General features: G+C 47.9%; 50 protein-coding genes and 2 pseudogenes. 10 read left to right on the top strand and 42 right to left on the bottom strand.

The annotated features are described in order from the left end of the window. Nucleotides 1-354 precede the first annotated feature (354 nt). The 5 genes from mobV (at nt 355) to B5F53_RS13335 (ending at nt 4,633) form a co-directional block, all read left to right on the top strand. Nucleotides 355-1,320 (top strand): MobV family relaxase, encoded by a 966-nt coding sequence (mobV, locus tag B5F53_RS13355; RefSeq protein WP_001820668.1) that lies wholly within the window; start codon nt 355-357, stop codon nt 1,318-1,320. 8 nt (nt 1,321-1,328) lie between these two features. Further along, the gene (locus tag B5F53_RS13350; RefSeq protein WP_000743700.1) at nt 1,329-2,183 is read left to right on the top strand and encodes a ParB/RepB/Spo0J family partition protein; all 855 of its coding nucleotides are present in this window, start codon (nt 1,329-1,331) and stop codon (nt 2,181-2,183) included. Between the two features lie 45 nt (nt 2,184-2,228). After that, entirely contained in the window at nt 2,229-2,459 is a 231-nt protein-coding gene (locus B5F53_RS13345; protein ID WP_001206986.1) for a YdbC family protein, read from the top strand. Nucleotides 2,460-2,530: 71 nt separating this feature from the next. Beyond that, a complete protein-coding gene (locus B5F53_RS13340; RefSeq protein WP_001820669.1) occupies nt 2,531-2,722 on the top strand; it encodes a hypothetical protein in 192 nt (63 codons plus the stop codon). 54 nt (nt 2,723-2,776) lie between these two features. Continuing rightward, nucleotides 2,777-4,633 (top strand): recombinase family protein, encoded by a 1,857-nt coding sequence (locus B5F53_RS13335; RefSeq protein ID WP_001820670.1) that lies wholly within the window; start codon nt 2,777-2,779, stop codon nt 4,631-4,633. A gap of 52 nt (nt 4,634-4,685) precedes the next feature. On the opposite strand, the gene B5F53_RS13330 is transcribed toward B5F53_RS13335, so the two are convergent. The 18 genes from B5F53_RS13330 to B5F53_RS13245 all read right to left on the bottom strand — a co-directional run bounded on the left by B5F53_RS13330 (nt 4,686) and on the right by B5F53_RS13245 (nt 23,973). After that, nucleotides 4,686-5,687 carry a methyltransferase family protein gene (locus B5F53_RS13330; RefSeq protein WP_087224236.1) on the bottom strand — a complete coding sequence of 334 codons (1,002 nt, stop codon included), beginning with the start codon at nt 5,685-5,687 and terminating at the stop codon, nt 4,686-4,688. A 13-nt stretch (nt 5,688-5,700) separates the two neighbouring features. Continuing rightward, entirely contained in the window at nt 5,701-6,717 is a 1,017-nt protein-coding gene (locus tag B5F53_RS13325; protein ID WP_087224234.1) for a helix-turn-helix domain-containing protein, read from the bottom strand. A gap of 416 nt (nt 6,718-7,133) precedes the next feature. Then, the gene (locus B5F53_RS13320) at nt 7,134-7,331 is read right to left on the bottom strand and encodes an iron dependent repressor, metal binding and dimerization domain protein (RefSeq protein WP_242970318.1); all 198 of its coding nucleotides are present in this window, start codon (nt 7,329-7,331) and stop codon (nt 7,134-7,136) included. Then, nucleotides 7,332-8,831: an ABC transporter ATP-binding protein gene (locus tag B5F53_RS13315; RefSeq protein WP_087224232.1), complete on the bottom strand. Its 1,500-nt coding sequence runs from the start codon at nt 8,829-8,831 to the stop codon at nt 7,332-7,334. Nucleotides 8,832-9,030: 199 nt separating this feature from the next. After that, nucleotides 9,031-9,570, bottom strand: a complete 540-nt coding sequence (locus B5F53_RS13310) for an energy-coupling factor transporter transmembrane component T (RefSeq protein WP_242970317.1) — start codon at nt 9,568-9,570, stop codon at nt 9,031-9,033. Beyond that, nucleotides 9,570-10,157 (bottom strand): MptD family putative ECF transporter S component, encoded by a 588-nt coding sequence (locus B5F53_RS13305; protein ID WP_087224300.1) that lies wholly within the window; start codon nt 10,155-10,157, stop codon nt 9,570-9,572. The genes B5F53_RS13310 and B5F53_RS13305 overlap by 1 nt, the downstream gene beginning before the upstream one ends. Before the next feature lie 67 nt (nt 10,158-10,224). Then, nucleotides 10,225-11,973, bottom strand: a complete 1,749-nt coding sequence (locus B5F53_RS13300) for an ABC transporter ATP-binding protein (RefSeq protein WP_087224230.1) — start codon at nt 11,971-11,973, stop codon at nt 10,225-10,227. Further along, on the bottom strand, nt 11,970-13,718 hold the full coding sequence (locus tag B5F53_RS13295) for an ABC transporter ATP-binding protein (RefSeq protein ID WP_087224228.1): 1,749 nt from the start codon (nt 13,716-13,718) through the stop codon (nt 11,970-11,972). Before B5F53_RS13295 ends, B5F53_RS13300 begins: the two co-directional genes overlap by 4 nt. A gap of 85 nt (nt 13,719-13,803) precedes the next feature. Next, a complete protein-coding gene (locus tag B5F53_RS13290; RefSeq protein WP_087224226.1) occupies nt 13,804-14,016 on the bottom strand; it encodes a cysteine-rich KTR domain-containing protein in 213 nt (70 codons plus the stop codon). 25 nt (nt 14,017-14,041) lie between these two features. Continuing rightward, nucleotides 14,042-14,656, bottom strand: coding sequence for a TetR/AcrR family transcriptional regulator (locus B5F53_RS13285; protein ID WP_087224224.1), 615 nt, complete (start codon nt 14,654-14,656; stop codon nt 14,042-14,044). Between the two features lie 222 nt (nt 14,657-14,878). After that, nucleotides 14,879-16,207, bottom strand: a complete 1,329-nt coding sequence (locus B5F53_RS13280) for an MATE family efflux transporter (RefSeq protein ID WP_087224298.1) — start codon at nt 16,205-16,207, stop codon at nt 14,879-14,881. Between the two features lie 135 nt (nt 16,208-16,342). Continuing rightward, nucleotides 16,343-16,903, bottom strand: coding sequence for a TetR/AcrR family transcriptional regulator (locus B5F53_RS13275; protein ID WP_087224222.1), 561 nt, complete (start codon nt 16,901-16,903; stop codon nt 16,343-16,345). 324 nt (nt 16,904-17,227) lie between these two features. Beyond that, on the bottom strand, nt 17,228-17,599 hold the full coding sequence (locus B5F53_RS13270; protein WP_087224220.1) for a metal-dependent transcriptional regulator: 372 nt from the start codon (nt 17,597-17,599) through the stop codon (nt 17,228-17,230). Between the two features lie 12 nt (nt 17,600-17,611). Beyond that, nucleotides 17,612-19,366, bottom strand: a complete 1,755-nt coding sequence (locus tag B5F53_RS13265) for an ABC transporter ATP-binding protein (RefSeq protein WP_330396206.1) — start codon at nt 19,364-19,366, stop codon at nt 17,612-17,614. After that, entirely contained in the window at nt 19,359-21,167 is a 1,809-nt protein-coding gene (locus B5F53_RS13260; RefSeq protein WP_087224218.1) for an ABC transporter ATP-binding protein, read from the bottom strand. Before B5F53_RS13260 ends, B5F53_RS13265 begins: the two co-directional genes overlap by 8 nt. Before the next feature lie 3 nt (nt 21,168-21,170). Beyond that, nucleotides 21,171-22,643, bottom strand: coding sequence for an ABC transporter ATP-binding protein (locus B5F53_RS13255; protein WP_087224216.1), 1,473 nt, complete (start codon nt 22,641-22,643; stop codon nt 21,171-21,173). Further along, complete coding sequence (locus tag B5F53_RS13250; RefSeq protein WP_087224214.1) at nt 22,640-23,365, bottom strand: energy-coupling factor transporter transmembrane component T; 726 nt, start codon at nt 23,363-23,365, stop codon at nt 22,640-22,642. Before B5F53_RS13250 ends, B5F53_RS13255 begins: the two co-directional genes overlap by 4 nt. After that, the gene (locus B5F53_RS13245; RefSeq protein ID WP_087224212.1) at nt 23,362-23,973 is read right to left on the bottom strand and encodes an MptD family putative ECF transporter S component; all 612 of its coding nucleotides are present in this window, start codon (nt 23,971-23,973) and stop codon (nt 23,362-23,364) included. Before B5F53_RS13245 ends, B5F53_RS13250 begins: the two co-directional genes overlap by 4 nt. Nucleotides 23,974-24,160: 187 nt before the next feature. Between B5F53_RS13245 and B5F53_RS13240 the strand changes: the two genes are divergently transcribed. Further along, a complete protein-coding gene (locus B5F53_RS13240) occupies nt 24,161-25,129 on the top strand; it encodes an AraC family transcriptional regulator (RefSeq protein WP_087224210.1) in 969 nt (322 codons plus the stop codon). A gap of 87 nt (nt 25,130-25,216) precedes the next feature. Here the strand turns inward: B5F53_RS13240 and B5F53_RS13235 are convergent. The 11 genes and pseudogenes from B5F53_RS13235 to B5F53_RS13185 all read right to left on the bottom strand — a co-directional run. Beyond that, nucleotides 25,217-25,360, bottom strand: a pseudogene (locus B5F53_RS13235) (metal-dependent transcriptional regulator); the annotation flags it as partial. A gap of 15 nt (nt 25,361-25,375) precedes the next feature. Further along, on the bottom strand, nt 25,376-27,124 hold the full coding sequence (locus tag B5F53_RS13230; protein WP_087224208.1) for an ABC transporter ATP-binding protein: 1,749 nt from the start codon (nt 27,122-27,124) through the stop codon (nt 25,376-25,378). Next, nucleotides 27,125-28,909, bottom strand: coding sequence for an ABC transporter ATP-binding protein (locus B5F53_RS13225; RefSeq protein ID WP_087224206.1), 1,785 nt, complete (start codon nt 28,907-28,909; stop codon nt 27,125-27,127). 15 nt (nt 28,910-28,924) lie between these two features. Then, nucleotides 28,925-30,391 carry an ABC transporter ATP-binding protein gene (locus B5F53_RS13220; RefSeq protein WP_204246938.1) on the bottom strand — a complete coding sequence of 489 codons (1,467 nt, stop codon included), beginning with the start codon at nt 30,389-30,391 and terminating at the stop codon, nt 28,925-28,927. Nucleotides 30,392-30,393: 2 nt separating this feature from the next. Then, the gene (locus B5F53_RS13215; RefSeq protein ID WP_087224202.1) at nt 30,394-31,167 is read right to left on the bottom strand and encodes an energy-coupling factor transporter transmembrane component T family protein; all 774 of its coding nucleotides are present in this window, start codon (nt 31,165-31,167) and stop codon (nt 30,394-30,396) included. Between the two features lie 113 nt (nt 31,168-31,280). Then, entirely contained in the window at nt 31,281-31,883 is a 603-nt protein-coding gene (locus B5F53_RS13210) for an MptD family putative ECF transporter S component (protein WP_087224200.1), read from the bottom strand. A 122-nt stretch (nt 31,884-32,005) separates the two neighbouring features. Beyond that, nucleotides 32,006-32,992, bottom strand: coding sequence for a helix-turn-helix domain-containing protein (locus B5F53_RS13205; protein ID WP_087224198.1), 987 nt, complete (start codon nt 32,990-32,992; stop codon nt 32,006-32,008). Nucleotides 32,993-33,346: 354 nt separating this feature from the next. Then, a pseudogene (locus tag B5F53_RS13200) lies at nt 33,347-33,718 on the bottom strand (metal-dependent transcriptional regulator). Nucleotides 33,719-33,851: 133 nt separating this feature from the next. Beyond that, on the bottom strand, nt 33,852-35,411 hold the full coding sequence (locus tag B5F53_RS13195) for an ABC transporter ATP-binding protein (protein WP_087224294.1): 1,560 nt from the start codon (nt 35,409-35,411) through the stop codon (nt 33,852-33,854). Between the two features lie 5 nt (nt 35,412-35,416). Next, nucleotides 35,417-36,154: an energy-coupling factor transporter transmembrane component T gene (locus B5F53_RS13190; RefSeq protein WP_087224194.1), complete on the bottom strand. Its 738-nt coding sequence runs from the start codon at nt 36,152-36,154 to the stop codon at nt 35,417-35,419. Next, a complete protein-coding gene (locus tag B5F53_RS13185; RefSeq protein WP_087224192.1) occupies nt 36,154-36,735 on the bottom strand; it encodes an MptD family putative ECF transporter S component in 582 nt (193 codons plus the stop codon). The genes B5F53_RS13190 and B5F53_RS13185 overlap by 1 nt, the downstream gene beginning before the upstream one ends. A 222-nt stretch (nt 36,736-36,957) precedes the next feature. Here B5F53_RS13185 and B5F53_RS13180 point away from each other — a divergent pair, with 222 nt between their 5' ends. Next, nucleotides 36,958-37,923 carry a helix-turn-helix domain-containing protein gene (locus B5F53_RS13180; RefSeq protein ID WP_087224190.1) on the top strand — a complete coding sequence of 322 codons (966 nt, stop codon included), beginning with the start codon at nt 36,958-36,960 and terminating at the stop codon, nt 37,921-37,923. A 15-nt stretch (nt 37,924-37,938) separates the two neighbouring features. Here the strand turns inward: B5F53_RS13180 and B5F53_RS13175 are convergent, their stop codons facing one another. From B5F53_RS13175 to B5F53_RS13115, 13 genes are all read right to left on the bottom strand, one after another. Beyond that, nucleotides 37,939-39,696 carry an ABC transporter ATP-binding protein gene (locus B5F53_RS13175; protein WP_087224188.1) on the bottom strand — a complete coding sequence of 586 codons (1,758 nt, stop codon included), beginning with the start codon at nt 39,694-39,696 and terminating at the stop codon, nt 37,939-37,941. 1 nt (nt 39,697) lies between these two features. Continuing rightward, nucleotides 39,698-41,482, bottom strand: coding sequence for an ABC transporter ATP-binding protein (locus B5F53_RS13170; protein ID WP_087224186.1), 1,785 nt, complete (start codon nt 41,480-41,482; stop codon nt 39,698-39,700). A 109-nt stretch (nt 41,483-41,591) separates the two neighbouring features. Next, on the bottom strand, nt 41,592-42,548 hold the full coding sequence (locus tag B5F53_RS13165) for a helix-turn-helix domain-containing protein (RefSeq protein WP_087224184.1): 957 nt from the start codon (nt 42,546-42,548) through the stop codon (nt 41,592-41,594). A gap of 7 nt (nt 42,549-42,555) precedes the next feature. Next, nucleotides 42,556-44,019: an ABC transporter ATP-binding protein gene (locus tag B5F53_RS13160; RefSeq protein ID WP_087224182.1), complete on the bottom strand. Its 1,464-nt coding sequence runs from the start codon at nt 44,017-44,019 to the stop codon at nt 42,556-42,558. A gap of 11 nt (nt 44,020-44,030) precedes the next feature. Continuing rightward, on the bottom strand, nt 44,031-44,750 hold the full coding sequence (locus tag B5F53_RS13155; protein ID WP_087224180.1) for an energy-coupling factor transporter transmembrane component T: 720 nt from the start codon (nt 44,748-44,750) through the stop codon (nt 44,031-44,033). Beyond that, on the bottom strand, nt 44,750-45,340 hold the full coding sequence (locus B5F53_RS13150; RefSeq protein WP_087224178.1) for an MptD family putative ECF transporter S component: 591 nt from the start codon (nt 45,338-45,340) through the stop codon (nt 44,750-44,752). Before B5F53_RS13150 ends, B5F53_RS13155 begins: the two co-directional genes overlap by 1 nt. A 322-nt stretch (nt 45,341-45,662) precedes the next feature. After that, entirely contained in the window at nt 45,663-47,321 is a 1,659-nt protein-coding gene (locus B5F53_RS13145) for an FAD-dependent oxidoreductase (protein WP_087224176.1), read from the bottom strand. A gap of 11 nt (nt 47,322-47,332) precedes the next feature. After that, the gene (gene ahpC / locus B5F53_RS13140; protein WP_087224174.1) at nt 47,333-47,896 is read right to left on the bottom strand and encodes an alkyl hydroperoxide reductase subunit C; all 564 of its coding nucleotides are present in this window, start codon (nt 47,894-47,896) and stop codon (nt 47,333-47,335) included. Between the two features lie 129 nt (nt 47,897-48,025). After that, on the bottom strand, nt 48,026-48,637 hold the full coding sequence (locus B5F53_RS13135) for a class I SAM-dependent methyltransferase (RefSeq protein ID WP_087224172.1): 612 nt from the start codon (nt 48,635-48,637) through the stop codon (nt 48,026-48,028). A 71-nt stretch (nt 48,638-48,708) separates the two neighbouring features. Continuing rightward, nucleotides 48,709-49,326, bottom strand: a complete 618-nt coding sequence (locus B5F53_RS13130) for an L-2-amino-thiazoline-4-carboxylic acid hydrolase (RefSeq protein WP_087224170.1) — start codon at nt 49,324-49,326, stop codon at nt 48,709-48,711. Nucleotides 49,327-49,338: 12 nt separating this feature from the next. Next, nucleotides 49,339-51,564, bottom strand: a complete 2,226-nt coding sequence (locus B5F53_RS13125; RefSeq protein ID WP_087224168.1) for an ABC transporter permease — start codon at nt 51,562-51,564, stop codon at nt 49,339-49,341. 11 nt (nt 51,565-51,575) lie between these two features. Continuing rightward, nucleotides 51,576-52,274: an ABC transporter ATP-binding protein gene (locus B5F53_RS13120; RefSeq protein WP_087224166.1), complete on the bottom strand. Its 699-nt coding sequence runs from the start codon at nt 52,272-52,274 to the stop codon at nt 51,576-51,578. A gap of 71 nt (nt 52,275-52,345) precedes the next feature. Next, the gene (locus tag B5F53_RS13115) at nt 52,346-53,194 is read right to left on the bottom strand and encodes a class I SAM-dependent methyltransferase (RefSeq protein WP_087224164.1); all 849 of its coding nucleotides are present in this window, start codon (nt 53,192-53,194) and stop codon (nt 52,346-52,348) included. A gap of 167 nt (nt 53,195-53,361) precedes the next feature. Here B5F53_RS13115 and B5F53_RS13110 point away from each other — a divergent pair, with 167 nt between their 5' ends. The 3 genes from B5F53_RS13110 (at nt 53,362) to B5F53_RS13100 (ending at nt 57,570) form a co-directional block, all read left to right on the top strand. Then, nucleotides 53,362-53,988, top strand: coding sequence for a TetR/AcrR family transcriptional regulator (locus B5F53_RS13110; RefSeq protein ID WP_087224162.1), 627 nt, complete (start codon nt 53,362-53,364; stop codon nt 53,986-53,988). A gap of 106 nt (nt 53,989-54,094) precedes the next feature. Next, nucleotides 54,095-55,837 (top strand): ABC transporter ATP-binding protein, encoded by a 1,743-nt coding sequence (locus B5F53_RS13105; protein ID WP_087224160.1) that lies wholly within the window; start codon nt 54,095-54,097, stop codon nt 55,835-55,837. Next, nucleotides 55,834-57,570, top strand: a complete 1,737-nt coding sequence (locus tag B5F53_RS13100; RefSeq protein WP_087224158.1) for an ABC transporter ATP-binding protein — start codon at nt 55,834-55,836, stop codon at nt 57,568-57,570. Before B5F53_RS13105 ends, B5F53_RS13100 begins: the two co-directional genes overlap by 4 nt. Nucleotides 57,571-57,671: the final 101 nt, after the last annotated feature.

Raw genomic sequence — 57,671 nt, 5'->3', positions numbered from 1 at the left:
CTGCGGTCAGAAAAATCATTCCGATTTTTCCGACTGCGTTTACAGGGTGTAACACACTACACTTTGCCCTGCAAAGTCGTGTGCCAGACGTTCCCTCTGGACTCCCTTAAGGCAGGGCTGTGCCCTGCTATCCTACGCCTTACGGCTTCGGATAAAAGAATGGCGGCATGACGGTGACGGCTCTTGCGAGGGGGGTATCCCAAAAACACCGTCATCATCGACATGACCGTCATGCAGGGGGTGAGGGTGACAGTTGCGGCAGTCGGCAGGGGGTATCCCAAAACTGCTGTCACCACCGTCACCGCTGTCACCCCAAAGGACGGTCACCCGCCGAAAGAAAGGAGGAATCCGCCTATGCCTTATGCAATCCTGCGTTTCCAGAAACGAAAAGCGGGCGGCGTTGCGGCTTGTGAACGCCACAACGAGCGGAAGAAAGAAGCCTACAAAAGCAACCCAGATATAGATATGGAACGCTCTAAAAACAATTACCATCTCATAGCACCACCAAAGTACACCTACAAGAAAGAGATTAACCGCATGGTAGCCGAAGCGGGGTGCAGGACAAGGAAAGACAGCGTGATGATGGTGGAAACGCTCATCACAGCTTCACCAGAATTTATGAACCAGTTACCGCCCGAAGAACAAAAAGCGTATTTCCAGACGGCTCTTGACTTCATTTCGGAGCGTGTTGGAAAGCAGAATATCCTCTCCGCTGTCGTCCATATGGACGAGAGAACGCCCCATATGCACCTCTGCTTTGTGCCGATTACGCCAGACAATAAGCTGTCAGCGAAAGCTATCTTAGGCAACCAGAAATCATTATCCGAGTGGCAGACCGCCTACCATGAGCGGATGTCCTCACGGTGGAATCAGCTTGAACGGGGGCAGTCCTCAATGGAAACCAAGCGGAAACACGTCCCCACATGGCTCTATAAATTAGGCGGCAGGCTTGATAAACAGTATGAAGAAATCGTGTCTGCCCTATCCGACATCAACGCCTTTAACGCAGGGAAGAAAAGGGATAAAGCGTTAGATTTACTCTCTGCATGGCTGCCAGACGTGGAGAAATTCTCTAAGGAAATCGGGAAACAGCAGGCGTATATCGACAGTTTGAAAGAGAGAATTGGGCAGGAATCAGACTATGCGGGGCGTATGCGTGATGAAAAGTACGAGCAGGAACTAAAGGTGCAGAAAGCGAATCAGAAGATATTTGAATTGCAGAGAACCAACGAGCAGATGGGGCGGCTGCTGTCAAAAATACCGCCCGAAGTGTTGGAAGAATTGCAGAAAAATCATAGAAGCAGAGCGAAAGAAAGGTAGATATGTGAATGAAGAAACAGGATTTTAAGGTGTTAAAGACCAAAGACTTGTACCCGTTCCCCGACAATCCGTTTCATGTGGCAGAAGATGAAACACTGTCAGAGTTAGCGGAAAGCATCAAGGAATTTGGCATTGTCACGCCGATAATCACACGCCCGAAAGAGGACGGGGACGGTTATGAAGTGATTGCAGGACAGCGGCGTGTCCGTGCTTCTGAACTTGCAGGGATAAATACCGTGCCTGCGTTTGTCCTGCCCTTAGACCGTGACCGAGCCATCATCACCCTTGTAGACAGCAATTTGCAGCGTGAGAATATCCTGCCATCGGAGCGGGCGTTTGCTTACAAGATGAAATCCGAAGCCATGAAGCGGCAGGGTTTCCGCACAGACTTAACCTCGTCACAAGTTGTGACGAAGTTGCGGACGGACGACAAGGTGGCACAGGGCTTCGGCGTGGGCAGGATGACCGTGCAGCGTTTTATCCGCCTGACGGAACTGATACCGCCGATTTTGCAGATGGTGGACGAGGGGAAAATCGCCCTCACGCCTGCGGTGGAACTGTCCTTCTTGAAGAAAGACGAGCAGGAAAACCTCTTTGCCACGATGGAGAGCGAAGAAGCAACGCCCTCACTCTCACAGGCACAGCGGATGAAACAGTTAAGCCAGAGCGGGCGGCTTGACATGGATACGATATTTGCGATTATGACGGAGGAAAAGGGCAACCAGAAAGAAACCTTGAAAATCAACACAAGCAAGCTGAAAAAATACTTTCCGAAGAACACAACGCCGAAGCAGATGGAGGAAACCATCATCAAACTTTTGGAGCGTGAGTTGCAGAGGAAACGCAACCGTGACAGCCGCTAATCTTCTTTTTTCGGGAAGTAAATACAGAGAGTTGAGGTATGGAGAATGAGAGAAATCCAGTATGAAATCGTAAAGGAAATCGCAGTATTGTCTACGGGCGACAGTGGCTACACAAAGGAAATCAATCTCATTTCATGGAATGGGAAAGAGCCGAAGTATGACATCCGCAGCTTTTCCCCGAACCGTGAAAAGTGCGGCAAGGGAATCACGCTGAACGCTGATGAAGCGGCGGCACTCCTTAAAGCATTACAGAAAGAATTAAACAGCGAGGATTAATGGTATCTGATTGGCAGGGCGGGGACATTTCCAAACTCTTCCCTGCCCTGTCTGGAAAGGAAGATTTAAGTATGGGCGAGGATAAGAAAGCAGATAAAAAGAGAAAGCGTATCGTGCCAAAAGCACCAGTGCAGATGATAATCAGCCGTGAATATGTCGGCACACAGACCGTTACAGAAGCGTTTGTCCCGATTATCTCCGAGGATATTCGGAAGAAGATTGCCGAGGGCGACACCTTCGACAATGAGGGGCTGTCCGCTTAGAATGTACGCAATGGGACATGAAAACAGATAGGACAGATACGGAGGTTTTACAGTATGGCAGGAATCAAAGAAGAAAAGAAAATCTATTTAGTCGGCATTTATTGCCGCTTATCTAAAGACGATGGTACGGATAACGAGAGTGCGAGCATTGCGACACAGAAATCCATCCTCACGGATTATGTGAAAAAGCAGGGATGGCACATAGCAAAAACGTATGTGGACGATGGTTATTCTGGTACAAATTTCCAAAGACCAAGTTTCCAGAATATGATAAAAGACATTGAAAGCGGTCTGATAAACTGCGTGATTACGAAAGATTTATCCCGTCTGGGGAGAAACTATCTTGATTGTGGGTTATATCTGGAAGTTTTCTTCCCAGAGCATAACGTGAGGTATATAGCGGTCAATGACGGCGTAGATACCTTGAATAAATCTGCTATGGACATCACGCCTTTCCGCAACATTTTAAACGAAATGTATGCCGCTGACATATCTGTTAAGATAAAATCGGCATATCGGGCGAGGTTTCAACAGGGGAAATTCATGGGAACTACCGCCCCTTATGGCTATATCAAAGACCCTGCCGACCACAACCATCTGCTGATAGATGATAAAGTGGCACATGTTGTAAAAGAGATATTCGACCTTGCATTAAAAGGGAATGGAGTTGCCAAAATTTGCAGACATCTTAATAAACAGCATATCCTACGCCCTGCCGCTTATGCGGCGGAGCGTGGCGAAACAGGCTTTGAACGTCATTTTGAGGGGAACGAGGACAAACGCTATATTTGGAGTGGGAACAGCGTGAGGAGCATTTTAAGAAGCCCGATATATGCGGGAAATCTTGTAGGCTACAAACGGATTGCCGCCAATATGAAAAGCAAGAAACGCCCCTCTAAGCTGCCCGAAGAATGGGAAGTGATACCCAATACCCATGAGGGAATAGTCACGCAGGAGGAATTTGATATTGTCCAACAGCTTATTACAAGTCGTAGGCTTCCACAGAACAAGGGAGGATTTGTAAATATTTTTGCAGGCGTTATCAAGTGTGTGGACTGCGGATGTGCTCTGCGGGCAATGAACGTACACAGGAGGAAACGCCCAGAGATTATCGACTGTGTACAGTATTCATGTAATAATTATGCAAGAAACGGAAGAAGCGAGTGTAGTGCCCACAATATAGAAGCAAGGGATTTATTCAATGCCGTTCTTGCCGACATCAACTGTTTTGCGGATATGGCAGTGAATGATGAAAAGGCGGTCAGGGCCATAGAAAAGCGGCTCACGGAAACAGACCAGAGCAGGGCGAAAGCATTAGAGAAAGAACGTAAGAAGCTGAACAAACGCCTTGCGGAACTGGACAGGCTGTTTTCCTCTCTCTACGAGGATAAGGTCATGGAGCGTATTACCGAGCGGAATTTTGAGATGATGTCGGGGAAATACCAGAAAGAGCAGCTTGAAATTGAAGCAAGGCTGAAAGAGGTGACGGAAACTCTTAATGAAAGCTACGAGAAATCACGGGGAATCCGTGACTTCCTCGCCCTTATCCGAAATTATCAAGGCTTAAAAGAACTGGATGCAACAGTTATAAACGCACTCATAGACAAGATACTTGTTTCGGAGCGTGAGAAGATGGCAGACGGAACAGTGAAGCAGGAAATCAAGATTTACTATAAATTCATCGGCTTTGTCGATGAATTACATATCATACCTACAAAACGGTGGGCAGCAATGCCCGCTAAAAATTGTACGGTGTGCGGCGTTGAATATGTCCCGGGCTCTGGTGCATCAAGGTATTGTCCTGCTTGTGCCAAGAAGATACGGAGGGAGAAATCAAACGAGAGCAAACGCAGGAGCAGAGAACAGAAAAGGATAGCATGTATGAACTGTCCGCAAAAAATGACCGACTGAAGTCGGGAAGGCCGGGCATTTCAAAACGCGCCCGGCCTTCTCTCCTGCTTTTCTACTTCCGCAGAATCTCGATATCCTGATTGCCCGAACATAGAAGCTCGCTTCTTCGCTCATATCCAGAAAAACCTGCCTGTTTCGCCGCTTCCTCCACCTCGCCTTTCAGTACGCCCATATCCATGCCCTGGAAATAATAAGGCAGATAGCCTAACACCATATCCCAGGGGCCTGTGTGATCCTTCGCAATTCCCTCTCCAATAACCAGAACCACGCCGCCCGGATTCAATGCGTCATAAAATTTCTTCAGAAGCTGTTCCATGTGTCCTTTGGCAAAAAGCATAATGCTGGAGGCCAGGATCAGGTCATAGCCGCTTCCAATATCATCCGTCAGAAAATCCCCGCTCACTGCCCTGGCCCGTTCCGTAAGGCCGCAAAGCTCTGCAGATTCCTCAATCAGACCGACAGGCAGGCGGTCAAACAGCACTCCTGTGCGTGATGTATTGTCGCCAATGACCGCAAGGCCCAGAAGCCCTGTGGCGCAGCCCGCGTCCAGTATCCGGCGGATGGAAGCGTTTTCGGGAAGGGAACGCACAATCTCAAGCAGTTCCTTCTGGCGATAGCCTGTCTGGGCGCCTCTGAGCGCCTTTCCATACTGCTCAAAATCAAGCTGTCCCTCCATGGCGGACTGGTCCATGGGCTGCGGGCCCTCCGTTACCGCCTTTACCACGTCCATGGGAACGCTCCCCTCTCCCATTCCGTAAAATACCAGGAACTCGCCCAGATACTCCGGGCTGCCCTTTACCAGATAGCGGCTTGTTTCCGGCTGATTCTGGTAAGCCTCCCCTTCCTTTTTCAGAAATCCCAGGGCTGTCAGGGCGCTTAAAAGATACTCTGTATTTGCCTCATTCCAGTTCTTTTTCTCCGCCAGCTCCTTTGCTGTGGTTTTGTCTTTCAAGGATGAAAAAACATCCAGCTGCATGGCGGAATACATGACCTTGCCATAAAGGGATAAAAATGGCAAGCACGTCAGCTGCTTCCAGATACCAAGTTCTCTCATTGTCAGAAACCTCCTACTCTTTTTGTGCTTCTACTATACCATTTCCCCCTTCATGGGCGGTACTCTGTCCGGCCGTATTTTGTTCCGTTTGGACAACGGATTTCCGATACTCTCCGGGAGTGCAGCCCATCTGCCTGGAAAATACCGCTGAAAACTTGCTGGGGCTCTCATACCCTACCCGCAGCCCAATCTCCGCCGCCGGAAGCGAGGTCGTAAGAAGCAGCCTGGCTGCCAGCTCCATCCGATACTGCCTGAGATACGCACCCGGTGAAGTTCCGTACACGCCTTTAAAGCATTGCTTCATAGAAGTCAAAGGGATACCAAACCGCTCGGAGAGGTCTGCCAACGTAATACGTTCTTCCGGGTGTGCCTTCAGGTAAGCGCCAATCTGCTTGACCGCCTGCACCTGGTTTCGGGAAAAATAAGGTTTTTCCCTGGATTCCCTGTGTTCAGCCCGGCTTAAATAAAGAAGCAGCTCCAGCACGCGCAGTCTTATAAAACCTCCTCCGCAGCTTCCCCGGCAATATAGGCCTGACACAATATTTTCAATCAACGGGTCTGAGCGGAAAAGAATCAACCGGTTTCCCTTCCCCAATCTCTGCCGGATTCCTCCAAGACTTACAGACTCTGTTCCCAGAACCCCCGAAAGCTCTTTCAGACTCTTTTCCGCCTCCGCCGTCCCAATGACCAGATTCAGGCCATGGTAGTGAGATAATGGATAGGCGTTTCTCACCGGAGAAGTTTCAGGGATATTGACAGACAGATCTCCCTCCCCCAGATACACAAATTCCCCGTCCGCATATTCGCCCTCAAAACGCCCCTCCCGGCAATGCTGGATAGAAATAAGATCTTCCGGGAACGGTAGGCCGGACTCGCCATAATCCAGGTGCTCCGCATGAATATCATAATAAAAAAGCAGGATTCCCGGAAACACCTGCACCTGTGTCACCCGGCATCCATCCTGCTTTTCTTCCTCTTTTTTGCCAAAAAACAATTCCGGACGGATGCCTGCAAGCAGCTCCTGATTCATCGAACAAATCACCCTCTTTATTCGGAATGGAAGAACCTTTTTGCTTTTATTCGGCGATTTACTGCTTTTGTCGCGGTTCTATCCATACTCTACTTTCCAATTAGTTGCTTTTGGTTAGTTATTACTAACTCGCAAAAAAGAATACTTCATTTCCTCTGATTTGTCAACGAACCCACTAGCTTTCCCACGTCTTTTACCCGAAAAAAGCACCTGTTTCCGGCATCATGCCGTATTTAGCTGCTTCCTCCGGTATTTACGCTTTTTGAACTTGGCTGCCAGACAAATATTTTATTGATATTAAGCCGATACAGTTCCCGGCTATTTTGTAAGGAGATTGCTTCCCTTTTTTGCTGATAATCACCTCCTGCACCACTTTGCCATCACATCAGGCAAAATCACCTGTCATATCGGTTTTTCTAATCTTGCTCCTGTTTGGCTGCCTTTTTCAGCCGGGCAAAACTTTTACTGCTGATAGCGTGTTCGATCCGGCAGGCGTCAGCTTCCGCTGTCTTAGGGGCAACACCTGCGGCAATCAGTTGCTCTGTAAAGAAGCAATGGCGTTCATAGAGGATGGTTTCCAGATAGTCCTCCCCGGACGCATGAAGTTTCATCATTTAATTCCCCTCAAAAGCAAAGAACCTTTTTAATCGCTCCCGGCTTATCCTGTTCCACCCATCGCTCCATAGCACTTTGCCATTTTCGATAAACACAAAATAATTGCAGCACTCTGCAATCAGTTCCGGGTCATGTGTAACAATGAATAATGTTTTCCCCAATGAACTCAATTCTCTCAAATTTTCTGCCACTTTCTTCATGTGCCTATAATCTAATCCGCTTGTCGGCTCGTCAAAAATAATGACCTGCTTATCAGACGCAATCGCACTGGCAATGGCCACCCGCTGCTTCTGGCCACCAGATAAAGACATCGGATGGGCGTCCTTATATTCTGAAATATGCAGACTTTCCATAATGCGATTTGCTTCGAGCAATGCTTTTTCCTCGTCTGAATAATCCAGACTTAGCAGAATTTCATCCATTACACTTTCTGTAAAGAGTTGGTGGTTTACATCCTGCATAACCATATAGCACGCCTTAATCCGCTGACTTGCCATATAGGTTTTCCCGTTCATGGTCATACTGCCTTTTGCTTTTTGAAGCAGCCCACACAAATTATGTGCAAAAGTGGTTTTCCCAGCCCCATTGTTGCCGACTACTCCAACCACGGAGCCTTGCGGAACCATCAAGTCAGATATATCCAGTACCTTCCGCTTTTTCTTTTTTCCTTCAGAAGCATTTTTATAAGAGGCTTCAAAGTCCCGAAAATATAGTTGTTTTGTCGCACAAACCACGCTTTGCATTTTACTGAAATTTTCCGACTGCAAAGCTCTAAGTCCCAGAGAGTGCAATTCATCGGTGGACTTTTTTCTAAAATCAGAGATGGAAAGATTTGCTTTTATTCGTCCATTTTGCATATACAGAACCCGATCTGCAATATCCATCAGATAGTACAAGCGGTGTTCCGCAATCACAATGGTTTTCCCTTGTGATTTCCATTCACGCAATACATTTTTTAATTCTCTGATTGATTTAATATCCAAATTGGAAGATGGTTCATCTAACACAAATATATCCGGTTCCATCGCTGAAACAGATGCACAGGCAATTTTTTGTTTTTCACCGCCAGACAATGCAAAAAGACTTCTATTCAGCAAATCTTTAATTTTTAATGCGTTTACGGTGTTTTCTATTCTTGAACTAATTTCTCCTGCATCTATTCCTATATTTTCACATCCAAATGCAATTTCGCTGGTAGTGTCTACCGTAAAAAATTGCGTTCTTGGATTCTGAAAAACAGAGCCAACCACACCAGACAGGGAATAAAGAGAGCCATTTTTCACATCAATTCCCTGCACAATCGTTTGCCCGGTGAGTGTTCCTTCATAGTAATGGGGAATTAAACCGTTAATTAAGCGGGTAAGCGTTGTTTTGCCACAGCCTGATTCTCCGCAGATTAAAACAGCCTCGCCATCATGGATTGTCAAATTTATATTTTCGATTTTTCCTTTAGAATCGCCTTGCTCATATTGAAACGACACATCCTTAAACTCTATCATTTCAACCCTCCCGAAAAAAGCAGGAACACCAACAGGGCGGCAGTAACAACGAGCATGAGAACAAGGTCTTTCCGGCAAAAGCCTATTTTGCAAATGCTTGTACGTTTTTTCCCGTTCCCTAACCCCCTAGTCAAAGCAGCGGCAGAGAGGTCGTTCCCTATTGTCACCACCGACATCATAAGAGGCACAATTCGATATTCTAATACGGCCCCCGGATGCTTAAAAAAATTTTTTCTGTAATTCCTCTCATACGCATAGCGTTTCCGATAGATTCAGCTTCTTCGGATATGGTAGGGAAGAATCGGAACATGACGGAAAATGGAATAATAAATGCCTCTGGTATGTGCATACGCTGCATGGCAAGGACAAATTCACTAACCTTTGTTGTCGAAAGAAGATAGTACCCCATCATAGCACTGGGAAACCATCTTGTTCCAAATTGAGCCAACAGCGATATTATGATTGTTCCCAGCACTCCCATATATGGAACGAGAAACAAATTTACCGTCCATGAGATAACAAAAACAACCAGATAAATGATGGCAGCCTTTTTCCTCCTGCCCGAAAGCAGGAGGAAAAAGGGAATCAGCGCCAATACAGGCTTTAACCAGAAACTAATACCGTCCGTTTTTCCATCAATCATCACAATGCTGAATACCACCAGCATATATAGCTTCGTTCTTGGATCAAGCCAAAAACGCTGCTTTGAATCAACTGACAGTAATAATTCTGTTTTCATTAGACAATGCCCGCCTTCACAAAGTGCTTTTTCAGGATTGCCCTGCCCAGATAAGCGCCAATTACGCCCCCAACGATACCTAAAAGAATAACCACCGGCAGCATCCAATTAGCTGTAAGGTTCATCACAGCATTGATATACTCATCCGTACCTCCGCTGCTTCTGTATGCCTCAAAGAAAGTATCTCTCATAATCCACATCGGCAGCATGGAACCGATCACCCATTCCGTAAACACACAATATCCTAACACCGTATGTTTCCAGCTTTTATACTCGCCTGCTTTAAAAATCAAATCGGCAAGGAAACCGAAAATAATTCCAAAGGGAATCGAAATCCAGCTTTGGCCCATCAAAAAGCAGAGAACGCTGACAAGTGTACCCATAATCGTAGCAGCACCAAATTTTCCGGTCTTTGTCAGAAACAGCATGAACGGGATGCCGCCCAGAATCCCCAGCACCAACGGGATGATGACTGCAAAAATAGGAATGTAGCCCATCATGCCGGTAATGAAGAACATCACAAAATAGATGACAGTGAAGATACCGATGTTGATGAAATCTTTTGCGTTTAATTTTTTCTTGTCCATTGTAGGAACTCCTTTCATTTTTTTGGTCATCTTTTTGACCATTGTGGTACACCCTTGGGTGTTTCTTTTATGCAAGACTGTCTGCCTTGATTTTCCAACCGATTGCCTTTTCTCTCATACCAACGAAATCCGCATATATACCAGCCTGTTTGATAAGCTCGTCATGCGTTCCCCGTTGAGAGATTTTCCCTCGGTCGATAACGATGATTTGATTTGCATTTTTCACGGTTTTCAAGCGGTGGGCAATCATAATGATGGTTTTTCCCCGTGTTAATGCTTCAATCGCTTTCTGAAGCTCTGCTTCGTTTTCGGGATCGACATTTGCTGTCGCCTCATCCAAAATAATAATGGGCGCATCTTTCATAATCGCTCTTGCAATAGAAATCCTCTGCTTTTCGCCGCCAGAAATGGTTGCGCCGCTTTCGCCAATTACTGTCTGATACCCATCCGGTAATGCCAAGATAAAATCATGACACCTTGCCGCTTTTGCCGCTTTTACTACATCCTCATGAGTGGCATTTGGAGAACCGAATTTAATATTGTTCTCAATCGTATCCGGGAACAAATATACATTCTGGAACACCATACTGATATTTTTCATCAGACTGTCCAGCTTATAATCTTTGACATCAATCCCACCGATACGGACACTTCCGCTGTCAACATCCCAAAAGCGGGCAATCAGATTTACCAATGTCGTTTTCCCAGAACCAGACGGGCCGACAATCGCTGTCGTGGTTCCCTGCAAAATGGTAAGCGATACATGGTCGATTACTTTTTTATCCCCATAAGAAAAGCTCACATCCTGCATTTCAATGTCTAACCGTGCAGGGGCCTGCTCTTTACCGTCAATATCAATCTGCGGACTCTGATTGATTTCCTCCACACGGTCAATAGAAGCGTCAATCATCGAAAGCATAAAAAACATTTCTCCCGCGCTTTCTAACTGACTATATACCATAAACGCCGATACCAATATCATCAGGCAATATGTCAATTCCAACGTACCATTTACAAAAAGCACGATAGCAGTGAAAGCAGCAATAGCGCTGGCGATGCGTAAGCAAACCTGCTCCGCTGCTATATAGGGAATTCGCTGTCTTTCAATAAGCTGATTCTTTTTCTGCGTTTCGTCAATGGATTTTTCTAACGTGGTATTTGATTGCTTTGCCATGTGAAATGCCCGCACAACCCCCATTCCCTGTATGTATTCCAGTACGGCGTCCATGAACTCCGTCTGTGCTTCTAACCGCATAGGAGATAATTTTTTGGAGCAGCGCAGGAGCATGGTGTTAATCACCATAAACAGGATTACACCAGTCAAAAAAATCAGGCTGATCTTCCAGCTAAAACAACACATAGCAATAGAAAAGATACTGGCATGAATCACACCTACCAAAGTGCGTACAATAATAGCAAAGGACATGCTTTCCAAATCACTCATGGTTGCCGTTGCAACGGATGTGAGATTACCCAGGCTGTGGCTGTTGAAATAACCCATTGGCATATATTTCATGCGGTTCCCAATCTGAATCCTCTTGTCCTCACACATCCGATAACTGCCTTCACCCTCTTTTCCGTGTGCCAGATACCAAAAAATAATGGTTCCGATTACACTGGCTAACATAATGCCAAAAGCAAGAAGCGCGGTCTGTGTGGTAATATCATCACGAACTAATCCGTCCAAAACAACCAAAAGGGCAGCAAATTGCAGGGCCTCTAAAATGCAGCGTATAATTTCATAAAGAAGTCCCAAATACCAATTCCGGCTCTGACGGCCTGCAAAATGAAAGAATTTCCGAAAAGAACGTATCATGCCGTTTTCACCTCCTTCGCATCCATGTGAGCCGCCCACATCGTATGATAAAGACTGCATTTTTCCAACAATTCCTTATGCGTTCCTTTTGCCTGAATCATTCCGTCTTTCACAACAACAATCTGATCGGAATCCGTAATTGTTGACAGCCGGTGAGCTATGACAATCATTGTTTTTCCCTTTGTCAACCGGCTGATGGCATCCTGAATGACTGCCTCATTCTCCGGGTCAGTGTAGGAAGTTGCTTCATCAAGGATAACAATCGGGGCATTTTTCAGCATTGCTCTGGCAATCGCAATCCGCTGACGTTCTCCGCCGGACAAATGCCCTCCGGCACCGCCAACCACAGTTTCGTATCCGTGTTCAAGGTTCATAATGAACTCATGGCAGCCAGAAGCCTTTGCAATCTGTTCTACCTCGGAATCACTTGCCTTAGGTCTGCCCATGCGGATATTGTTGCGTACCGTGTCGTTAAACAGATAATTGTCCTGTGATACATAGGAAATCAAATCGTTCAGTTGGTCGATGGGGATTTCTTTTATGCTTTTATCTCCAATCGTAATCAATCCTCCGGTCACATCCCAAAAGGACGCAATCAATTTTGCAATCGTTGACTTTCCGCTGCCGGATGGCCCTACAAAAGCTGTAATTTTCCCTTGTGGAATTGTCAGGTCAATCCCTTTCAGCACCTCTTTTTCATCGTATGCAAAATGAACATTTTCCAGAGAAATCGTAAGGTTTTGTAAATCGCATTTTTCTTCTGGACGGACAAGCTCCGGCTGATTTAATATACCGTCAATCTCTCCCATTACTGTACCTATTTTGGCAATATCATCCGTGAAGAACATGGCAGCTACAATAGGGCCTGCAATCCCCAACGACAGGACTGTTACCGTAATAAAGTCAGCCGCCGACAAAGAACCGTTCATATAAAACAAGCATCCTATTGGAAGCACACTGATAAGCGCCGCAGGCCACACACTCATCATAATTGCCGAATATTTTTGTGTATCTTTCATCCAGTCTAAAATCAGGTCTGCATTTGCATGGACTGCATTGGTGAATTTCTGATAAGAATTATCAGCCTGATTGAACGCCTTAATGACTTCGATACCGCCTATATACTCTACTGTTGTTGCGCTCATGTGGTTTCCTGCTTTTACAACCTCCCCGTATTTCTTAGGGTACTCTTTCATCATTCCCATGTAACACATCATTCCAACCGGAATCGTAATCAATGATACAAGCGCCATTCGCCAGTCCAAAACAAACAGATAAATGATAATTGCGATTGGTACGAGCAGATTAGAAGTCATTTCCGGAATTACATGGGCAAGAGGAACTTCTAATTGTTCGATTCGTTCCACCATACCGTTTTTTAACTGTCCGGACGGAGTGCCCAGGATATACCCCATAGGAACTCTGGTAAGTTTTGAAGCAATTTTCCGTCTTGCCTCGGATAGTACTTCAAAAGTTGCCTCATGGGATGTCCTTGTGGAAATTCCCATTAAGATTGCTTTGAAAACAAAACAGCCACCGGAAATCAGGCACCAAACCATGTAAAATGATAAATCCCGATTTCCAGAGAGTAACGCAATCGTCATTTTCGCTGTTGCAAAATAGGGAACGATACCAAAAGCAACTCCCAGCACAGCAAGGATGACAGAAATGATATACCCTGTCTTATGCGGCTTCGCAAACTCTACAAGTCTGCCAAATGGATTGCCGCCCTGTGACTGATTCATACAAATCCCTCCTTCGGTTAGATTCCGCTAACCTATATTCAAAAGAAAAAGCCGATAATCTGTCATGTATTTTACCATGAACAAATTATCGGCTCTGCGTCTTAGCGTCTGGCACTACTGATAATCGTATTTTCATATTGTCAACATCTATCAAACATTCCTGTTTGCACTTCGGACAAAATATGGGGAAATTTTTCAAAGAAGTATCTGCCCGTATTTTTGTCCTTGTTCTGCATTTACAAAACGGACAATGTATCCAGCCATTTTCGTCCACACAAAAATCTTCCGTTTTCTGCATTTCTATTGCACCTTCTTCCCGCCTATTATTGATAATATTCTTTCCATCCATTCCCGTAAAAGGTACGCAGCTCATTGATATAATTTTTCGCTTCTTCCATCGGCATATCGTGGATTACCACTTCAAATATCCCAGAGTAAAAAGCGCTGGAAACAACATGTAAAAACCCATCTGTAATACGTCCCTCTGCCAGGGCTTTGCTTTTCGCTTGAATCAAAAATTTCTTTGTACAGTCTGTGTCCAGTTCTACTAAATCTTCTAAAAATTCTTGATAATAATTCCCCGGCGCTCCGGTAATCAGCAGTTTAAATTCCGAAAAGTATTTATAGATATATGCTATCACAGCTTCAAAACCGCGATTTGAATATTCCATACATTTTTCATTCTGCTCGTTTCCCGGCAAAGAAGAAAATCCACTTAACGTTTGCTGCAGCAACTCTTTCAGACCATTGGCTGCTGGTTCCACAAGAAAACGGAACAGTCCCTCCTTGTCTGAATACCGCGTATAGATTGTACTGGTACTGACACCGGCGTTTTGAGCAATCGTCCGTATAGAAGCGTCCGTGTAGCCTTTTCCTAAAAATTCTTCCTTTGCGCAGGCAAGAATCTTTTCGTCAAACCCTTCGATTCTGCTTGCCATTGATGATCCACCTTCCCCTTTTGAGACACCGTTTTTAAAACACTGTATTTAAAACGATGTTTTAATTATAACAGAGAAATTCATCTTGTCAAGAGGAGCATCGAGATTTCGTATTTCCTCAAAAAAGATAGCCGCAGCCAATAAAAATAGAATCTAATTGGCCGCGGCAATAACTTAATACTTTTGATTACTCTGTATCTTGAAAGTTCTTCGTCTTCAGGCTCACAAATTTGTATCCATTTTCTTCTTGACCATGATTGTTCCCGTTGCGGAAGCCGTCATGCAGGCAACTACATGACTAACCAGCACTGCAGCCCAAATCCCGTTCAGGCCAAATCCTAAACAGGAAAGCAAATAGGCCAGAGGCATCCGTACCACAATATAATAGAAAACCATCAGGAGCATACTCTTGGAAGGTTTCCCCATTCCATTGAGCATACCCAGATAGCAATTTGTAACGGTGTTAAGAACATACCCAATGCTGACGATCAAAAAATATGTTCCCACGATGACTGCGACATCACTGCTTTTCACGAATAGGCCAGAAAGCTGTTTGGAAAAGCCAACGACCAAAACAGAAAGGAGCACCAACAGGCCACAGCCATATCCCAATGCACATTTCAGATAGTCTTTTGCCCGGTCATATCGCGCGCCGCCAACACACTGTCCGATAATGGTAGTCAGGACCATGTTCAGCGCCATTGCCGGATAGAATAGAATGGTTTCCAGCTTCCCTGTTACCCCGTAAGCCGCTATTGCCGTGACGCTGTATGTGCTGACGAGCGCCGTGAGGAACGTCGTGCTGATCGCCGGAATACTCTGCTGAATGACCGAGGGAACTGCTTTTTGAATGAACGTCAAAACATCGTGTCTGTCAAATACGGAGATTTTAAACGCAAACAATTTTTTCTTTTTCAGATAGATCAGCATAAACAGCAGACAAATCATCTGAGAAAGCAGCGTTGCAATCGCCGCGCCGTGAAAGCCAAGAAAGTGAATAAAAATAGGATCAAGAATAGCGTTTAAGATCGTCGATACCAGCATCGCCGCCGCTTGAAACATAGAGTTGCCAAAGCTGCGCAAAACAGCAGTAAAATATAAATAGAGATAAACCGCCAGATACCCAAGTACATAGATGGACAGATAACTGTATGCCATTTCATAGGTTTCAGCCGGGGTATTCAGTGCGTTCAAAATCCCCGGAAGAAAAACCTCAAGCAAAACCGTTACAAGGACAGCGAAAACCACTGCGACACAAAACGATGTGACAACCAGACTTTCCGTTCTTTTCCTGTCCTTTGCCCCAACAGCCTGAGAAATCAAAATAGATACCCCATTGGTCGCCCCCATCGCAACAGAAGTTAAAACCAGAATGACAGGGGTGGAATTTGTCAAAGCGGCATAGGCCGTTTCTCCAAGCAAATTGCCGATCCAAAGGCTGTCAACAAAGTTATACATCATATTCAGAAACATAGCTGCGATCATCGGGAGCGCCATTGCCATGAGACAACGCTTTGTGTTGCCATTAATAAAATCAATTCTAGCATTCATAATAAACATCCTTCCTCTCTTATGAATGAATATCATTCATTTTACTGGTAAAAATATGAGCCGCTTATTGCGACACATGATAAATACCTATTTGGTTTTTTTATTTTCCTCCCCCGTCCAAAGCGGGGGATTGTTTCAAAGGTGCAGCGCAAAGATAAGAAATTCACGAATCCTTTTTGACTTCTCTTCCTGTGTCAGATCTTGCGCCAGCAAGATGCCAAGCTGCCCATATACGCAGAACGACGCAGCGGCCTGTATATCGTCAAACTGGAGCTCACCCTTTTGTCTGGCCCGCTGCAGCAGCTTTTCTACAAGGGGAACCAGCTTTTCACATACTTTGAGAGAAAGCTGATCGTGAAATTTTTTGTTCTCTGCTCCGTGAAAAACAGAATAATATGGCGTGTTCCGTTCTTCCACAGTGAAGGTCATCTCTTCGATCATCTGACGCAGAGTTTTGTCGTTATTCTTTTCTGAACCTGTAAACTGCGCCACCAGGATATCCGCATATTGTTCAATGGCGCTGTCAAACAGAGCTTCTTTGGATGGAAAATAGCGATAACACAGACCTTGTGCCACACCGATTGCTTTTGCTATATCTGTAATCGAGGTTCTTTCATATCCATTTTCCCCGAACAATTTAAGGGCAGTATCTAAAATCTCCTGCCTGCGCACTTCCGGTTCCTTTGTAACCCGCATAACCTCAACCTCCTTTCCACCAATCAGTATAATACCTTTATCTAAAAATGTCAATGAATAACATTCATTCATCATACTAAACACTCATAAAATATCCCAGAGGATCTTTCCCCTGGGATTTCTGTGAATTTATATCCGATGCCTCATACAGTCTGGTTTTCTTACGCTTTTTGAACTTGGCTGCCAAACAAATATTTTGTTGATACCGGGCCAATACAGTGCCCGGCTGTTTTGTAAGGAGATTGTTTTCCTTTTTTGCTGATGATCACCTCCCGCAGTACTTTTCCGTCAAATCAGGTAGAATCGTCTGCCCTATTGGTTCTACTAATCTTGCTCTTGTTTAGCTGCCGCTTTCAGCCTCAAAAAGCTCTCGGTGCTGATAACGTGTTCCATCCGGCAGGCATCGGCCTCCGCTGTCTTAGGGTCAACACCTGCGGCAATCAGCTGCTCCGTGAAGAAGCAGTGCTTCTCATAAATCTGCTCGGCAGCTTCCCTGCCTAAATCGGTCAGGTGGAGAAAGCGATCTTTGTCCATTGTGAGAAAACCGCCGTCCCGCAAGGTAGCCACTGCATGGCACACACTGGGCTTTGACACTTCCATGTGCCGGGCCACATCTACGGAGCGCACCATACCAAGCTTCTTTTGTAAAATAAGAATGCTTTCCAGATAGTCCTCCCCGGACGCATGAAGTTTCATTGTTACCTCCAATCAAGCAGAAATTTTTTGTTCGGCGTTCCACATAGCTGCATACTTTCCACCTTTCGCCAGCAGTTCATCGTGAGTACCGGCTTCAGCAATTTTCCCGTCAGATACCACAAGGATTTGATCTGCATTTTTGACGATGGACAAAGTATGAGCAATCATTACCACGGTTTTTTTCTCTTTGAGAAGATTGGCAATCGCCTGTTTCACAGCCAACTCATTCTCGATGTCAAGGGACGCTGTTGCTTCATCCAAAAGCAGGATCGGGCTGTTTTTCAAAATGGCACGGGCGATTGAAATGCGCTGGCGCTCTCCGCCGGACAACAGGTTTCCGTTCTCACCGGTCGGCGTATCATAGCCCTTCTCCATCTTACGGATGAAACTGTCACAATTAGCCTCCCGGCAGGCAGCCTCGATTTCCTCGTCCGTGGCATTGGAACGAGCGTGGCGAATATTGTTCCGGATCGTATCGTCAAAGAGGAACACATCCTGATCTACCATAGAGATTTGTTCCAGTACACGCTCGGCAGCCACATGGTTGATTGGTTTGTCACCGATTGAAATGGTTTCTCCATTCGCCTCGTAGTATTTTGCGATCAGGTTCAGAATGGTGGATTTGCCGGAACCGGAGTCCCCGACAATGGCCGTAAGCTTCTGGTCCGGCACCGTAAAGGTGGCGTGTTTCAGCACCGGCTCTCCGGGTACATACGAAAAGTCCACATTGTCGAAGGTAATTTCATGGGTAGCTGTCCGAAGCGGCTCCATGCTGCCTGTTTCCTCCTGCTCATTCATTACACCGAGAATTTTATTTTTCGAGATCATCAGGTTTTTATAGCTGGTGAGGTCTACAAAAATGGCGTTGGCCAGTTTGGAGCAAAACAGCGGCAGCATGCAGACCAACAGATAGGAAACCGTGTCGATGGCCCCAACGCTCCACGGGGCATAAGCAATCCAGATGACCAGCGGACAGGACAGCCAGATCAGGATGCCAAGTCCTGCGCCCACCGGAAGTACCTTGGCCTCATATATAAAGCTGATGCGGCAGAAATCCCTCATGGCGTTGATGACCGTCTTGTTCTTCAAGCCACCCACGCCATAGGCCCGGAAGGTCTGGATGCCGGATACATACTCCACAATACTGCTGACGTTCTCCGCACAAATCTCATTCTTTTCCTGGCCGTACTTCTTTACCATACGGAAAGAAAGCCACAAGCCAGGAAGCAAGAGCAGATCCGCTGCCAGCAAGATCAGGCCGGCGGGAACACAGACTGTCATGACAAACACGATCAGCATAATAGATAAGGCAAAGTTTTTCGCCAGATCCCCGATTTTGTGGGTCAGGATTTTTTCATAGTTGTTTACATCACTTGTAATGGCATTGATATAATCACCGGTCTGTCCCTGAGTAAACCGGAACAGCGGGATACGCTTCAAATGGTCGCCCATAAAAAGCCGGATGTTTTTGCTGACCTCTGCGCCGCCGATCTGCGCTTTGGTATAGCCGTAGCTGTAAATCAGAATACGAAGCAGGAAAATGACTGCAATTACACCAGTCAATAGCAAAGCCCGGTTCATGTCAAACTGCCCTGACCACAGAAACTGCATGACAGAGTAAAGAAGCATGAACAGGCTGCCGGAGAGAAGCCCTTCCAGGACGGTTCCGCCAACGCCAATATAAAAATTGCGGTTCTTTTTTAATACATCATGGCTCATGCCACCCTCTCCGACTCCTTCTTGACCATTCACCTTGTGCTCATTCATCCAGCTCGCCTCCTTCCAACTGATAAGTAATATTTCGGGCCGCTTCGTAATCCTCCCACGCTTTTCGATAGTAGGCGTTGTTCTTTCTGACTTCCTCATGAGTGCCAGCGCTGGTAATCGTATGGTTTTCCACCACGGCCACCCGGCTGCACATTTTCAATGCGCTCAAACGGTGCGCTACCACAATAACTGTTTTGCCCTTACAAAGATTTTGAATGGCTTTATCAATCTCCATCTGGTTTTCCGGATCTGAGGCGCTTGTGGCTTCGTCCAAAATCAAAATGGGGGCGTTCTTCAGGATAGCGCGGGCAATGGCAATCCGCTGTTTTTCACCGCCGGAGAAGCGGGAGCCGAAGCTGCCCACCTTCGTGTCATATCCATCTGGCAAAGACATGATGAACGCATCAATCTGTGCCTCTTTTGCGGCTGCCCGCACTTCTTCCAAAGTAGCGTTGCTGCCCATACGGATATTTTCCAGCACACTGTCGCGGGTGAGAAATGTCTTTTGGAATACGATGGCTACATTCTTCAGAATGGTATCGTAATCCAGCTCCTTGACATTTTTCCCGCCAATCAGCACTTCACCCTCCTGCACATCGTAAAACCGGGAAATCAGTTCGATCACTGTGCTTTTACCGGCGCCGGATCGTCCCACAAGAGCCATGCGTTCCCCGTCATTGATTTTGAGGTTGACACCTTGCAGTACATCGGTCTTGCCATCATAGGAAAAACGAACATTCCGAAGTTCAATATCGTGATTTTGGGGGAAATCGGTTCCACCCTCACGGCCCAGGCTGCCCTCCCTGCCCCCTTCGGAGCCATTCACCTTATAAATGGGAATATCCAGTATCTCTTTGGTCTTAGTAACCGCATTGAGTACATTAGCGAAATTTGTTCCTAGCTCCTGTAATGGCCGGATTTCTGTCAGATACATGGAACCCACATAAACAAACAGCAGAAACGCACTGGCTGCCAGCGAGCCTTTCAGGAAAAACATCCCGCCGATTGGAACCATCAGCAGCATCCCACATTCAATAATAACTACAAAAACCGCATAGGGCGGCCCCATACGCCGGGACGTTTCATTCCACATGGCGTTTTCTTCCTGGATAGCGCCGGAAAACTTCTGAAACGATTTACTCCCCATATTATAGGCTTTAATCAATTTCATGCCGCTGATATATTCAATCATGACAGAGTTCAGCGTAGTGATGGAACGGTTAGCCCGATCCATCAGATCGTCCGTGTTGCGGAACATCATCCCCATCACCATTATGGCCAGAGCCAGCGGAATAAGGGAAATCAAGGCCAGCGGGATATTAACAGTCATTAGATAAGTAAAAACCACCACTGGTCCCACCAGATAGCAGACCAAATCCGGCAGATTGTGAGCTAAAAATAGTTCCAGCTTTTCGATGTCCTCATTCAGCACGGTCTTAATGTCCCCGGTCCGCCGTTCATTCAACGCTCCCAGCGGCACCTTAGCCATATGCTCCGCTACCATGCAGCGAACCTTGAACAGTGCGCCATAGGCTCCCTTGTGAGATACCACCCCAGACGCCCCAAACAGCATAAATCGGAGTACCACAGCCGCAGTCACAGCAGCCACAACCCGCACCATCAGTTCTAACGTGCAGGTCCCGCTAAAGGCGGCGTCCATCAGCCGGTAAATTTCAATATATGGCACCACAATACACAGGCCTCCGGCCATCGCCAGAAGTACTGCCAGAAACAACCATACCTTTTGTCCTCCGGCCCAATGGAGCAGCAACGCTACCCGGTTCTCTTTTTTCTGCCTCATAGATCACCTCTCCTTTCCATCTGAAACAGAGAACAGCTCTCTCAATTTCGGGAGGGCATCCATTGTAACTGGTACATCATCGGGCATTTCGCCCTCGTCAAAATGCAGGACACGGGAGCAAGTCCGGCAGACAAATTCAAAATCATGGGTGACAACGAAAATAATCTTTCCTATATCGGATAACCGATGGATCAGTCCTGCCACCTGGGTCATGCTGTCAAAGTCCAGGCCGCTGGTTGGCTCGTCAAATACCAGCAAATCCTTCCCACAGATCATGCTGACCGCGACGGCCACTCGCTGCTTTTGACCGCCGGAGAGTGTGTTCGGATGGCGTTCCCGGTATGGGCTAAGCCCCAGTTCCTCCAAAGTCGCATTTACCAGCGTTTGATCTGGATTACGGATGCCAAAGGAGCACTCTGCCTCTACGCTTTCGGCAAAAAGCTCATAATTTACATCCTGCATCACCATATAGGAGCGTTTCAATCTTGTCTTGCGCTCCATCAGCTTACTTTCCCATAAGAATTGCCCATCGCTGTCTTTGTGAAGCCCGCAGAGAGCGCGGGAAAATGTAGTCTTTCCGGCCCCGTTATGACCGACCACGCCAATCACTTCACCTTTTCCTGCGGATAAGTTAATATCATGCAAAATAGTTCGTTTCTTGTAACGGAGCGTCACATTCCGCAGCTCCAATACCGGGATAGGGGCAAGCGAGCAAGTTTTGGGTGGAAATACCGCCCGCAGATCGACTGCCCGCAGACCCATGCGTTCACGCTCCTGTTCCGATAGCTGTTGAAATTCTTCCGGGGTATAAATCCCTTTGATTTCTCCTTTTTCCAGATAAACGATCCGGTCGGCCAGTTCCATCAGGTAGTACAGCCGGTGTTCCGCTATCAAAACCGTTTTGCCCTGTTTTTTTATCAGCCGCAAATGTTCCCTCAACTCCAGAATAGAAGTCATATCCAGATTAGAGGACGGTTCATCCAGTAAATAAATCTGCGGGTTCATGGCGTAAACAGAAGCGAAGGCGATTTTCTGCTTTTCACCGCCAGACAGTTCAAAAATATTCCTGTTACGCAGTTTTTGAATACGCAGGTCTTCGCTTGTCTGTTCCACTCGCTTTATCAGCTCTTGTGAAGGACGGGCCTCATTTTCAATCCCAAAGGCAATCTCGCTGTCGGTATCCACATTGAAAAACTGTGTCCGTGGATTTTGAAAGACCGAACCAACCTTTGCGGCAATCTGGTACATGGGAAGGTTGCTGATTTCCTGACCGTCTACCAGCACACGGCCCTGAAGTTCTCCCTGGTAAAACTGAGGGATTAGTCCGTTTACCAGTCTTGTAATGGTTGTCTTTCCGCACCCGCTGCGGCCGCAGAACAGGACGCATTCTCCGTCCGAAATCCTCAGATTGATGCCGCGCAGCCCGTCATGTTCCTGCCCGGTATAGGAAAACGATACATTTTCAAACTCGATCAACCAATCACACCTCCCCGCACACACAACTCAAAAATCAGAAAAGATACAGCAACAGCCATAGCTCCCCAATCAGCAGCTCCGCATTTTATCTGGACAAGGCAGGTGCGGGGATGGGGATTTTCAATTCCACGGGTGACAGAGGCGATGGAAAGTTCATCCGCCGCTTTTGAAGCCGCCATCATCAAGGGCACATAGATACACTCAACCATCATGCCCGGATGCGCCAGGAACCCCGCCAGAGAAGGAGAAACATCCCGCATCCGCATAGCGTCCTTGATATAATGCCAGTCCTCTTGAATGGTTGGAATATACCGCAGCATGACTGCCAGGGGGATGACTAATTTTTTCGGCGCATGGGCACGGTTCATCCCTGACAGAAATTCATTGACTTTTGTGGTTGTCAAAACTATACCGGCCAGTGTTCCGCAAGCATAGACTTTATGGAACAAACCTAAAAAGGCGATGAACATCGTCCGCAGTGTCCCTGTCATTTCAGCCATAATCCAGACTGTCAGAACACATATAACCGCATAAAAGCATACTGCCTTGAGGACATATTTCCATTTTCCAAAGAAGGCTCCCAATACCGCAATCAGTACAACAAGGACAAATTGGTATGTGAGAGAAGGGGCAAACATGGACGCCAAAACACATATCAGGATAAGCAAGAGCTTGGCCCGTGGGTCAAGCCAAAGCCCTTTCTTCTGGCGTTCTCCGCTCATGCTGTGATACCCGCCTTTTCAAACTGCTTTTTCAGCATTTTACAGCCTACAAAGGCGCTGATTGCAGATGTAATAATAGCGGCGGCAAACATAGCGATCAGAATGCCGGTGTTGGCAGTTGCCTGCATGGTGTCAATGTAGCTTTGTTCCGTTCCATTCCCAAGCATGGTCTGCGCCCATCCGTTGGGATCGGCAAAGAAAACAATGTACGATCCCGTTCCGCCCAGGGAGAACAGGATATACGCCAGGCTATTCAGCTCCTTGCTCTTGTACTGTCTTGCACCGGCAACAAAATCAGCGACAACCGCCATCATCAGATAGCCTAACGCAAAGGCCCAGTGCATACCGGTCACGAACCAGATCATGCAGATTACAACGCCCAGGATGGAGAGGCTCCACCGTTTCTGAACCTTGGCGATCATCAACAAAAAGACTGGCCCGGTAAGTAAGCCGCTCCCGGCTGGCATGAAAAATGTAAGCACTGGGTTAGGCGCAAAAAAGATACCTCCCACTAAGACGAAAACGAATACCAACGCAGTAAAAATGCCTGTCGTTACCAGGTCTTTCACCGTCAGACCCTTGTTCATAGAATTTGCTTGATTACTCATTTTGATCCTCCTACCTTTCGTTGTCTTGACTCGACAAGTGGTTTGTGATATTCTTTGGTTAGGTTCCGCTAACCATCATCTAATACAGTACGCTTGTGTCGAACAACATTCAATAGGTTCCGGCAATATTCGTCCGTTCCTTTCAAAAGTTCGTCCAATCGTTGCAAAAAGGAGGCGGTCTGTTTTCATGTCTGAAATTATTGACCAGTTTTATACGCCTTTGCTGATGGAACATGGTTTTATCCGTGATCCGGATGACCGGCAATACGGGGCATTAGGTGTCTGCTGGAAACTCTCTCCCGAAATCGGAGAAGGTACCTACTGGACTTACGGGCAGAAAGACCTATATGATATTAAAATCCATAATTTTTCCTTCCATAAGGATTTCATGCTGGAATTTTCTCTGCCGGAATGTTTGAGTATCACCCGATATGACTCCATCTCCGGAGAAGAATTATCGCCATACCGCAGGCTGTCTGCCGGTTGTATCAAAACCTTTATCGGAGGCTATGCGCCCTATAAAGCATTGATCCATAAAAATATTCCGATCCGTTCGATTGGGATTGAAATCACGCCTGCCTACTATGAGGATTATCTGAAAAAGCTGTATCCAGAAGCACAGCTCAATCCCGTTGACGCTTTTCGTAAAATCGATCAGACTGCAGATTTCCCGGAAATGTCGCGGCTGCTCACAGAGATTAAGGACTATCGCGGGGAAGGGATTGCCGCAAAACTTTTTTATGAGGGGAAAGTCGCGGAGGCGGTTTCAATGGTGGTGGAATACCAGAAGAAACATCCTGATAAACCAGCCCATAAGCTCTCGCGGCAGGATGTGGAAAGTATCCAGACGGTCGGCGCTTATCTTAGCGACCACTATGCTTGTGATATTCCGCTGGAACGGCTGGCGCAGATCGCCTGTATGGGAACGACAAAGCTGAAAAGCTGCTTTAAAAAATACTACGACTGCACCATCACAGAGTATATTCAGCAGCGGCGTATGAGCCAGGCAGAATATCTGCTGGCATATACAGAGTTGACCGTAGGACAAGTTGCCCAAACGGTTGGGTACTCAACTTCAAGCAGGTTCGCTGAATTGTTTCGCAAGAGTACCGGATTGCTGCCGTTGGAGTACAGAAAAACTGCGCTGCGGAAATAAAATGGGAGCTGTCCTCCTAAGGTCATGGGAACAATCTCGGACTTTTAGGTTATTTTACAGTCAAAAAGTGCCTTCTGAAATATTGTACCGCAAAGTTGCCACCGCATGGCACACGCTGGGCTTTGACACTCCCATGTGCCGGGCCACATCTACGGAGCGCACCATGCCGAGTTTCTTTTGGAGAACAAGGATGGTTTCCAGATAGTCCTCCCCGGACGCATGAAGTTTCATTAAGACCTCCTTCTATCAAGTTAAACTCCAGCCGGCAGCATTTTTTCGGATATTTACAAAATCCTGATAAATACCCGGCTGATTCAAAAGTCCCTCGTGAGTGCCACGCTGTGCAATCTGGCCGTTATTGATAACTAAAATCTGGTCAGCACTTTGAATAGTATTTAGCCGGTGTGCAATGACCAGAAGCGTCTTGCCTTTCACCAATTCAGAAATGGCCTCCTGGATGTAACTCTCGTTGTCAGTATCAACGCTGGCCGTGGCTTCATCCAAAATCACAATCGGTGCATCTTTCAAAATACAGCGTGCAATGGAAATACGTTGTTTTTCCCCACCGGAGAGCGTAGCGCCTCCTTCACCCACAACAGTCTGGAAACCATCCGGCAGAGCCATGATAAAATCATAACAACGCGCCTTTTTCGCTGCCTCATAGACTTCTTCCTCAGTAGCATCCGGTTTTCCCATACTGATATTGTTATAGATGGTGTCCTGGAACAGATATACCCGTTGAAAGACCATACTGATCTGCTCCATCAATTCGGACAGCGGTATATCTCGAATATTTATGCCTCTGATGGTCACTTTGCCGGACTTCACATCCCATAGACGGGCCAGCAGATTTGCAATGGTAGACTTGCCTCCGCCGGAAGGCCCTACCAAAGCTGTCATGGAATTTTTGTTCATATCAAAACTGATATGATGCAGCACTTCTTTCTCCTGATAAGCGAAAGCGACATCCTGAAATTGTACTTCCGGCTGTCCCGGCTGAGCCTGTGTCGGAAGGTGCTGCCTGCCGGTATCGGGAAGTTCCTGCTCATCCAGAACCGCTTCAATACGATCCAGAGCTGCGTTCATTACTGTCAGGCGGGACGCTTCCCCATAGAGTGCTTTCAGTGGACCAAAAAGGTCAAATACAAACAGCAGGACACCCAGCACATAGGCCAGAGAAAACGAACCATTTTGTTCCAGCACAATAGACAGGCCGAAAATCGCCGCTATGCCAATACCATAGAGCACGTTGAGCCCTACGGTCCACGGGGTCATTTTTCGCTCAAAAGCAAGGGATGTATCTCTGGACCGTCTGAAATTTCCAGTCAGTTCTTCCGATTTTTCACCTAAAAGGTTATAACTTTTAATTATGCCAATCCCCTCCACAAAGGACAGGACTGCATCTGTCAGACGTTCACTCTGTTCCTGGCGTCCTGCGGCCTCCCGCAAGGAAACTTTATTCATTCCCCTGGACACCAGCCATGCGAAAACTGTTACAGCCGCAGCAATCAGACCGAGCTGCCAGTTTAAATAGAACATAAACGCCAGCAAAACCAGAGAAGATAACAGATAACTCATCATATTGCCCAGGGTACTCATAGCCACTTCCTCAATAAACACCATATCAGTGCTGAGTACAGAGCTTATCTTGCCGATATTTCCAGAAGTAAAATAACCCATAGGAAGTTTCCGCAGATGACCGCCCAGTTCCATGCGTTTATCTGCAAACAGCAAATATCCCGCCGCACTTTGCAGGCTGTCACTGAGATAATGGACAAGCATCTGCACCAGCACCGACGCAGCGAGGCCGATGCCTACATAGAGGCAGGTCTGTCCGGTCAGGGTTCCTGCAGCAAAGCCGCTTAAAACTACAAAGGCCAGGAAAATCGGCATTTTGGCCAGGATAGATTCCAGAAACGCACAAACAAACGCACCCTGGATGCGGCCTTTATAACGGCCGGATAGTTTCAAAATTCTTGAAAACAATGCAAACATTTATTTCCCCTCCTTTGCGGTGTGGACTTTCCATTCGGCGCTGTCCTGCGCCGCCTTCCACAACTTCTGATATTCCGGGCAGCATTGGATCAGTTCCTGATGTCTGCCTGTTGCCACCATCTTTCCGTGAGCCATCACGCAGATCTGGTCAGCGTTCATAATGGCAGGCAATTTATGCGCAATAACCACCAGGGTCTTGCCCTTCACCAGTTCCGCAATGGCCGTTTCCATCTTTTCCTCATTCTCCGGGTCAGCGTAGGCGGTGGCCTCGTCAAGCACCACAATAGGGGCATCCTTCAAGATAGCACGAGCCAGAGAAATACGCTGCCGCTGGCCGCCGGAAAGCATCTTTCCCGCATCGCCCGCCATGGAATGGATACCCTGGGGCAACTTCTCCAAAAACTCCATGCACTGGGCCTTGCGCGCTGCCTCCAAGACCTCCTCATCGGTAGCATTCAACCGTCCAATGCGGATATTCTCCAGCAGAGAGGTGTTGAACAGGTATTGATCCTGCGCCACATAGGAAATACGGCTGTTCAGAGCTTCCAGGCTCATGTCGGAAAGGTTCTGTCCGCCGATGGAAATACTTCCTTTTTGCGGGTCATGGTAATGGATAAGCAGTTTCGCCAGAGTGCTTTTGCCCGAGCCGGACTCTCCCACCAGGGCCGTTTTCTGTCCGGCTTTTGCAACAAAAGAAATATCATGGAGTACCTCATCCTCCACCACCATGGGCTTTCCGCCCGGGCCAGGCTGCATGGTCTGATAGGCAAAAGAAACATGGTCGTAAGCAATCGTGTTATCTTTGCCGTGGAATCCATCGTCAGTCTGCCGAAGCTCCGGCGCGTCCAAAACCTGCTCCAATGCTGAAATCTTGTAATTAAGCTGTGGCATGGTGGGCAGGAATCCGAGAGATTTAAGCAGCGGCATACCGATACTCAGGGAAAGGCACAGTATCAAGATCAAATCCGGCAGGGCAGACCAGCCGGAAAGGACAAACCATGCTCCCAGCGGCAGGGTCAGGATAATCGTACAGGGCAACAGGCTGCTGTAAATTGCCATCCAAGGCCATGCCGCCTTATACCATGCCAGAGTGTAGTCACAATAATCCGATACGTCTTTGCGGAACCGTTCATAGGAATCTGCATCCTTATTGAATACCTTGACAACCTCCATACCGTTAATGTACTCGATGATGGTGTTGTTCATCTTCTGGCCGGCCATATAATAGGGCCCCATTTTTTTCATGCCCACCGAGTACATGGTCATCATAGCAATCAGACTTATGGGGATAGACGCCAGCGACAGCAGCGCCAGTTTCCAGTCCACAAAAAACATTGCCACATAAACCGCAATCGGGATCATCAGATTAGCAATCCCTTCCGGCATGGAGTGAGCCAGTAAAACTTCCAGGCTGTCCACATCATCCACAAACAGTTTCTTGATTGTGCCGGTGCCTTTGTCCTGGATTACACCAAGCGGCAGCTTTTCAAACCGCTTTTGCAGGGCGGTTCGCAGGCGGAGCAGGGTGTCATAAGCTGCCTTATGCGAAATATTTAAGCCAACGCCGTAGAGAATGGCTTGCAGCACCAGGCACACGAAAACCAGAATCACGCGCAGAATCATGAATGACACATCTATTGCATCTCCCATAACCAACGGCGCGATGACCTGATAAGCCAGCACGAAAGGAAGAACCCCCATTAAGACGCTGACCAGTACCACCGCCGTTGCCGCATAAAGCCCCTTTTTATGGGGACCGGCATATTCAAATACTTTTTGAAACATAATCACAACCTCCCATCAGGTAAAATACTTTTCAGACAGAGCTTTCAAAATTTCCGGCGAAAGCCTGTGGTTTTGAATCGCTCCGTGATCGTCCAGTTGAACCACTTCGGTACAAGTACGGACGATAAACTCAAAATCATGGGACACTACAAAAACAATCACCCCGGAATTTGAAAGCTGTTCGATTAAGCGGCTGACGCGTACCATAGAATCATAATCCAGACCGCTGGTAGGCTCGTCAAAGTAGATCACCGGGCTGTCTTTTACGATTGCGGCTCCAATCGTTACCCGCTGTTTTTGCCCGCCGGAAAGAGAGGCCGGATGCCTTTCCCGGTATTCTGAAAGTTCCAGAGCTTTCAATGTGGCATCAACTTTTTCCTTGCAGTCCTCTTTTATTCCCAGAGAAAGTTCATCTTCTACGCTGCTGGCAAAAAGCTGATAGTCTGTATCCTGCATCACAAGATAGGAAAGCGCCCGCCGCTGCCTGGGGGAAAGTTTCTTTCCATCAAAGCAAACCTCGCCATGCTGCTGCTTTAAGAGGCCGGTCAAAATCGAAAGAAGTGTTGTTTTCCCTGCCCCGTTATGGCCCAGAATACCAATCACATCTCCTGCGTGAGCCTCAAAGCTGACGTTCTGAAACACCTCTGGCCCTTTCTTGTAGGAAAACCCTAAACTATTTACTTTCAGGAGATGTGTTCCGTTATCAGCACGTTCCTTTCCCCGGTAATGTTCTGCGTCACGCTCAGGATATGCTGTCCGCAGACCATAAGAAATGCGGGTTTCTTCCGGCAGAGCGCAAAATTCTTCCTTTGTAAATTCCTGTTCAATCTGCCCGTCTTGAATAAGAAATACCCGGTCAATCCATTCCCGCAGATAGTAGAAACGATGTTCTACCACAAAAATCGTATATCCCTTCTTTTTGAGTTTCCCCATAATCTCAGCCAGCCGTTTGGTAGCCGCATAATCCAGGTTCGCCGATGGCTCATCGAAAATATAAACCTTTGGGGCAAGCGCGTAGACGGAACCGATTGCAATCTGCTGTTTCTCCCCGCTGGACAGGGCAAAAATGCTCCGGTTCAAATAATCCGCCAACTCCAACTCCTTTGTTGATTTTGCAATCCTATCAATCGTTTCCTCGCGGCTCAGACCGAGGTTTTCACAGCCAAAGGCCAGTTCCCGTGTAGTATCCGTCATAAAAAACTGGGAACGCGGGTCTTGAAATACGGTTCCAACCTGCCCCGCCAACTGTGAAGGCTGCATTTCTAACAGAGAATGTCCATCCATCAGAATATCGCCTTTCATTTCGCCCGGATAAAAGTGCGGAATAAGGCCATTGAGCGAACGGATCAGCGTTGTCTTTCCACAGCCGCTGCGTCCGGTCAGAAGGATAAACTCACCGGTCTTTATGGTCATATCAATCTTGTGAAGGGTGAAATCCTGGCTTTCTTCATAACGAAAGCTGAAATTTTGAAATGAGATCATCGTCAAACCCTCCACAAAATAATTTCACCGATTTTCGTCTGGTCAAGGAACAGCAAAACAGCCAAAAAGAGAATGCCGAGCAGGGAAACCGCAATCTCCGGCCAGGAAAAACGGATTGGGCGCAGCGCATAACGCTTACACTCAAGCTCCAGCCCTCGTGTTGTTCCAGACGCCGCTAATTCATCAGTTACTTTCAGGCACCGCATTAACAGCGGTATCAAAATGTACTCAATGGTTGCGAGTGGATGAGATACCCGTTTCCAAAGAGTATCACTGATCCCCCGAATGTCCATTGTATTGCGGATTTGCCTGTATTCAATCCGCAAGGTCGGAATATAGCGGAACATGACTACCAGCGGAATTGTGACCGCCTGCGGCAATCTCATTCGCTGAAGGGACACCATCAAATCATCCATGTAGGTTGTCCGCAATATCCACAGTCCCATCATCACAATGGGGATAAGTTTCAGAACCGTTACGCCAAAAACGCTCATAATCACACTCAAAACCGGTACCTGCACATAGCGAAGCAATGCGTTAAGATAGGCTACAATGATATATGACACAATCATTTTCAATGCCCATTTCCCACCATTACCGAATGCGATGAACAGACCATAAACCAGCATCAGGGCCAGACTGACAACTTCACCAGCCAGAAAATAGCTGACAAAGCCGATGCAGACCAGGAGCAGTATTTTGCAGCGTGGGTCCAGAAGCGCCGAACCGTGTAGGGATTGACGCTCAATCATCTGTTTGATTTGTGTTTCTTCCATTCCGATGCCTCCCTATAAAAATCGAAGCGCGGGACTTTTTTGCCCCGCGCTCTGAAATCAGGCATCCCGCTTGCCTGCGTTTTGTCCGATAAATTTCAGGGGGCTGTATCCTGTTACTTTACTGAAACGAGCCCAGCCTTAATAAAGTGCTTCTTCAACGCTTTCTGTCCGATCAGACCGCCAATCAGACCACCGACCAGACCGGCGGCAACAATGACTACCAGCATAGGAACGGAAGTAATATTTAACATTCCATCGATGTATTCCTGGGCGATGTTGTTCTTCTCCATAGCTCCGACAAAGGCGCTCTGAAGGAATTTAATGGGGCAGATGGCGCTGAAAGCGAAAATGGCACTGAACAGCGCATAAGATGCCATCATGGATTTCATTGTGATTTCTTTCCGGCCCATAACCAGGAAATCACAAATTACACCGCCGATTACCAAGCCGATAGGGATAAACCAGAAGGCGCCCACGAGCAGGAACAGGATTGCCTGGATTGCAGCACAGATTGTGAACACACCCTTTTTCGGAACCTTTGCCAATAAGAGCATCATCACGATACCATTTGGAATGGCAACGACCGATGGGTAGAACACATTTGTTACCGGGCCTGCGACGCTCATAATTGTGCTGATGATCATGCAGATAATCCACATGAGGGCAGTCAGGACACCGATGAGAATAAAGTCTTTTGCATTTAACTTTTGTTTCATGCTTTGCCTCCTTGTTGGAATTAAAATGTGGTGTAGTTAGTTTTTTCTAACCACACCACATAGAATAGCAGTTATCTTAGACTAATCCAACCCAAAACCTGCCCATTTTGACCCAAAAACGGTCAGGGCTTATTTTTAGGATTATCAAACCGGCTTTCACGATAGTTTTTCGGTGCTACGCCATATTTTTTCTTAAACGCTGCCGCAAAATTGCTTGGCTTTCCATAGCCTACAATCGCAGCAACCTCGCTTACATTCCAGTCGCCTTCTAAAAGAAGCTGCGCCGCCTGAACCAAACGCTGTTCAATGACATACTGATGGATCGGCATACCGTAAAATGACGAGAAGCCTCGTGTCAATTTCGTAACGCTTAGATGAACCAAGCGGGAAAGTTCTTCGCATGAGGGAGCAAAGGCAAGCTGGCTGTCTATAATCCGTTTTGCCTCCATAATGGCAGTTCTCTCAGTTCGGGACATGGAAATATTTTTTCCCATCAGGATGTCCAGTTCCAGCACTTCACCCAGATAAATGGACAACAATTCTAACAGTTTCCCATCCAGATACAAGTAACCCAATCCACCGCGGTATTGCGTAAACTGGCTTGTCTCCGCCAAAATCTGTTCCATAGCCGGTGTTACTGGTACTTTTGAAATTCCGTTCAGAAGTTTTTTTTCATAAGCGGCAGCCTCCTGCCCGTCAAAGTAATCGGTAAGAAGCTGCGAAAAATAGGTGATTGGTATTTTGATACTTTTGAACGTGAAATTACTGTCTTTTGTATAGCATATATATTCCGTTCCGCCATGACCTGCATAAATACAGGATTCCCGTTTCTGAATCGTGATAGATTTGTTTTCATCCATCATACCCCATGAAATGCCGTCATTCAGGCAGAAAATAATTTGGATATATTCTTTGCTTACCGGCCCCTGCACATTCATGTCTGCTTGATAGCACATCTGCCAGTCTGAAAGGATAATCCCATGTTTGATTTTTGTTTGAGAAATTCTCCCCCGGCCCAGATCAGATGGAATATCCATTAAAATTGTTTGAGGAGAATTGGTTATCAAGTCGTTATAAAGTTTTCCGAGATAACGGCTTCCGTGCGTCATGATCTCATCTCCATGTTCATAATAGTTAGTCATTACTAATCTAATAATATATCCAAAGCAGCCGTATAGTCAAGGAGGAGAAACACTTTTTCCTTACACGAAAACAGTGTTGCAGCCTTTTCATCCCTTTTAACAAAGAAAAAAGCACCTTGTTCCGGCAACTGGCCGTATTTAGGTGCTTACTCTGATATTTACGCTTTTTGAACTTGGCTGCCAGACAAATATTTTATTGATACCGGGCCGATGTTGTCCCCGGCTGTTTTGTAAGGAGATTTCTTCCCTTTTTTGCTGATGATCACCTCCCGCAGTACTTTTCCGTCAAATCAGGTAGAATCGTCTGCCCTATTGGTTCTACTAATCTTGCTCTTGTTTAGCTGCCGCTTTCAGCCTCAAAAAGCTCTCGGTGCTGATAACGTGTTCCATCCGCTAGGCGTCGGCCTACGCTGTTTCAGGGTCAACGCCTGCGGCGATAAGCTGCTCCGTGAAAAAACAATGACGCTCATAAATGGTTTCAGCGACTTTCCTGCCTATATCCGTCAGATGAAGAAAATGATTCTCATCCATCGTGAGAAAGCCGCCGTCTTTCAGTGTATTGACTGCCACACATACGCTCGGCTTTGACACTCCCATGTGCCGGGCCACATCTACGGAGCGCACCATGCCAAATTTCTTTTGTAGAATAAGGATGCTTTCCAGATAGTCCTCCCCGGACGCATGAAGTTTCATTAAGACCTCCTTATACTGTGTCAGTTTTCAGTTAATGGTCTCCTGTCTGGCTGTTACAAAATTGACATACAGATTTATGCTGAGTTTGCCCATCCTCACAGGACTCCTATGGGTGACTCTTTCTTTTTCTCCTTCATTTTGTGGATACCTCCTTCTCCACAAGATGAATGGCAGTGCAGTCGCCAGAGAGGGCGGCCTGAGCCGTATCATTCAGGAAAAAATTCAACAAATGTTTTCTTCCCTCACTGTCCTCTATGGAATAGCTTTCCTGAATTTGTCCGTTTTCTAAGTGAAGGACATAATTACAGCACCGTAAGATAAATTCCGGGTCGTGGGTCACGACAAGGGCAGTTTTTCCAGCGTCTGCTACCTGATTAACCACGCCCGCAACCTGCCTCATATGAAAAAGGTCAAGGCCGCTGGTCGGCTCATCGAACAGAATTAACGGTCGATCTGAAGCAATCGCAGAGGCAACCGCTACGCGCTGTTTCTGACCTCCGGATAATCCCATTGGGTGACAGTCCTCGTATGGAAGCAAATCCATTCCATCGAGAATTTCCCGCGCCCGTTGTTTATCCTCGTTTTTCATACTGAGCAGGATTTCATCAAGCACACTTTCCGTAAAAAGCTGATGGTTTACATCCTGCATGACCATATAACAGAGTTTCAGCCTTTCTTTTCTGGAATAAGTCCGGCTCCCATCCCGCACCATTCCCCGACACCGTTTTTCCAGTCCGCAAAGACAGCGGGCAAAAGTAGACTTTCCTGCACCGTTATGCCCGATAATTGCAGTAGCGCCTCCAGACGGAAAGATTGCCTTTTCTATATGCAGGGTTTCCGGTTCATGCTTGTAGGCAAAAGAAAAATCCGTGATTGTCCACACATCTCCGTTTCCTCTCTGCGGCTGTCCTTCCAGCTCTGAAAGACCAGCCAGGTCAAGGGGACGCAGCCCCATAGTTTCCCGCTGTCCGGCAGGCAAGCCGCAAAATTCCTCCGCTGTATAATCTCCCTCTATTTTTCCGTCTTTCAGATACAGGACGCGGTCAAAAAGGCCGGACAGATAATACAATCGGTGTTCAGATATAATGACGGTTTTCCCTTGTGCTTTCAGGGCAGAAAGGAGTAACCGAAAATCAGCAATCGCGTATGTATCGAGATTGGACGAAGGTTCATCTAGCACATAAATATCCGGGTCTACTGCCGCTGCCGAACCGCAGGCTATCTTTTGTTTTTCGCCCCCGGACAGAGAAAAAATACTCCTGTCAAGCAAGGGTTCCAATTTTAGCTGTGCAGCCACATGGCTTACCCGTTCCCGCACAATATCTTCTGCCATACCATGATTTTCAGGGCCAAAGGCCAGCTCGCTGGTCGTATCCACGTTAAAAAACTGGGAACGGGGATTTTGAAACACAGAACCGACTTTCAGGGATATATCGAACAAGGTCATCTCGCGCGTATCTTTTCCATCCAGAAAGACGGAACCGTCGTAAACGCCTTCGTGATAGTGAGGAATAAGGCCATTGAATAATCGGGTCATAGTGGTCTTTCCACAGCCGGAAGCACCGCAGAGCAGGACAAAAGTTCCATCCTCAATGGTACAGGAAATATGCTTCAAAGCGCCGCTATCCTGTTTTTCACCGTTGGGCAGTCCATTCGCAGGATAAGAAAAAGATACATCCCGACATTCGATCACTTCCATCACCCCCTTACCGCCAGCACATAGATTTGCGCTGCAAATGCACCAATACAAATTAACAAAAAAAGAATATCCTGCGCATGAAAGCCCAGTTTGCAGATGTTTGTCCGCTTGACAGGCCCGCCCAGGCCCCGCGTAAGCGCAGCCTGGGATAGCTCCTCGCCAATTTTAACAGAACAGATCATCATAGGAACCATGCGATATTCTAAAATCGCCCCGGCTTTTCCGCCGCCAAAACGGACGCCCCGCATCCGCATGGCATCCCCGATGGCGCTCCATTCTTCTGCGACCGTAGGAAAAAAGCGGAACATCACAGACATAGGGATTGTAATCTGCTGTGGCAGGTGAAGCCGCTCCATCGCAGCCACAAATTCGCTGACCGTTGTTGTTGTCACTACAAAATATCCCATGACAACGCTGGGCGTAAACCGCAGCAAAATCCCAACAATCGCTACCGCGATATAGTTTGCAACGCCGGTCAGCCGGGACAGGCCAAACATTTCAAGACACAGGCTGCCGCTAAAAATAACTATGTAGAGTATGGAACCTTTCCACTTTTTTGCGGCAAGTAAAAGCAGCAACGGGATGGCAGCCAGCACAATGATGTAATACTGCATCATCCCTTCATACGAGCCGCCTAATATAAAAACGGCAACCGTAATCAGCACCGCCAGCTTTGTCCGTGGGTCTAACACAATGCCGCTGCTCTCTTTCTGGCTTGCGAGAAGTTCGCGGTTCATTATACAATTCCCGCCCGCTCAAAGTGCTTTTTGAAAATCTTCCGTCCAATCAAGCCACCCACAAGGCCGCTGACAAAAGAAGCGACTAACAACACAGGCAAAATCCAGTCGGGCATATAGGCCATAAGTGTATCTGCATACTCCTGACCGTATCCGGGAAGCAGACTTTGATAATATGCGTCCCGTGTCACTACGATGGGAATGAACGCGCCAATCACCCACATAGAGAAAACGCCATGAGTCAAAACTCCGCGTTTTGCGTTCTTATAGTCGCAGGATTTCAGCATGAAATCAGAAATCAGGCCGAAAATCAGTCCCGTGGGAATACACCAGTAGCCCATACCAGTCAGCAGCATGATAATGCCGAGCAGCACACCGCAGATAGTCAGCATACCGAATTTCTTGATTTTGGAGAAGAACAGCATCATCGGAATACCTCCGACAAGCGGCACGATCACGCTGATAAGCGGAATGAAAATCGGGATGAAACCGATGGATGCCGCCGCGAAAATGACGATGAAATAAATCGCCGTGAAAATACCGATGTTGATGAGATCCTTTCCTTGCAATTTGTTGTTCATTGCGAAACCTCCTAATATGATTGCTTTCTTGGTTAGACTTTGCTAACCAATTCTAATAGTAGCACACATTAAAGAAGGCTTCTATGCACATATCAGTTTTTTAGGCCCGTATAGCAAGGAGTTTTTTCGTTTAGACGGAAAACTCATTGACCAGAAATTTTTGCGCCGGTATAATAATATCAACGACTTTATGTAAGGAAAGGGGCGAAGCAGTTGCGTGATATGATATATAGCATTTTGGAAAACAGCACTTCCGTTTCAGGTGTGTCTTTGAAAAACAGTCCAAACAGCAGTGAATTGCTTTTAGAGCAGGCAAAGGGAAAGGGGCGCATGACATTCCACACGCTCTTTCCAGGACTGACATTGGCTTTTATTTTTGTAAATGCCCCTGTCTGGCCGGAGTCTGATGCAAATTCTACGTTAAAGCCATTGCTGATAAACTATTGTGTTTCCGGCAGAAGCGAATTGCTTTTGGACGATGGCTCTTACATTTACCTGAAGGAAAATGATTTTTGTATCAGCAGGCAGACAGCACAGAAAGAGTACATTTTTCCTACAAACCAATATCAGGGAATAAAGATATACTTTGACCTTGCGCTTCTCCTGCAGTCCTGCAAGGAACTGATGAAGTCCTTTTCCATTGAGCCCGGCCAGTTGGAAGAAAAATACTGCCAAAAACATAACACTTATATCAACGAAGCAGACAGTGAATTAGAGTGCATTTTTCAAAAACTCTGGTGTTTTGCGGAACGGCCCTCTGCCTTTCATCTGAAAATCTATACTCTGGAGCTAATCCATCGGCTCCTTAACATGGAAGTCCGTCTTCCAAAGTCCTGCGGCTTCTATACGGAAACGCAGGTAGAACTTGCAAAAAGAACGGCTGCAATCCTTTCTGATGATCTCCGCCAGCATATCCCGGTACGCCAGATTGCGGAACGCTTTTCTGTCAGCGAAACCAGCCTTAAAAATTACTTTCGCGGCGTGTATGGACAAAACGTATCAAGCTGGTTACGCGAAATCCGTATGAATGAAGCGGCCAGGCTTCTCACAGACACAAAACGGCCCATTGCTGAAATCTCAGAGCAGGTTGGTTATTCCAATCAGGGAAAGTTTGCTGCTGTTTTCAAAAAGCACTCTGGTTTATCTCCGCTGGAATACCGGCGGTCAAAGAATTTGGAAAAAAGCTAATGGAAAAGCCGGGCTTTATTGCTTGCAGGCAATGCTCCATCCCTCTGCCTGCTCACGGATTGCGATGAACCGGCGATACAGCCCTTCCTGCCGGGCAAGCTGCTGGTGCGTTCCTTTTTGCACAAGCCGCCCCTTATCTACCACTAAGATCTGGTCGGCATGTTCAATCGTTGCCAGACGGTGAGCAATGACAATAACCGTTTTTCCGACAGTCAGCTCACTGATGGCCTGTTGGATCAGATGCTCATTTTCGGGGTCAATGCTTGCCGTAGCCTCATCAAGAATAACGATATTCGCGTTTTTCAATATGGCGCGGGCGATGGAAATACGCTGTTTTTCGCCGCCGGAAAGTGTGGAGCCGCCCTCGCCAATCATAGTCTGATAGCCGTCCGGTAGCGCCATAATGAAGTCATGGCACCGGGCTTTTTTTGCCGCCTCTATGATTTCTTCCTGTGTTGCCCCCGGATTTCCAAAACGGATGTTGTTCTCAATGGTATCGTGGAACAGATAGACCTTTTGAAAAACCATGGAGATGTTTCGCAGCAGACTGTCACAGGTCATGTCCCGCACATTCGTGCCACCCACCGTCACTTCTCCGCTGTCCGCATCATAAAAGCGGGCGATCAGATTACAGATGGTAGTCTTGCCGCTGCCGGAAGGGCCCACAATGGCTGTCGTACTGCCTTGCGGAATGGAAAAACTGATATTCTGCAGAACAGGCACTTTATCATAAGAGAAAGTCACATTACGGAACGCTATGTCCGTATTCTCCAAGGAAATGTCCTTCCCGTCCCTGTCAATGATGTCTGCGCCTTCCATGCCATCCAGCTTATTTAAAGTAGCATCGATAACCTCCAGCACATGGGCGGCATTATTCATGGTTTCCACACTCCCGAAGATCATAAACGAGAACATATCCAGCATGAGCATCGTAGGAAGCGCCATACTGCCGCGGTAAGTCAGCCATGCGGCTGCAGCAACCATAGCGACAGAGGCTGCTTTCAGGGAAAACAGGTGCAGGCAGTTAAAAGGCATATATTCTGTTTCAATCTTGATGTTGATTTTCCTGCTGTCACTGTATGCTTTGCGGATACCGGTGAGCGACACTCCTTCCTGCTTAAAGGCTTTCACTACCTGCATGCCGCGCAGATACTCAATGGAGCTTTCTACCATATCGTCCTGCGCCTTTTGATGGACAGGAGCATTTTGACGGCTGCGTGTCTCCAACAGATGCAGGAACAGGGCAGACAGCAGCACGCCAACCAAAGCAATCCCGCCGGCAAGTGGACTGTAAAACACGAGAAACAGAATCAGGACGATCACTGTGATATAACCGTTTACCACGGTGTTGACCATGTTCATGGCATACATCTCCATAAACGAAAGGTCAGTCGTTGCAGCCGCTGTCAGCTCGCCCATATTATTTTTGCTAAAAAAGCCCAGTGACACCCGTTTCAGAATATCCCCCAGCCGCATCCGCTCATCGGCTGTCGCTTCGTAACCGACACTTTCCTGCGTCACAGCCCGGAGATAGGAAAACAGGTATCGGCCCAGTACGGCCAAGATCATTGCGCCAAATATGAGCCAGATATCCTCAAACTCCAGGGCCTTAGCGCCGTTAAAGTCATCCAGTACGGCACTCAATCCCTCCGCAGCCAGCATAATAGGAATTGCGGTAAAAATACTGTGAATGAAAGCATAAATAAAGCCAATGTAAATACGCCTTTTATATTTTCCTGTCCATTGAATCAGTCGATTTACAATGCGAAACATGTCAGTCGCCCCCTTTCCCGGAACCGGCAGACCAATTTTGCGCTCCGGTATGTGCCTCCCACATATCCCGATAGAGGGAATCTTCCTCCAAGAGCTGCTGATGGGTTCCGACATTCTCAACCTGCCCGTCTTTCAAAACAACAATCTGGTTTGCATTTTTAATGGTGGACAGGCGATGTGCGATGACAAGCAGTGTTTTTCCCTTCGTCAATGCAGCGATGGATTGCTGTATTTTTTCTTCGTTCTCCTGGTCAGTGAACGCCGTCGCCTCATCCAAAATGACAACAGGGGCATTTTTCAAAATCATACGGGCAATGGAAATGCGCTGCTTTTCGCCGCCGGACAGCCGGTTCCCGGCATCTCCGGCCATGGTGTCGTAGCCATGATCCAGTTTCCGTATAAATTCATCACAGCAGGCCGCTTTCGCCGCCGCATAGACTTCTTCATCCGCAGCATCAGGATTTCCCAGACGGATATTTTCTTTGATGGAGCAGTTGAACAGGAAATTGTCCTGTGTAACAAAGCTGACGATATCCGCAAGCTGGGACAGCGGCATGTTCCGAATATCTACGCCGCCGATGGTAATCTTCCCACCGCCCACATCCCAGAAACGGGCAATCAGACGGGCGATGGTCGATTTTCCTCCGCCCGATGGGCCCACAAGCGCCGTAAACTTTCCTTCCGGGATTGTCAGATTGATATGGGAAAGTACCTGTTTCCCATTCTCTTTGCCAACGGTACCCTTCAGGGTATAAGAAAACGAAACGTCCTGAAGCTGGATGTCTTTAGAACACACCTCCACCGGCTTGCCGGTATCAGGCAGTTCTTCCCCATGGAGCAGCTCATCTACATCATGTACGGCGTATGCAATCGCCTTCGTCTCATTAACATAGGTTGTAAAGTTCATCAGCGGGCCTACAATTCCCAGAGAAAGGATCAGGCACATTGTAAGATCCTGGGGAGTCAGGCTCCCGCTCCGGTAAAGGTACATACCGATGGGAAGGGTTCCCAAAAAAGTGGACGGCAGCACAGCGGAGACAAAGTTCATGACTTTCCAGGAACTCTGATACCATTTGAGGGTGTAATCCTTAAAGGATTGCACCGCCTTTGCAAATTTCTCATAGGAACTGGAGGACTGGTTAAACGCCTTGATGACTTCAATCCCCTCCACATACTCCACGATCACGCTGTTCACATAATTGCTGGATTCCATATAGGCGGCATAGAGTTTGTTAAAATCCTTCATCATCACAGCAAAAGCAATCAGAACAAAGGGAATGGTTGCCAGCATAGCCAGCGCCATGCGCCAGTCAATCCATACCAGATAAAGAAAGACCGCAACAGGGAGCAGCAGGTTCGCGATACACTCCGGAATCATATGCGCCAGCGGCAGCTCAATGGTTTCTACCCGGTCTACCAACACATTTTTCAGTTTTCCCACAGACTCACCCATGACCGTTCCCAGCGGCGCTTTCATCAGCCGCCGGGCAAGGGCCAGGCGAATATTCTCCAAAATCGTATAGGCAGAAATGTGAGACAGGCTCGTTGAAATACCATAGAGCAGGAAGCGTATCGCATAAGCCCTAAGCCCGAGCCAGCACCATTTCCAAACCTCTGCCATCACAGGCGAACCACCGATAAAAAGCGTGATAATCTGGTAAACACTCCAATAAGGTATCAGTCCGGCGGCCACGCTGATGATCGCGCATAAGACGGACAGGATAATCTTGCCCCTGCACTGTGAGGCAAAGGAAAATACAGTAGAAATCCAGCTTTTATGCTTCATTTTCTTTCCTCCCAGAAAAAATTTAGAGAGTATCAATCCCTTTGATACTCTCTAAGTATTCCAGATATTTACCTTGCCTGCCACTCTGCCCGGCCTGATTTTACTCCATTTAGATTTTTATTTTTCGATATGCCAGCGGCGTTTTTCCTTTTACCTTTTTGAACGCTTCGGAAAACTTACTGGTGTTCGTATAGCCAACTTTTCCGGCGATGACTGTGATCGGCTCATCTGTCTGTGTCAGGAGCGCTGCCGCCAGGTCCATACGGTAATTCCGCATATAAGTATAAATCGCTGTACCGTACACGCCCTTAAAGCACTGCTTCAGGGCAGAAACGGAAATATCAAATTTTTCGGAAAGCTCCTCCATCGTGAAATGGCGCTCCGGCTCTCCCGTCATAAACGCCATGATCGCCTTGACCTTTTCCACCTGCGTTCTGTAAAAGTAGGGGCGCTCCACTCCCAAGGCTGCAGGGTTCACTGTTCTCAGTGTAACCAATAACTCTAACACCTTGACCCTGAGATATTCCAGACGAATACTCTCCGGCACCTGATACAATTCTGAAATCACATGATCCGGCACCAAGTTTCCATGCATAATAAAGGGGCGTGTTTTTAAGGCAAATTGCTGCTCGATCTGTTCCAGATCAATGGAAAATACGGACAAAAGATCGCCAGCACCCTCTAGTGCTTCCGGAACAGAAACTGTAATTGTGATTCCATGGTAATGGCTGCCGGGAAAGCTGCAGTGATTGTTTTCCGTTACGGAATTATCTAACATAATATCTCCGGACGCAAGATAAAGATAAGCCCCATTGCGGACCTCCCACTCGATACGGCCTTCCCGGCAATGGTGGATCGCAAAGGTGTGGGGATTATTTTCAAACTTCCTGGACGGGCAGCGCTCCATATGAAAATCATTATACATAACCCCAATTCCAGGGTACACTTCATAGAAAGTTGCCGTACCGTCTCCTGTTTCGTTTTTCATCTGGTAGACAGAGCAGGATTCATCCCGGCAGAGTAAATTCATATTTTGCTGAGAAAAGAACAAATCGTTTCTATTCAAACCAGAATCACCTCGATTCTATGAAAAAGTCCTTAAGGCGTCCAAGTCCTTCGGTATCCAGTGCATATTGTTCCTGCACTGTCCCTTGCTCCAAATGCAGGACGTGGGTGCAGCAGCTGACAATGAGTTCATAGTCGTGGGTAATGACAAGAGATGTCTTGCCCATCTCCTGTATCGCCGCAAGTTCGTCAGCCACTTCTTTCATGTGCTGTAAATCCAGGCCGCTGGTAGGCTCGTCAAACACTAAAATTTTGCGCCCGGAAACAAGTGCGGCAGCAATGGCTACCCGCTGCTTCTGACCGCCGGAGAGCGCCATCGGATGCCGTTCTCTAAACGGCAATAAGTCCAATCGCTCCAGAACCGCAGCTGCCTTGTCAGGAGCCGGCTGTTCCATACTGATGAGCAATTCCTCTTCTGTGCTTTCGGTAAACAGCTGATGATTGACATCCTGCATGACCATATAGCACAGGGATAGCCTCTGCTTTCTATTATACGGTTTTCCGTCCACTTTCACAATGCCTTTGCAATGCTTCTCCAATCCGCAAAGGCAGCGTGCCAGTGTAGATTTTCCTGCACCGTTATGGCCAATTACCGCAATAATCCCCGTCTGAGGCAGCGAAAGCCTGTCGATCGTAAGCGCATCCTTTTGCTTTGGGTAGGCGAAATGAAAGTTTTCACATTCAATGAAGCCACTGCCTGCGGCAGGACGCGCTGTCACAGGGAACATGTTAAGTTCAAAAGGACGCAGCCCCATTTCAGCCTGCTGTGCCGCGGATAATTGAAGCGCCTCAATAGCCGGATAATCCTTTTCTATCTTTCCATCCTTCAAATAAACAACCCGGTCGATCAGTTCTTTCAGATAATAGAGCCGATGTTCGGCTATGATAACCGTTTTTCCCTGCTGTTTCCAAATCCGGAGCATCCTGCGCAGATCTTTTGTGGCCGACACATCCAGGTTAGAGGAAGGTTCATCCATGACAATGATGGACGGATCGCTGACAGATACTGAGGCGCAGGCAATTTTCTGCTTTTCCCCGCCGGACAGGGAAAAGATATTTTTCCCCATCAGGTTTCCCATGCCAAACTGCCGGGTCGTCGCTTTCACTCGCTCGATAATTTCTTCTTCAGGGAGCCCCTGGTTCTCACATCCAAAGGCCAGCTCGCTGGTAGAATCCACCGTAAAAAACTGGGTGCGGGGATTTTGAAAAACACTCCCTACATATTTTGCTGTTTCATAGAGAGGAAGCTCACGGATATTCTTTCCATCCACCAAGACCTCCCCTCTCAATTCTCCTTCATAATAATGGGGGATCAACCCGTTTACCAATCGGGTCAGGGTGGTTTTTCCACAGCCGGATTGTCCGCACAGGAGGATAACCTGCCCGTCCGGGATGGTAAGGTCGATGTCCATAAGCCCGCCGACTTCTGTTCCTTTGACATAGCGGAAATTGATATTGCGAAGTTCAATCATAGACACCCTCCTCAGATAAAGAAACCGTACCAGCAGGGAATCGCCATCAGGAAGAAGAAAATGTCCAGTGGGCCAAAGCCGATGTTACAAATGTTGGTCCGCTTCCCCGGCGCTCCAAGGCCCCGTGTAAGAGCTGCGGCGGATAATTCTTCTCCGATTTTGGCAACTGACACCATCAGAGGAACTACCCGATATTCCAGCATTTTCATAGGACTGCGAAACGTGGTAATGCCCCGCATCTTCATGGCATCCCGTATGGCTGCATATTCTTCTTTCACTGTCGGAAAAAACCGGAACACCACAGACACCGGAATGACAATCTTTTGGGGAACGTGCATACGTTCCATAGCTGCCACAAATTCACTGACTGTCGTGGTACTCACCAGATAGTATCCCATAATAAATCCAGGGAGCATGTGCGTATAAATCCCGACTGCGGCTCCCAGAATAAAGTTCCATATTCCGGTAAGCAGCGGCAGCACCGTCAATTCCAAAACAAATAAAACAGCGTATGTAACTGCAAATCTGGCTGCGGCTGTCCATCTCCTGGAAAGAAGCAGGAAAGCAATCGGACACGCCATGAGGCATGGGCGGATCAGGTTCATAAATCCGCCTGTACCTCCCGTAATCATAATCGTGCTGACTGTTACGGTCAAAAATAATTTTGTCCGCGGATCGGTTGGGATGACGGCTTTGTTTTCAAATTTCAGTTCCACAGGCGCCGCATCCATCAGGCAATCCCCGCCTTTTCAAAGTGCTTTTTCAAGACCGCCTTGCCAAGAAGTGCGCCCAAAATGCCGCCGATAAAGGTGAGCATAAATAAAACAGGGAACATCCAGCCGGGGGTATAGGACATGAGCGTATCCACATACTCCCGCCCGTAACTGCTGACCAATGAAGAAAAGAAAACGTCACGAGTCAAAAACATACGGCTCACATATCCCATGATCCAAAGGGAGAAAATACCGTTCCCGATGAAAGTGCATTTCCAGCTCTGATATTTGCCTGCCCTTAACACCAGGTCGCTCAGAACGCCAAAAATCACTCCAGCAATAAAAACCAGAACACCGCTGCCCATAATCAAATTCAGCAAACCAAGGACGATGCCGGTCAGGGATACCATCCCAAACTTCTTGACCTTCGTTAAATACAGCATAAAAGGAATCCCACACAAGATGGGGCACACCAATCCCAACAGCGGAATAAAAATCGGGATATACCCCAACATCATGCCAGCAAAGAAAAGGACAAAATAAATGGCGGTAAAAATACCTACGTTGATAAGGTCTTTCGCCTGTAATTTGTTGCTTTTCGCTTCCATTCTCTACATACCTCCATCATGGTTAGATTTGACTAACCCTCGCATTTAAAAATTTGCGAAACAGGATTTCGCATAATCTGAGTTTATCACAATCCAAATAGTTTCTGCTACTCTGGATAGTTCAAAAATACTCCATTTGGTTTTGCTTTTGGATGACCGAGCATGACACGGCATTCACTTGACCGGAAAGCCGCAGTTTAGGCTATTTTTCTGGCAATCAACCTGTAAAAAAAGCGCACACCTTTCGGTATACGCTTTTTGCCTGTTTATCCAAATACCTCCTTATGGAAAGAAAATTCTGTAAAATTACCGACATTCGACGCTAAAGCAGCCCAAGCACCTCTTCAATGCTTTTCTTTCCAAAGTAAACCTGTTCTCCGTCTATAACCATACAAGGAACGCTCATAATCTGATAGCGTTCTTTCAGTTCCGGAAAATGCGCCATATCGTAAATGTCCGCTGTAATGCTCCGAGATTCCAGCGCGATACGCTGTACGGCCATGACCAGCTCCGGGCACATGGTGCAGGACAGGGAAACAACCACCTGGATTCGGTGCTCCGACTGCAGGGAACGGATTTTCTCCAGTATTTCCGGGGCGATGGGCTGTCCCGGCCCTGCGGCGTTATAAAGAGCAATCACAAAAGAATTAAATTCGTGTCCGCCCGGTATACCGTGGAAAGATGTCCCCAGATACTCTCCCTTCCCATCACAGATACAGATTGCCGGATATTCCATCTCGTCTTTTGGGGCCCCGCTTTCCTTTTTCCGGAAAATACACTTGATTTTCGGGGAAAGGCTCTCCATTTCCCGACCAAATCCTTCTACCTCACGGGAGATTGCAGTGTCATCTGTACAAAACTCCAGAGTGATTTCTCTCTCCAGGCGCTCCAGCACCGGAGCCAGCTGCTGTTTTACCTGGCTGCTTAAAAACCCTCCCGAATCCTCTTCGTCCGTTTTGTTGTGGGGATCCTCCTCCAGCGCTTCTTCCTTCCGCCGAACCTCCCGTTTTTCAAGGCCCAGTTTTTCGTATAAGGCGGAAATATGCTTCTCCATAGAAGTGGCTGCCACCGCACCGTCAGAAACCGCTGTAACCACCTGCCGGAGATTTTTCACACAGATATCCCCGGCTCCGTACACGCCCTCCACACTGGTCTTCTGGTTCATATCTGTGACCAGATAACCATTCTCTGTCAGTTCTACTTTATCTTTGAAGAGCGCATTGGCCGGTTCATATCCTGCAAACACAAAAATACCAAATCCTTTTCCCTCTTCCGGCTTATATCTCCACTGTTTCCCTTTTTCCTCAAAGATAGCATATTCCAGTTTCCCGATCCCGCCAGCTTCTTTAATCTCCGTCTCAAAGTGGACGTCTATATCCGGATGGGCAATGACCTCCTCCGCAACGGAATCCGCACAGTTAAACTTTTTTCCTCGAATCATGAGGTATACTTTTCTGGCGTATTTCGTCAGAAAAACAGATTCCTCCGCCGCAGCGAAACCGCCGCCGATTACAAATACGTCCATTCCTGTAAAAAACTCGCCGTCACAGGTGGCACAGTACGCCACTCCACGGCCCCGAAACTCCATTTCCCCCTTGAAACCAATCCGTCTCGGGCTGGCTCCAGTGGCAAGAATGAGCCCCAGCCCCCGGAACGTTCCTTTATCCGTGACTACAGATTTCATATCCCCGGAAAGCTCCAGTTCTTTTACCTCTGCCAACTGAAACTCCGCCCCGAAATACTCCGCCTGCTTTCTCATATTTTCTGTCAGATGGGTTCCGTCTGTCTTTAACACGCCGGGATAATTTACCACTTCGGAAGTGATGGTGATCTGGCCGCCTATTTTTTCTTTTTCAATAACAAGCACACGGTATTTTGCCCTGGACAGATAAATGGCGGCGGTCAGCCCCGCAGGGCCGCCGCCGATCACTATCCCGTCATAGAGCTCTCCCGCATGCTGTTTTGCATGAGATTCTGTCATCGCTTTTCCTCCTAGAGAAGCCCCACAAGGTCCAGACTGGGTTTTAACGTTTCAGCTCCCGGCTGCCATTTTGCCGGGCACACCTCGTCCCCATGCTCCGCCACAAACTGTGACGCCTGCACCCTGCGAAACAGCTCGTCCGCATTTCTTCCTACATTTCCTGCAATCACTTCATAAGCCACAATCTTTCCCTCCGGGTTCACGATGAAGCTGCCCCGCTCCGCAACGCCGTCCTCCTCGATCATCACATCAAAACCTCTGGCCAGCACGCCCGTAGGGTCTGCCAACATCGGGTACTGAATTTTCTGGATGGTCTTGGATGCGTCATGCCATGCCTTATGTACATAATGCGTATCACAGGACACCGAATAAATCTCGCAGTCAACCTTCTGAAAATCTTCATATTTATTTGCCAGGTCTTCCAGTTCGGTGGGGCACACAAAGGTAAAATCCGCCGGATAAAAGAAAAACACCGACCATTTTCCAAGAATATCCGCTTTCGTTACTTCCTTAAATTCGTTGCCCTGATAGGCCTGTACCTTAAAATCTACCACTTCTTTACCAATTAAAGACATAAAATGTACCTCCTTTTCTGCATTTTGGTTAGTTATAACTAACTTATGAATTTACAATATCATACCTGCGTGACATTGTCAACCATCAATATGAGGAATACAGTTCATCGCACGCATAGCATATCGTATTTATTTCTTTGCCAGAATACACAGCCAATGCTTCTTTTCATCGGAAAAGCTTTTCGTTTCTGAAAAACCCACGGATTTCAGCGCGGTGCAGATTTGTTCCTTATCATAGATTTTCATCCCGCCGATTTTCTCCGTCCATTTTTCATCGGCAGTATTCGTTCCGTCACTCTCATTGCATATCATAAAGATTCCGCCGTTCTTCAAACTACGATATACTTCCCCAAAGCACATCTTTAGATCGGGCCAGAAATAAATCGTCTCAAAGGCAGATACACAATCAAAGGTGCTGTCTGCAAACGGCATTCCCGCCACATTGCCCTGAACAATTTCACAGCGGTTCTGTTTGATCGCGGCGCTGTTTCGCTTTTTGGATTCTTCCACACTGACTTTTGAATAGTCGACTCCTGTTATATGACCGTTTTTGCATTTCTCAAGCCAAAGCGCGATATTGGCTCCGCCGCCGCAGCCTGCGTCCAATATTTTTGCATCTTCCTTTACTGAAATTTTGGAAAATCCCCAATGCGCCAGTTTGCTGTGCCCACTGTTCATCATTTTTACCATGATTTTTCCGCCGAAACCTTTCGGCCTGCGTGTATTTTCAAAAAATCCCATCGCATTACTCTCTTTCTATCGATCCGCCCCACTGAAATACCGCAAGACGATTATTAATAAACCCAAACGTGTCACTTACTATGGTCATAATGGCAATCGCAGTATGGGCCGCCGGCGGCGAGGGTAAACTCTCTTGTAAATTTCGTATGGTTCATTGCCGCCATATCATAGTCAAAAGCGCACACGGCAGGAATGTACTCAGAAAGCCCTAATCGATTCATCAGCGTACAGATGCCGCAGGTGTAAAAAGTAGCGGTGTATTGATTGATCGTTTCACCGTCCTCCACTGTGAATTTCCAGTCATAAGGATTAGTAATGCTTTGGCTTTTCCTGGCAAAGGCCTTTAACCTTGCCCGCCCCTTTTCCGTGTAGTTTCTTTCACTTACCACTACTTTGCGCATGATTTTATTATCCATCGCCGTTTTGTAATAGATGCGGACGGTTTCTGCATCATATTTTTTCTCTGTGCAAAGCAGCACAGCGGACAGCATTGCACAGTTTAAAATGTTTGTGAGGAAGCGGCTTCCCTTGTCAAACTCGTCTACGCCATTGAGAATTTCCCTGTATTTTTTCTTTGCACGTTTCATAACATTATCTGCGTCTTTTTCGTCAAGAACTGTCTTGATTGCCTCTTTAAAAGAACTGTGAAACGCTATCCACATCGCGCGCTGCATAAATCCGTACCTCATTATTTCTCCTCACTATTCTCTATTATCCTTCAGGCTCTCGATCATGTCCACTTTCTTTACCTTTCGGCGCAGCAGCCACAGGGAACCAAAATAGCACAGCGCCGTAAGCCCAATCGAAATCACATAGCTCAGCGGTTCAATATAAATGTCAACAAGCATCACGTCATAATCCACCATCAACAGGAAAAAAGCATTGCCAACAACATATGCTGCCGGGATGGACAGTAATATTCCGACAGGAAGCAGGACATGATGAGCAGATAATATAATGCGGTCAATCTGCCTGTCCTGATATCCCAGCACCTTCAGCATGGAAATGTTGCTCCGGCTTTCTGTCACCAGCATATTCACCGCCACATACACAGCTGCCACACAGATGATGACTCCAAGCCCGATGATTATTTCCAGCAGGAAAGTCATCTGTCCAGTCATAGCCCTGGCCTGGTCGGTGATGTCCGTGCGCAGTACCTCCTGGGCGATTTTTGCTTCCGGTATGGAAAGCTTCTCCCCACTGACGATTGCGTTGAACTTGCCCTTATCCAGCCCTGTCAGCTTCGCCGCAAGGGGTTTGGAGGTGTAAACCGCCTTCTGCACATTGTTCCGGAGCACGCCCTCCACTGTAAAGCTATATTCTTCCATGGACAAAGGATTGTACGCAGTTACCGTATCGCCGGTATGCCACCCCAGCGTGAGCTCCGCAAGGCTGGTAATATAGTAACCGTCCTCAACAGAGACAGGATTGCCTTCCACGTCTGTCGGCGAAAAATAGGGATTATTGTCCGCCGTACCGATCACAGAAAAAGCAGCTCCGTTTTCATCTTCCATGGAAGAAACCAGCAGCGTTTCACCGCCGTAAGGATTGTCTTCCAGTAATTCGTTCAGAATATACTCATGCTCAAAGCTTCCCAGGGTATCTGCCGCCACAGTCCCCATCCGGTCGATGGAATCAAAGAACCCCTGCCCCAGCAGTATGATAAAGCTGCCCAGTAACACGCCCAGCAGCACCACAAAACTGCGCATAGGATTACCCAGCATGGAGCGAACGGCAAACTTTGTCCTGAAGTTCAGCCTGCGACTGGCAAGCACACGGCGCAGCCTCTTCCTTCCTCCATCCGCATTGCCGTTTAAGAGCAGCACAGTATCCCTTTTCAACAGCTTCCGCACGGAAAGAAGCGCTACCAGCACATACAGCGCCGTAGGAATCACGACCCCCAATACGGCATCCACCGGGTTCAGGTGACCCAAAATCCGCATGGGCTCGTAATCCTGCAGCCCCATTTCACTGAGCGGCTGGGCGAACACGGCGGACAGCACGGCAGTAAGCACGCCGCCCACCAGTCCCGGCAAAACGGCAAAACCCGCATAGTGGCGCATCAGCTGCCTCTTTGTATAACCCAGCGCCGAAAGCGTGCCGATCATCCGCTGCTCCGACTTTACCTTGCGGCTGATGATAATGCTGACCAGTACCACCGCGATCAGCGGCAGGACGCACAGCAGCACATAGGACATAACGATAAACAGCTCTGCCTGCTGATCCACCATCAGGATTCGGTTGTTTTCGCCGGATGCAGTATAGGAGCGCATATAATACTGTTCATGCACCGCCTTGCGGAAGGCGGCGCTGTCGGAATCCTCCCCGTAACGCACCAGATACTGCACCCCTGACGCATTCAAAGCCTCAAAAGCGTCGTCGCTCACATAGCACAGGTAAAAGGTTGTGATATTTTTATAAGAATCGTCCTCATTCTCCAGCATATACAGATAGTCCGGGCGCTGCATGAAGCCCGTAATCGTATATTCCTTTTCACCGATTTTGATGGTGTCTCCGATTGCAATATCATTTTTCACTGCGTAGCCCTCGGAAATGACCGCTTCATCATCAGCGGAAACGTCTCTTCCCACAGTGATCTCGTACAGATCAATCTCCTTTGTCCGGCTGAATACCCTGGCCGTCACGCCGTCCGTTTCGATATTGATATATCGCTGGGCCTCCAGCGTAAGGTTGTATTTTTCTTCCAGCCTGGGAAGCGCTTCATCGGGAATTAGCAGATAAGTAAAAAAATGGGCATCTTCCACTTTATTCCGCGCAAAAAACTCGTCGCCGAAGTCCAAAATCGCATTGCCCGCAATGTTAAACAGGAAATATAAAAGCAGCGTTACCACAGTCAGCACCGTGGAGGATATGTAAAAAGAAAGGTTTTCCCGGATGTTCCGGGTATATCGCCTGTTCAGCTTCATCTCCCCACCTCCTACAATGCCAGATTTTCGGCGGCGGTTTTCTGTTCATTGTTCCGGCTTTCCACGACCTGACCATCCCTCAGGCGGATTACCTGATCCGCCATGTCCGCGATGGCTTCATTATGGGTGATAATAAGAATGGTTGTGCCAAACTGCCGGTTCATCTTCTCCACAAACTTTAACACCTGTCTGGAAGACCGGGTATCCAGCGCGCCGGTCAGCTCGTCGCAGAGAAGGAGCTTGGGATTTTTGATCATCGCTCTGGCAATTGCCACCCTCTGCTGCTGTCCCCCGGAAAGCTCCTTTGGAAACCGATGCCGATATTTTTCAATATCCAAAGCCTTAAGCACTTCATCCATCGAAAGAGGCTGCTGGGAAATATCCGCCACCACCTCAATATTTTCCTCCACCGTAAGGTCAGGGATGAGATTATAGAATTGAAAGACAAAGCCCACGTCCTCCTTTCGGTATCTGGTCCGCTTATCCTGGCTGAGCCCGGCGACCTTCCGCCCCGCCACAGTAAGCTCGCCCTCATCCAGCGTATCCAGACCGCCCAGCATATTAAGAAGCGTACTTTTGCCCGACCCGGACGGGCCTAAGATGACGCAGATTTTACCCTGCTCCAGTGAAAGCTTTGCATGATCCAGGGCATAGACCTCCGTTTCCCCTTTTCCATAACGTTTGACTGCATTTTTCAGCTCTATAAACATATGCTCTCTCCTTCTATTCTCTTATTTTTCAGCCCGCTCATTGCGCTTTTCTATATCCAGCCGCCTTGATCTTACGAACGAACAAAATCCAGCCGTACAATCTGCAGCTTCATCCGGTTATCCGCTATCCTTGCCAGCAGCCGGTGAATGGGCTTTACCGCCGGGTCATCCAGCTTCTGATACCCCAGCATATATCCCCGGGCAGTGACCCGAAACCGGTCTGACCACGGCCCCAGCTCCGCCTTAGCGTCACGCACAGAAAAATAAGCTCCCACATCCTGAATACCAGCCTGCTTTATCCATGTTTTCAGCATCAGCTTTACCGCCGCCGGGCTGGCGCCGTCGAAGACCAGACGCCCGCCGGGAAACCGCACCGCCATGGCCGGAAAAAGCTTCCTCAGAGCTTCTGTTTGAAAATAGTAAAACACCCCGGCGGCAAACAGAACCGTTCCTTTGGCAGGATCCGCGTCGATAGCCTCCATCCAGTGAAAATCGGTTAAGTCCAGAGCTAAATTTTTCTCCCGTTCACCTGCAGGCAAGAGCCGGTTACGAAGCTCAATCACATCCGGCAGGTCAACATTATAAATCTTACAGTACCCGTTATCACAGACCCGCCCGGTGTTATCCAGCCCGCACCCCAGATTGATCACCGCAGCCTCAGGATGGGATTTCAGGTAATCCTGTACTTCCCATTGCAGGTCGCTTTGGCGCATGGCCACTTCCAGCGCGCCGAACACCTGCATCAGGCTTTTGGATTTCTTCTCCAGTGCAAAAAAATCATAATCGATTTTTTCCAGCAACGCTGCTGCCGTCTTGTCCTGAAACAATTCTGGAAATTTCTCTGAACACAGTTTCCGTCCATAAAGCGGGATGATCAACGTTTCCTGTACGGTATTCTTTTCAATTTTATATCGTTCCATCTTCTCTCTCCTTGAGTCCTCCCAGTGCCAGACTAATCCACTTTTATTATAGTTAGTGCAAACTAATCTGTCAATTCCAAGTTTCTTATTGACAAACCAAAACGTAAAGATTATAATCAAAACATCGTTATGAAACAGCGTTTTGAATTGAAAAGGATGGTGAATACATGGCAAAGCAGATTGAAGGCGTCTATGAGGCGGTGCTTCAATGCGCCAAAGAGGAATTTCTGGAAAAGGGATATAAGGATGCCTCCCTGCGTACCATTGCCCAGGAAGCGGGCACTAGCACAGGCTCCATTTACACCCGCTTTGGGGATAAGGAAGGGCTCTTTCGCGCCATTGCAGAACCTGCGGCAAACGGCTTAAAACAGATGTTCCTGGAAATCCAGGAGGCCTTTCACACCTTGGACGAGGATGTCCAACGCGCTGAAATGGGTCAGTATACTTCTTTACACCAAATGGAAATGCTGGACTATATTTACGATTACTTTGATGAGTTCCGGCTGCTTCTGGACTGTGCGGAGGGTACCCAGTTTTCCCGTTTTCTGGATGGGCTGGTGGACATTGAGGTGGACTACACCTATAAATATATGGAGGTCATTGGCTGCGAGAGCGTCAAATCCGGCCTGGTAACAGAGGAATTTGTCCACATCGTGGTTACTGCCTACTTTAACGGTATGTTTGAGGTGGTACGCCACGGCATGGATAAGGCATCTGCCGTCAAATATCTCCGGCTGTTAAACCGCTACCATATGCAGGGCTTTTCCACCATTTTCAACGCCACAGAACCGTAATCCGATAAATCTGAACAGTAACTCAGGCTGCACTGTCTGGCGCCTCAGGCAGCCTTTTTATATTGCTATAAGTTAGCAAAAACTAACTAAAAAAGGAGGAATCTATATGCAAAAACAAAGCCCTATGCTCCGCCTCTGGGAACTGGGGAAAGATTACCACAGCGGCCTGATCCGGGCAATTCTGTCCGCCGCCGTCGGCGTACTGTGTGGGATGCTGCCCTATTTTGCAGCGGCTCAGGTCATTATCGGCCTTCTAAGCCAAAAGGCAGAACCATCGTTTTATATCCTGTGGTGCGGATTAGCCCTGGCAGGCTTCCTGCTGCGGGCCGTCCTCTATTCGCTGGCCCTGTCCATGTCCCACAGGGCAACCTTTTCTATCCTCAAAAGTATCCGGGAGCAGCTTCTTGCAAAGCTGCCGAAAATGCCCCTGGGTACCGTCATGGACACCCCAAGCGGCCAGATGAAGCAGATCATCGTGGATCAGGTGGAGAGTATGGAACGGCCGCTGGCACACCTGCTGCCGGAAATGACAGCCAATATTTTCGGCCCCGTCTGCATCTTAATCTACTTGCTCATACTGGACTGGCGGATGGCGCTGCTCTCCCTTGTTTCTATTCCCGTAGGGATGGCTTTCATGATGGCTGTTATGAAAAATTACGGAAAACAGTATGAAGGCTCTGTGAAGGTCACCCAGGCCATGAACGCCGCTATTGTGGAATACATCGGCGGTATCGAAGTCATCAAGGCATTCAATCAGGGCAAAAATTCATACGCCAGATTCTCCGAGCGGGTCAGGGAGAACGCCTCTTATTTTTATCACTGGATGAAGAGCTGCCAGATGCCCGTTTCCATATCCCGCGTGCTGGCCCCAACGACGATGATTACCATTCTGCCTGTGGGGTGGCTCCTGCATCAGGGCGGCAGCCTCTCTGTGGAAACCTTCCTCACCACCATTATTCTCTCCCTGGGAGTCGCCGGGCCGCTGTTAGCCGCCATGGATTTCGTGGACAGCCTGGCAAAGGTGGGAACCATTGTAGCCGGGGTGGACTCCATTCTTGGCGGGGAGGAACAGGACCATGGAACGCAGCCAGTGATGCCCGGCTCCCCGGATATCCGCATGGAGCACGTTTCCTTCGGTTATCACGAGGACAAAGAAATCCTGCACGATGTTTCTCTCTCCATACCGTCAGGAACCATGACGGCCTTTGTGGGTCCCAGCGGCTCCGGAAAATCCACCATTGCCAAGCTCATCGGCGGCTTCTGGGATGTGAAACAGGGCTCCATCACCCTGGGCGGCCATGATTTAAAAGAAATCCCGCTGCCCCAGCTCTACGGGCAAGTGGCCTTTGTCTCTCAGGACAACTATCTGTTCGATGATACGGTGCGGGAAAATATCCGCATGGGCAGGCCCGGCGCCAGTGACGCCGAGGTGGAAGCGGTGGCTAAGGCCGCCGGATGTGACCGCTTTATCCGCAGCCTGGAAAAAGGCTATGACACGATGGTCGGCGGAGGCGGCGCCCACCTTTCCGGCGGGGAGCGGCAGCGGATCGCCATTGCTCGGGCCATGTTAAAAAATGCGCCGGTTGTCATCCTCGATGAGGCCACCGCTTACATTGACCCGGAAAACGAAGCGATCATCCAGCAGGCCGTGGCCCGTCTGGTGGAAGGGAAAACCGTCATTGTGATCGCCCACCGGCTCTCTACCATCACTGACGCCAACCAGATTTTTCTTGTCGCTGATGGCCAGATCACCGGCAGCGGTACCCATCAGGAGCTTTTGGAACATAGTAAACTGTATCAGGAGATGTGGAAGGCCCACATCGGCGCAAAGGACGGTGACGCAGCATGATTGAAGTATTGAAAAAAATCTGGCGGTTTGCCGGGAAGGAGCAGAAAAACATCCGAAAGTCCATGATCGGCGGTTTCTTCTACGCCATCTTCCATATGTTTCAGATTTCCGCCATTTATGTGATTATTCTGGCGCTGGTAAACGGTACGGTTTCCTCTGCGCCCGCATGGCAGGCACTGGGGCTGCTGACCGTCAGCATTTTGGGCCGGGCCATTCTCAACCGCTTTACCCAGCTTCAGCAGACCCACGCCGGCTACTTCATGGTGGCAGACAGGCGCATTGCCATCGGCGACAAGCTGAAACGGATCCCCATGGGATATTTCAATGACAAGAGCCTGGGGGAGCTGACAGGCATTACCACCACCGTACTAGACGAGGTGGAGAGCACCGGACCCATGGTGCTGGTGAGTATTTTAGGCGGCCTCATCAACTCCCTTGTGATGTTCCTGTTTGTGCTGGCATGGGATTGGCGCATTGGCTTTCTGGCCCTTTTGGGAATGGTTTTCTATCTGCTGATTCTCTCCGCCATGGAAAAACGCTCCGCCAGCCTTGCGCCCAAACGGCAGGAAGGGGAGGCAAAGCTGGTGGAAGCGGTGCTGGAACAGCTTCAGGGGATGAGCGTCATCAAATCCTTCAACCTCACCGGCAAGGGTGACAAACGGGTACGGAAAGCCATTACGGACAGCCGCGACAACAACCTGGCTATTGAGAGGCTCTTTACCCCCTACACCATGGCCCAGGAGATGATCCTCCACCTGTTTGGCGTCCTGATCCTTGGCGCGGCGGTGCTGTTCTGCTTAAATGGAACTATGACGCTGGCCGATGCCCTGATGGCAGTTGTGGTGTCCTTCCTGATTTTCTCCCAAATCCAGTCCGCAGGAAGCGGCGTGTCTGCCCTGCGCCTGGTGGGAAGCTCCATCGACCATGTGAACCAGGTAGACCGTATTCCGGAGATGGATGAACACGGGAAAGACATGGAACCAAAGAAGCATGACATCGCCTTTGAACATGTGAGCTTTTCCTACGACCGCAAGCCTATCCTGAAGGATGTCTCCATTACGATCCCTGATAAGGCCACCACGGCAATCGTAGGCCCCAGCGGCTCTGGCAAGACGACCCTGTGCAGCCTGATCGCCCGGTTCTGGGATGCGGACAGCGGTTCTGTCCGTATCGGCGGCGCCGATGTGAAGGATTATACTCTGGAATCTTTGATGAATCAGGTCAGCATGGTTTTTCAAAAAGTATATCTCTTTGCCGACACCATTGAGAACAATATCAAGTTCGGACGCCCCCATGCCACCCATGAGGAGGTGGTAGCGGCGGCGAAAAAGGCCTGCTGCGACGAGTTCATCCGTTCTCTCCCCGATGGTTATAATACGGTCATCGGCGAAGGCGGGGCAACCCTGTCCGGCGGTGAAAAGCAACGGATTTCCATTGCCCGGGCCATCTTAAAGGATGCGCCCATTATCATCTTTGACGAGGCCACCGCAAACGTGGATCCTGAGAACGAGGATAAGCTGCAGAAGGCCATGGAAGCTCTGATGAAGGATAAGACCATCATCATGATCGCCCACCGGCTGAAAACCGTACAGAAGGCGAACCAGATCCTGGTATTGGACGACGGCCGGATTGTACAAAAGGGCAGCCATCAGGAACTGGCAGAAAAACCCGGCCTGTACCGCGATTTCCTTACCGCCCGCAGGGAAGCCACCGGCTGGAAGCTGGCACAGTAAAAAGGAAATAAAGAAACTTCTCTCAATCGAGTAGGAGGGAGTGATTAGCTCCCGTCCTCTCACACCACCGTGCGTACCGTTCGGTACACGGCGGTTTCAAT

Source organism: Blautia sp. An249 (genome assembly GCF_002159835.1).
Classification (GTDB): domain Bacteria; phylum Bacillota; class Clostridia; order Lachnospirales; family Lachnospiraceae; genus Blautia_A; species Blautia_A avistercoris.
This window is presented reverse-complemented; position numbering and strand designations above follow the sequence as displayed.

Excerpts from the sequence above, each read along its gene's own strand:
- mobV (WP_001820668.1), top strand. The coding sequence starts at position 355 with ATGCCTTATGCAATCCTGCGTTTCCAGAAACGAAAAGCGGGCGGCGTT.
- B5F53_RS13350 (WP_000743700.1), top strand. The coding sequence starts at position 1,329 with ATGAAGAAACAGGATTTTAAGGTGTTAAAGACCAAAGACTTGTACCCG.
- B5F53_RS13345 (WP_001206986.1), top strand. The coding sequence starts at position 2,229 with ATGAGAGAAATCCAGTATGAAATCGTAAAGGAAATCGCAGTATTGTCT.
- B5F53_RS13340 (WP_001820669.1), top strand. The coding sequence starts at position 2,531 with ATGGGCGAGGATAAGAAAGCAGATAAAAAGAGAAAGCGTATCGTGCCA.
- B5F53_RS13335 (WP_001820670.1), top strand. The coding sequence starts at position 2,777 with ATGGCAGGAATCAAAGAAGAAAAGAAAATCTATTTAGTCGGCATTTAT.
- B5F53_RS13330 (WP_087224236.1), bottom strand. The coding sequence starts at position 5,687 with ATGAGAGAACTTGGTATCTGGAAGCAGCTGACGTGCTTGCCATTTTTA.
- B5F53_RS13325 (WP_087224234.1), bottom strand. The coding sequence starts at position 6,717 with ATGAATCAGGAGCTGCTTGCAGGCATCCGTCCGGAATTGTTTTTTGGC.
- B5F53_RS13320 (WP_242970318.1), bottom strand. The coding sequence starts at position 7,331 with ATGATGAAACTTCATGCGTCCGGGGAGGACTATCTGGAAACCATCCTC.
- B5F53_RS13315 (WP_087224232.1), bottom strand. The coding sequence starts at position 8,831 with ATGATAGAGTTTAAGGATGTGTCGTTTCAATATGAGCAAGGCGATTCT.
- B5F53_RS13310 (WP_242970317.1), bottom strand. The coding sequence starts at position 9,570 with ATGAAAACAGAATTATTACTGTCAGTTGATTCAAAGCAGCGTTTTTGG.
- B5F53_RS13305 (WP_087224300.1), bottom strand. The coding sequence starts at position 10,157 with ATGGACAAGAAAAAATTAAACGCAAAAGATTTCATCAACATCGGTATC.
- B5F53_RS13300 (WP_087224230.1), bottom strand. The coding sequence starts at position 11,973 with ATGATACGTTCTTTTCGGAAATTCTTTCATTTTGCAGGCCGTCAGAGC.
- B5F53_RS13295 (WP_087224228.1), bottom strand. The coding sequence starts at position 13,718 with ATGAATCAGTCACAGGGCGGCAATCCATTTGGCAGACTTGTAGAGTTT.
- B5F53_RS13290 (WP_087224226.1), bottom strand. The coding sequence starts at position 14,016 with ATGCAGAAAACGGAAGATTTTTGTGTGGACGAAAATGGCTGGATACAT.
- B5F53_RS13285 (WP_087224224.1), bottom strand. The coding sequence starts at position 14,656 with ATGGCAAGCAGAATCGAAGGGTTTGACGAAAAGATTCTTGCCTGCGCA.
- B5F53_RS13280 (WP_087224298.1), bottom strand. The coding sequence starts at position 16,207 with ATGAATGCTAGAATTGATTTTATTAATGGCAACACAAAGCGTTGTCTC.
- B5F53_RS13275 (WP_087224222.1), bottom strand. The coding sequence starts at position 16,903 with ATGCGGGTTACAAAGGAACCGGAAGTGCGCAGGCAGGAGATTTTAGAT.
- B5F53_RS13270 (WP_087224220.1), bottom strand. The coding sequence starts at position 17,599 with ATGAAACTTCATGCGTCCGGGGAGGACTATCTGGAAAGCATTCTTATT.
- B5F53_RS13265 (WP_330396206.1), bottom strand. The coding sequence starts at position 19,366 with ATGAATGAGCACAAGGTGAATGGTCAAGAAGGAGTCGGAGAGGGTGGC.
- B5F53_RS13260 (WP_087224218.1), bottom strand. The coding sequence starts at position 21,167 with ATGAGGCAGAAAAAAGAGAACCGGGTAGCGTTGCTGCTCCATTGGGCC.
- B5F53_RS13250 (WP_087224214.1), bottom strand. The coding sequence starts at position 23,365 with ATGAGCGGAGAACGCCAGAAGAAAGGGCTTTGGCTTGACCCACGGGCC.
- B5F53_RS13245 (WP_087224212.1), bottom strand. The coding sequence starts at position 23,973 with ATGAGTAATCAAGCAAATTCTATGAACAAGGGTCTGACGGTGAAAGAC.
- B5F53_RS13240 (WP_087224210.1), top strand. The coding sequence starts at position 24,161 with ATGTCTGAAATTATTGACCAGTTTTATACGCCTTTGCTGATGGAACAT.
- B5F53_RS13230 (WP_087224208.1), bottom strand. The coding sequence starts at position 27,124 with ATGTTTGCATTGTTTTCAAGAATTTTGAAACTATCCGGCCGTTATAAA.
- B5F53_RS13225 (WP_087224206.1), bottom strand. The coding sequence starts at position 28,909 with ATGTTTCAAAAAGTATTTGAATATGCCGGTCCCCATAAAAAGGGGCTT.
- B5F53_RS13220 (WP_204246938.1), bottom strand. The coding sequence starts at position 30,391 with ATGATCTCATTTCAAAATTTCAGCTTTCGTTATGAAGAAAGCCAGGAT.
- B5F53_RS13215 (WP_087224202.1), bottom strand. The coding sequence starts at position 31,167 with ATGGAAGAAACACAAATCAAACAGATGATTGAGCGTCAATCCCTACAC.
- B5F53_RS13210 (WP_087224200.1), bottom strand. The coding sequence starts at position 31,883 with ATGAAACAAAAGTTAAATGCAAAAGACTTTATTCTCATCGGTGTCCTG.
- B5F53_RS13205 (WP_087224198.1), bottom strand. The coding sequence starts at position 32,992 with ATGACGCACGGAAGCCGTTATCTCGGAAAACTTTATAACGACTTGATA.
- B5F53_RS13190 (WP_087224194.1), bottom strand. The coding sequence starts at position 36,154 with ATGAACCGCGAACTTCTCGCAAGCCAGAAAGAGAGCAGCGGCATTGTG.
- B5F53_RS13185 (WP_087224192.1), bottom strand. The coding sequence starts at position 36,735 with ATGAACAACAAATTGCAAGGAAAGGATCTCATCAACATCGGTATTTTC.
- B5F53_RS13180 (WP_087224190.1), top strand. The coding sequence starts at position 36,958 with ATGATATATAGCATTTTGGAAAACAGCACTTCCGTTTCAGGTGTGTCT.
- B5F53_RS13175 (WP_087224188.1), bottom strand. The coding sequence starts at position 39,696 with ATGTTTCGCATTGTAAATCGACTGATTCAATGGACAGGAAAATATAAA.
- B5F53_RS13170 (WP_087224186.1), bottom strand. The coding sequence starts at position 41,482 with ATGAAGCATAAAAGCTGGATTTCTACTGTATTTTCCTTTGCCTCACAG.
- B5F53_RS13160 (WP_087224182.1), bottom strand. The coding sequence starts at position 44,019 with ATGATTGAACTTCGCAATATCAATTTCCGCTATGTCAAAGGAACAGAA.
- B5F53_RS13155 (WP_087224180.1), bottom strand. The coding sequence starts at position 44,750 with ATGGATGCGGCGCCTGTGGAACTGAAATTTGAAAACAAAGCCGTCATC.
- B5F53_RS13150 (WP_087224178.1), bottom strand. The coding sequence starts at position 45,340 with ATGGAAGCGAAAAGCAACAAATTACAGGCGAAAGACCTTATCAACGTA.
- B5F53_RS13145 (WP_087224176.1), bottom strand. The coding sequence starts at position 47,321 with ATGACAGAATCTCATGCAAAACAGCATGCGGGAGAGCTCTATGACGGG.
- ahpC (WP_087224174.1), bottom strand. The coding sequence starts at position 47,896 with ATGTCTTTAATTGGTAAAGAAGTGGTAGATTTTAAGGTACAGGCCTAT.
- B5F53_RS13135 (WP_087224172.1), bottom strand. The coding sequence starts at position 48,637 with ATGGGATTTTTTGAAAATACACGCAGGCCGAAAGGTTTCGGCGGAAAA.
- B5F53_RS13130 (WP_087224170.1), bottom strand. The coding sequence starts at position 49,326 with ATGAGGTACGGATTTATGCAGCGCGCGATGTGGATAGCGTTTCACAGT.
- B5F53_RS13125 (WP_087224168.1), bottom strand. The coding sequence starts at position 51,564 with ATGAAGCTGAACAGGCGATATACCCGGAACATCCGGGAAAACCTTTCT.
- B5F53_RS13120 (WP_087224166.1), bottom strand. The coding sequence starts at position 52,274 with ATGTTTATAGAGCTGAAAAATGCAGTCAAACGTTATGGAAAAGGGGAA.
- B5F53_RS13115 (WP_087224164.1), bottom strand. The coding sequence starts at position 53,194 with ATGGAACGATATAAAATTGAAAAGAATACCGTACAGGAAACGTTGATC.
- B5F53_RS13110 (WP_087224162.1), top strand. The coding sequence starts at position 53,362 with ATGGCAAAGCAGATTGAAGGCGTCTATGAGGCGGTGCTTCAATGCGCC.
- B5F53_RS13105 (WP_087224160.1), top strand. The coding sequence starts at position 54,095 with ATGCAAAAACAAAGCCCTATGCTCCGCCTCTGGGAACTGGGGAAAGAT.
- B5F53_RS13100 (WP_087224158.1), top strand. The coding sequence starts at position 55,834 with ATGATTGAAGTATTGAAAAAAATCTGGCGGTTTGCCGGGAAGGAGCAG.